Below are 57,671 nucleotides of genomic sequence, written 5' to 3'. Positions count from 1 at the left end.
CGCTTTAAAGTGGCTTTTCCTTTTCGCCATCCCTCAGTATTTGGAAAATACAATGTTACTGATGAAGAGTATATCGAAGAATTTGCAGAAAAATATGAGTCATCTAGAAACAAGAATTTATAAACTATAAATAGGAACGGAGGAAGTAGTGTGGGAGACATTGTTAATAATAACGAATCATTAGATTTAGTAGAAATAACAGAAGGGTTATTATTTGATGCGCGGGCGAGTTTGAGACCTGAAGAGACGACATGTATTCCGATAGCGGAACTTGCTACATTAGGTGTGGGTGTATCATCACTCATCCCGGCTTTGCGTACAATAACGCAGACAACCACTGTGAGTACGGATGGGCTATATAGATTGGCGAACCAACAGGTGGGAGATGTTCTGAAGACGGCTAAAAATGGCAATTTTTGGGGTGCGTTTAAGACGGCAGATAACAAGTCTAAATTTTTACAGTTGAAAGAAGCGGGGACGCAAACAGTAACAACATCCACCGCAATGCCGATAGATCCAGCGACACTGATGATGGCCGCGGCGTTAGCTTCAATTGAACGACAGCTTAATGACATCTCAGAAATGTGTAAGCAGATAATATCTTTCTTGGAGATTGAGAAAGAGTCAGAAATAGAAGCTGATGTTGAGACTCTTTTGAATATCATTTTGAAGTATAAATCAAATTGGAATAATGAGCAGTTTGTAAATAGCAACCATAAAATGGTGTTAGATATTCAGCGTACAGCTAGGAAAAATATAATTGCCTACCAGAAAAAAGTAAACGAAGTATATGGAGCAAGGCGAATGGTAGTAAATCAAGCGAAAGTAAACGCAGTGCTTGATGATTTTGCGAAACAATTTAAATACTACCGGTTATCTCTTTATGCCTTCTCGCTAGCGTCACTTATTGAAATTATGCTTAGTGGTAATTTTAAGGAAGGGTATATTTCGGGAATTAAAAACGAAGTGCATGTATTAGCCGAAACCTATAGAGACACGTTTGGAAAGTGTTCTATTTATTTAGAGAAATTAAGCCATTCTGCTTTGGATGTGAATTTGCTAAAAGGGCTTGGACACACAGGAGAAGCAGCAGGGAAAATGTTGGAAAAAGTTCCGTTTGTTAAGAAAGGGAATCTTGATGAATTATTGCAAAGCACTGGAGAAAAATTGAAAGGTGATGCAGAGGGGCGTATGAATAAATCGGTTGGCGATTTTGCGACATTAGGAAATCCGTGTATAGGCGTATTCGAAGAGAAAATGAATGATATGATTAATATTTATAATCATACCTCGCAGATAGGCTTTGATAAGGATAATATTTATCTTATTGCAAATTAGGGGAGAGGTATATAAACCCGCGTATTTATATTCGGTGTAGCTTTTTTCTGTCGAGGACTAGCGGCTATAAAACCATTTTAGATTCGATTTTCAAATAAAAAATAAGAAACGACTCTACGTTAAACGTTATGAAGGATGTTTACACACATTTTTAGGCTCTATGTCAAGCAGTGGAGAGGGATGTTAACGCATCTCACTCTCACTCTGGCATAGGGTCTTTTTTATATTTCATAGGCACAATCTCAAAATAATATTTGAAGGTTATTAATGAATGCATTATAATCATGACATTAAACAGAAAGGAAACTCTGATGTTATGTTTGCAAAGTTAAGTAGAACAAGGAAAAAAAGTATTCGGATTCAACTTATACTAGGTTTTTTAGTTGTTCTAATTCCACTTGTGCTCCTTTTGGAAGTCGGTCTTTATCTCTATTCATCTAGGATAATCGAAGAAAAGACCATGGGGCAAGCTAAAGAGACCGTTGAGCAGTTTGTTAATTCGCTTGATTACTTTATGGAGCAGAATATAAATAAAATTGAGATGATTGCCTGCAACCCGACAATCCAGATGACACTTAATCCAGCGGAAGATGCTAATTATCAGTCAGAAAATCCCTTCTACACACAGGATCAGCAAATCCAACGTATCATGCTAAAGGAATATAGTAGTGTTACCATGAACGATATCGAATTATACGGGATAAATGGCACGAACTACTACTATTCGATTTGGTCAGAAAAACCAGAAATTCCAGATGAAGAACGTCTACTGCTGACGGCTGATGAAGCAAAGGGAAAATGGGTTCTCATTAGCGAAGACGAGCAATCGGATTCTGTGCATCTTCTAAAACAAGTCAAGGATTTGCAAACGTATAAGGTCCTTGGGTATATCCGCGTAGGACTTAAGCGCAGTTATATCGAGAAAATGGCTTCTGGCATTAACTTCGATAGTGGCGGAACGATGTCTATTCTCTACAAGGGAGAGCTACTAGCTAGTGGCGGCCTAGTAGATGAAAAACTGATTCAGAAGATGCAAGGTGAAAACGGAGCTGATGGCAGGTTTCGGTACCGCTTAGATAGTGGAACGGAGTGCGAAGTCTTTTACGTACATTCTTCGATTGTTGGTTGGAACTGCATGGGTGTTATTCCTCTGACATACATACAGAAAGAACTAGCAGGCCTTCGCTACGCATCGGTGTTACTACTTCTAGTGGCACTGATTGGAGGAATCATCCTGATTTCTAAGATTGCCAAGAGCCTTACTTCGCCAATTAGTGAGACGGCTGACGCACTAGCCCAATTTTCAACCGGTGATTTTGATGTTCGCTTATCGGTGGATAGAGAAGATGAGATTGGCAAGATGAACGAAGTTTTTAACACAGCAATCGAAGATATTCAGGTGCTAATGCAGAAAGTGACGCAAGCGGAAATCTTAAAAAGAGAGATGGAATACAAGACGCTCCAGTCTCAGATGAATCCACATTTTCTGTATAATACTTTAGATGCTATTAACTGGATGGCTTTTAAAAAGGGAGAAAGAGAAATTTGCGATTTGGTATCCGCAATCAGTGATCTGTTACGAGAGAGCATCAATAATAAACAAAGCCTCATTACTCTTGGTCAGGAATTGGATTATGTGAAGAACTATCTTCATATCCAGCAAGTACGTTTTCATGACTATTTTACAATATATTACGATATAGATGAGAGCTTACTGGATCAGCTGATACCAAAGCTAGTGGTTCAGCCTATTGTTGAAAATGCAATTATTCACGGGTTAGATAATGGTCAAAGCGGTACCTCTCTCCTAATTTCTGTAAAGGAATACGAGAAGACGATTCATATTATGGTGAGAGATGATGGGGTTGGTATCTCGCAAGAGCGGATAGAGGAGCTATTTTCTGAGAAGGAGAACGAGGCCGCTAAGCAGAAACGCTTTCATACAAATCTTGGCATTTATGCGGTTAGCAAAAGGATTCAATTCTTATACGGTGAAGAATACGGTGTGGAGATTGAGTCGAAAGAAGGGGCAGGTACTACGGTAACCCTAAAGATTCCCCATTTAGAAGACCAACAACATTTATATACAATCTGCAATTTTTTTAGTGAGGGAGAAGAAGATGAGTGTAAAGATACTGATAATTGATGATGAATACACGATAGTGGATGGTCTATCTTCTTTTCCATGGGAAGAATACGGGTGTGAAGTAGTAGGTACTTCGCAGAATGGTCAGGAGGGACTAGAGCTATTAGAAATCCTGAACCCAGACCTTGTGTTTACTGATATACGAATGCCCAAAATGGATGGCCTAACATTTGCCGCCGAAGCTAAGAAAAGCAATCCCCATTTGCGCATTGTGTTTCTTACTGGGTACGATAGCTTTGAATACGTACAGGAGGCTATTCGGGTGGGTGGCTCAGATTATCTGCTAAAACCCATGAATTTCCGTAAGCTAGATGAGCTAGTACGCCGGTTATGCGAGGAGATAAGAAAGGAAAACGAAGTACAGAGCTACTACCGAGATTTGCAGAAAACCTTCGAAGCAGAGTTACCGTATATACGTACGAAGCTAATAAGCGATTTACTTCAGGGTAGAATTGGTACCTCAGCAGAGCTTAATGAACGCATTCGGGCAGTAGGAGTACAGATTGAAAAATACGTGTGTATAGCAATTACTCGCGAAAATGCTCATTCAGGAGAAGAAAACAACTGGATGGAACAGCTGGCATTCTTAAATATCGGGGAAGAAATTTTCGGCGAATTTAGTTCAGAAGTTCTCGGTGAATACGATGATTTGAATCTTAAATTTGGATTTGTGCTCTTATTCCCTCAGGACATGTCCTCTATGGATTGTATGAGACGGAGCGTCGAGGCGTCAGAAAAACTAAAAACGGTAGCAGAAAAGTTAATTCGTTACAAGCTCTGTATAGGTATTAGTGATGTGGAGACGGCTGCGGAAGACATTTCTAAGGCTTACAGAGAGGCGTGCACAGCGTGTAGCCAGAGTATCTATTTAGGTGAAAATACCATCGTTCAATATCGCGATCTTGATGCGGTGACCAGCAGAAACATCAGTATTTCAGAGGGAAAAAAGCAAAGACTGTTTATGAAAATATATTCGGGGCAGCTAGTGGAAGTATGCGAAGAACTAGCAAAGATATTCCAAGTGGAGGAATCCGACTTAGCGGCCTGTAAGTATATGGCACTGGATCTGCTAGTATCCTGTTTACAGTATCCCTTTTTATGCCGTGTAAAATGTGAAATACAGGAACGAGAGTATGACTATTCCTTCTTACAAAATGGAATTAAAGTGATTAGTAATGCGAAAACAATCGATGAGATTGTTCAATACTTGTCGAAAGGGTTTAGCCTTCTGGCCACCCAGAATAACAAAGATACAGAAGACAGGTACCAGCACATCGTGAATGACATGATTTCTTATGTCGGGACACACTACATGGAAAACCTAACCCTAGACATGCTTGCTGATTATTTTCACATGAGTAGAACCTATGTTAGCCGGTTATTAAAGCGATACACGAATCAGAGCTTTTTGAAAATCTTGGTGGACGTGCGGATGGAGAAGGCTTGTCAGATGATTATGGAAGACCAGTATAAAGTGTACGAAATTGCGCAAAAGGTCGGCTATAATGATTTCAGCTATTTCATCCAGGCGTTCAAAAAGAAGTTTGGCGTGACGCCTAACGAATATCGACAGACGGGATATCATTCGCTGAAAAATGACAATCCAACGTCTCGTTGAGAAGTGTTAAATTTGGGCAAAACTATAAAAAACGTACAAAAATCATAAAAAAGAAAGACGAAAGCAGTGTAAATGTGTGCAAAATTAACATTTTACACTGTTTTTTGGATTGAGAATGAGGAAAACGTCATATTATAATAGCTGCAGATAGAAAAAGGGAGGAATGAAATGAAAAGAAAAATTTTAGCATTTGTTCTCATCTTAACACTGGTAACATCGTTGCTTCTTGTTGGATGCGGACAGAAAAAAGAAGAGGGCTCTGGGTCAGGAAGCACTGGCGAGAGAACAAAAATCACAGCGCTACTAAAGGGTACGGAATCTACAGAACAATATTTAGTGTTTAACTATTTATTGAAAAATTTCTGTGATGAGAAGGGACTGGATTATGAAATCGAGCTAGTTAATGACATGCAAGATTATTTTACAAAATTGCAAATGTACATTAACAGTAACACACTTCCAGATATCTATGGTTGCCCTAACGGAACACTTTCTCAAGCATGCTTAGATATTGATGCGTTAGTAGATGTTGGTGCCGAATTAGAGCGAAATGGCTATGCAGAGAAAATGAACGGAGCAGTTAAGGACTTTCTGACAGATGTCAATGATGGGAACCTATACCTATTCCCACAAGGGCTATATTGTGAGTACTTTATGTATCGTACAGATATCTTCGAAGAAGCCGGTATCAAAGATACTCCGACAACGTGGGAAGAGTTCCAAGAGGCTTGCCAGAAGATAGCTGACATCGGCGAAATTCCAGTCGTTGTAGGTGGCTCTGATGCATGGCAGCTGATGCGCTACTTGTCATTTTCACCATGGCGCGTAACCGGTGCTGAATTTATTCAAGATTATCAGGCAGGAACAGACTCTTTTGCAGAAAACGAATCCGCAAAATACTCTGTAAACCTCCTTGCTGATTTAGGAACCAAAGGTTATTTTGAACCAGGGTTCGCAAGTGTAGACTATACCTCAGCATGTAACCTATTCTACGGCGGAACAGGCGCAATTTTCTACTCAGGTTCAGGTAATATTGATCTTGCCGATGAAATGTACAAAGAAGGTAAATTAGGTTTCTTCCCAGTACCAGATACAGAAGGTATGGAAAACATGGATACGAACGTGCCGATTCATGCAGGATTTGCTGAAGGATTCAACAAAGGAACTTATGATGAAACCATGCAAGAATTCTTTGACTATATGTGTGAAAACTTCTCAGACGCATGCTATACGCAAGCAAAAATCTTTTCTCCATTTAACGAAGAGTTACCTGATGGCTTGCCCCAGTTATATTATGATACACAACCGATGTTCGCAGACGCAAAGACCGCTTGGACATCTTGGGATGATAAGTTAAACTCGGACACGCTTACAAAAATTGTAGATGCGCAGCAAAACTTGGCACAGGGTAATATTACCCCAGAAAAATTCATCGAGAATTGTGATGCCTTGGTGGAAAAATAGATTTATTGAATGGGTTAGGAGCAAAACTCCTAATCCATTTTAAAAGAAAGGAGAAAAAGTGCAAAAGGCATTTGGAAAGAAATCAGTTATTTTTGTATTCTTATTTCCGGCACTCCTGATATACACTGCGTTAGTCATAGTTTCAATCATATGGGCGGGGTATTACAGCTTCTTTGATTGGAGTGGTGTTGGTGACAAGATTTTTGTAGGACTTAGTAATTATATCGAACTATTTACAAATGATGATGTGTTCCGGGCGTCGGTAGGGCATACGGTTATATACACGATAATTAACGTGGCAATCCAAGTATTTGGCGGTCTGCTGTTTGCCATCTTATTAAGCAGAATAACAAAGGGGCGAGTGGTATTACAGACGCTGTATTATATCCCCGTAGTCATTTCGTCAGTAGCTATTTGTCAGATTTTCACGAAGCTATTTTCGGTAACGCCGACGGGTATTGTAAACCAGGTGCTGTCTTTCTTTAGCTCCTCATTTAAGACGATGGAGTGGATTTCGAATCCTTCTATCTCGTTATATGTGGCCGCTTTCGTAGAGGCATATAAATACCTAGGTCTCTATATGGTTATATTTTATGCCGCTCTTATCGGTGTGCCAAACGAATTGAGTGAGGCCGCTAAAATTGACGGAGCAACGGTAGCTCAGGAATATCTTCACGTTAGAATTCCCTACATTAAGCCAGTTATAATTGCAAACTGTCTTTTAGTATTAAATGGGTCACTGCGTTCTTTTGAATTTTCTTATCTCTTGACTCATGGTGGTCCTGGAAACTCATCAGAGCTTATGACTACCTATATGTATAAGCAAGCATTTACCAGTATGAAATACGGATACGGTAGCGCGGTTGCAATCATGATTGTAATAATCTGTTTAGTGGTCGGTGTGCTATTCCGAAAGATGACTGGAGAAGGGAAGGAAGAATGAGAAAGTCTAAAATAAAGATTGGTTCAATAGTTAAGTGGGTTATTGCAATTCTGCTATTGATTATGCAAATATACCCCTTGCTGTATGTTATTATCTCAAGCTTTAAATCATTAGAGGATTTTCGCAAGCTTCCTGCATACGCGCTGCCATCGTCACTGTACCTTGGAAACTATATTACGGTCTTTACGAAAAGCCATATGCCAACTTACTTTAAAAACAGTATTATCGTTTTGCTAGGTGTATTAATTCCCCTATTATTGTTTGCATTAATGGCAGGGTTTATGCTGAGTAAAGTTCAGTTTAAGGGAAAGAAATTCCTATTAAATTACTTTTTACTAGGATTGATGCTTCCGATGCAGGTTGCGTTAATTCCTCTGTTTACGATATTCAACAAGCTAGGACTGATTAATAGCTATGTGGCAATTATACTTCCACAAATTGCGTTTTCACTTTCGTATTCGATTCAGCTGTTCTATTCGTTTAGCAAATTTTTCCCAGAGGAGATGTTAGAAGCAGCGATTATAGACGGGTGTTCACCGATAGGTTGCTTCTTTAAGATGATTATCCCTATGTCAAGAAACTCGATAATCACAGTTGCGACGATGCAGGCGGTGTTCTGCTGGAATGAATATATTAATGCTTATACTTTTACGAGATCTACAGATATGAAGACAGTAACGCTAGGATTAAATGATTATGTGGGTAGTATGGGCTTGACGGATTGGGGAGCAACCTTTGCAGCGATTGCCGTGACGGTTATACCGGTGTTTATCTTCTATTTCTTCAGTAGTAAGAAGATGCTAGAAGGGATGTCAGCAGGAGCCGTGAAAGGATAGTCGCAATTCAAAGAGATAGATTAAAAACTAGAAAAAGAGGAGATCACTATGAACAAATTATATTATCAATTCCCAGGAACCTGGTTTGGTGACTGTATGCCATTTGGAAAAGGAGAGGAATTTTACCTTTTTCACCAGAGAGATAATCGCAATCCTTGTCCGTTTGGGGAGCCGTTTGGCTGGGATTTGGCGACTACATCTGATTTTGTAAACTATAAAGATTACGGCGTGGCAATTCCCAGGGGAACGGATGAAGAGCAGGATCAGTTTATATATGCAGGAAGTGTCTTTGAAGCAGAAGGCGCATATCATGCATTTTACACGGGCTTTAATAGAGAGTATCCAAAACAGGGAAAGGCCTCTCAAGTACTTATGCACGCAATTAGCGAAGACTTGATTCACTGGACAAAAACGCAGGATAAGCTCACGTTTACGCCACAGGAAGGGTATGATCCAGATGACTGGCGCGATCCGTTTGTACTTCGCGATGAAGAAAACGATCAATATATGCTGATTCTTGGAGCTAGGCTGGAGGGTCCAAAGACGGTTCAGTCAGGAAGAACTGTAAAATTCACCTCTAAAGATTTGAAAGAATGGAAATTTGAGGGCGATTTTTGGGCACCAGATTTATTTGTTATGCATGAAATGGTTGATCTCTTTAAGATTGGCGACTGGTGGTATCATGTAGTTACGGAATATAGTGATCGCAGTAAAATGATTTATCGCATGAGTAAGAACATCAATGGCCCATGGATTACACCAAAAGACGATGCTTTTGACGGAAGATCATACTACGCTGGACGTACGTTTGAGTTAAATGGTCATAGAATACTATTTGGCTGGGTAGCAACTAAGGAAGAGTGCGACGACAAGAATAACTACGAATGGGGCGGTACGTTTGTTGCCCATGAAGTATATCAGAGAGAAGATGGCACATTAGGGGTTAAAATCCCGGATACGGTATGGAATGCCTTTGAAAATCGCAAATCTATAGAGGACTGTGAGATTAGCTGTAAAGAAGCAAGAACCGAGAAGGTGGTTTTCGATAACTGTGGAGATATTTTTAGCTTTGAGGCTGATGTTTCCTTTACAGAAGGAACCCATACCTTCGGAGTTCGCGTATATAATGATGTTGAAACACAACAGTCATATCAGTTTATCTTCCAGTGTGAAGAGAATAGATATATTTGCGAGAAGAATCCTAACTGGCCATGGTTTACTTACCTTAGTCAAGGATCTGAGCGTCCGATTGACCTAGTTCCAGGAAAGAAATATAATATTCGCATCATTGTTGATGATACGATAGCAACAATATATGTGGACGGAGTTGCTTTGAATGCAAGAATGTACACAAAGCCGGGAGATTCGATTAGCTTATTCGTATCAGAAGGCTCTATTGAGGTAAGTAATTGTAGCTTCTCGAAAGAGTTGAAGAAGTAAATACACGTTTAAAAGAGGTGAACCTATCATTGGAAGTTCACCTCTTTTACAAATTAATGAAGAGTGAAGGAGTAGCGAATGGAAAGCAATATTACTGGTTTACAACACATTGGAATACCGACGGAAAAGTATGAAAATACAAAAGCGTTCTATACGGCGTTAGGATTTAAGCCCTATGGGGAAACGATTATTGAGTCAAAAAACCAAAGAGTGGTCTTCATGAGACTTGGAAATATAGAGTTTGAGGTCTATGAAGTGAAAAAGAGCAGCAATACTTCGGGTGCGATTGACCATGTGGCGATAGATGTAAAGTCAATTGAGGAAGCTTACACTTTCATCAAAAGACTGGGATTTACCGTTATTGAAGAGGAAATAACGAGTTTGTCACTTAAAGAAAATGGAGTTCTGTTTTTTACGACTCTTGGTCCAAATGGGGAGAAAATAGAGTTTAATCAGGCTAAATAAAATAACACAATAGCCCGTCTTCTCTCATTCTCAGAGGGAAGATGGGCTATTGTGTTAGATACTATTCGTTTCTTTACTTAATATTAGGTTGACCAAGAGCTTTATTAACCAGCACTTTTAATTTGTTATCTGGAGAATGTAACTTACCGGATAAAACATCATCTTCTGTAAAACGGGCCATTAATATTTCACGTTCCGTAATGCGTTGTCGGTCATATGTCACATAAATATAACCATCGTCTGCTTCTTTGGCGTCAGGATAGGAGACTTCATCACGCTCGTCTAGCAAGAGTGAATAAGGCCAAGTTTTACCATCATCTTCGCTAAGTAAAGCAGTCAAATGAGTACGCCCTTTCCAAGCTTTTACATCGCCTTGATTCATTATATCCTCGACGCTATTTTGTTCCTTAAAATTAAAGTGATTAATTAGTAACAGACGCCCTGATTTTAAGCGACTAATATGAAAGCGCGAGCAGGGACCATCAATCTTACTTTTTTGTCCATGACTCCAAGTATAGCCACCATCAGTGGAGAAACTCTCGCCTATTCCGTAGAGTGTCCTTACTAGCATCCAAAGTGTACCATCGTTTTTTTCCACAATCATGTGTTCATCGAAGCCACGGTCAGGAACATCAGCGTGGCCTCTAAGGGTAATGGTCCTACCTTCATCTGTGGAAGCATATACGTTTGAAAATTGCTCGTTCTCCAAACCATGGCGTTCAGTAGGAATGCTACCACTCGTATCGCACCAAATAGCACAGGGAAATAACCATTCACCTTTACTGCTAACAGTTGGCTTGTTCATCATGATACCGTTGGCAATACGTCGGGGAGTTGACCAAGATAGAATATCGGCATCTGGATTATCACAGGTCACTAGCCAGACACCACTTCTTCCATCGTTAAACCCTCGGGCTTGGGTGTAGGTCATCCATAATATTCCATGAGGTGTAATCCATAGATTTGGGTCATAGATGCGTACTTCTGGATCTGGATGCTCTATAACAGTTGCACATGAGCGGAAGCTTTCACCATGGTCATCGCTGATGCATAGGACCATGATGTTGCCACCTACCTCGGCGTCTTGCCCTGCATAAAAGTTTACGAAAATCCTTCCCTTAGCAGATACTTCAATAGAGGGAATCCCTTGCCAGCGTCTATATGTATCTTGAAATCGCTCTTCAGCTGCATTGACATATATTTTAGCGGGGGTTAGTGTTGATTCATTTGGCATTTTTATACCTCCTTAAAATGGGTAAATAATACCACTAATCAGTGATGAGTAGCTATACCTTAACATGAGAATACGAAAACTGTCAAATGAAATTATAAATAAAAAGGGGAATTACATTTTGTGAGATATCAACAAATGAAAGAAGAAAAGTAGAAAGCATATTGACAAAGTGAACGAAGAAGTGATAAGTTCAAAGCAACACCACTCATTAGTGATGAGCAGAGAAAAACAAGGTGGTGAAATAATTGAATAGAAGAATTTTTAAAAATGGTCTGATAGTATTGCCAGATCAAGTGGTCAAAGGCTCCTTAGTTGTTGACGATGGAGTAATAGCGGGAATAGTTTTACCTGGTATTTCTTTAGTGGGATACGAGGAAGTAGAAGTAAGTGGTAAAGTTTTAATGCCGGGACTAATAGATACACATGTGCATATGTGGGCACCGTCACCGCTTGATTATAGGGAGGATTGGAACTACGGCTCGAAATGTGCAGCTTCCGGGGGAATTACTACAATAGTGGATATGCCCCTCAGCGTTCCGCCAGTTTTAGATGAGGAAGGGTTTCGGTTAAAAAGAAGTCTGGCAGAGAAAGAGTCAGTTGTGGACTTTGCATTTTGGGGAGGGTTAACACCCAAAAATATTGACAAGATGTCCCTATTGAATGAACTTGGCTGTGTGGCTTACAAGGGATTTATGAGTTTTGCTAATGAGGATTATCCTCAAGTGACAGATGAATTTCTTGTTAGAGGGATGAAAGAAGTTAAGAAATTTGATGGCTTAATTGGTGTTCATGCTGAAAATGCAGAAGTTGCAGACTTTGGCAGTAGAGAGATGGCAGAATCAAATTGTCATGATTACGCGATGCACGATGATGCAAGACCTTGGTGGGTAGAGTTAGAAGCAATTCAGCGGGCAGTGCTTTTTGCTAAGGCGAATGATGTACGTCTCTATATCTGTCATATGACTATTGAACAAGGTGCAGCTTTTCTAAAGCAAGCAAAGGCAGATAGAACCAATGTTTATGTAGAGACATGCCCTCAGTACTTGCTTTTTGACAAAACCTTTTTAAGAGAAAAAGGCTCATATGCAAAATGCAATCCGCCCTATCGCAGTCGAGAAAACGTGGAACGGTTATGGGATTATGTTTTTGACGGTACAATTGATACAATCGGGTCAGATCATGGACCGTATCGAGATGATGAGAAGGTTAAGGCTGGAAACTTTTGGTTAGAATATAGCGGCTATGGCGGATTTGATGCGATGCTGGCAGGATTATTAACAGAAGGTGTGCATAAGCGGGGCTTGTCGTTATCTAGACTGACCAATTTGACCTCAAAAAATGCTGCTGACATTATGGGCTTAGCGCCAAAAAAAGGGAGTCTTTTACCAGGGAGTGACGCTGATATAATAGTGGTTGACCTTAATAAGGAATGGGTGTTTGATGGTACCAAGTCACTTAGTAAAACTAAAAGTGTTAATAATGTCTATCACGGAATGAATTTTAAGGGCAAAGTAGTTCAGACGTATGTACGCGGTGAATTAGTGTACGACGAAGGTCAGATTAAGACAGTAGATGGTTATGGGGAATATATTCCTCGGCAGAGTTGAAACAAGGAGATGCATCATGATTAAAGAAAGCTTGATTGTATCAATGCAAAATATTAAGAAGTCCTTTGGTGGGGTACATGCCCTTACTGATGGGAAATTGGAGCTAAGAGAGGGTGAGGTTCTCGGTCTGATAGGTGAGAATGGTGCTGGAAAATCTACATTAATGAAAATTCTTTCAGGGGTTTTTGGCGCTGACTCAGGAGTAATAGAGGTTGGCCAAAGCGTAGTAGACTATAAAGACCCTAGTATGGCTCTGGAAGATGGCATCTGTATGATTTATCAAGAGTTAAACTTGGTACAAAAACTGTCTATTGCCGATAATATTTTTATTGGTAGAGAGGCCCAAAAAGGAGTTGTTCTAGATAGAAAAAAAGATATAGAGAATAGTAAGCAGATTTTGGAACAATTGGATTTGGATATCAACCCCAATACAATTGTAGAGAAATTGCCTGTGGCGAAGCAGCAAATGATAGAGATTGCCAAAGGGATATCTTACAATAGTAAAGTTTTGATTATGGACGAACCGACAGCAGCCTTGGCAGTAAGTGAGATTGAAGAGCTTTTTAGAATTATTAGAAAGCTAAAGGAGCAAGGGATATCCATAATTTACATCTCTCATCGATTAGAAGAGTTATTTACGATTACTGATCGTATTACTGTAATGAGAGATGGTGCCTATATAAAGACCTTTGAAACATGTAACTGCCATATGGATGAGTTAATTCACAGCATGGTTGGACGAGAAGTAAGCTGGGAAAAGAAGGAGAAATCTAATGTTGCTGTTGACGCAGAGACGGTTTTAGAGGTTGAAGACATGGAATCACCAGACATTCATGGGGCGTCCTTCAAGCTTCGGCGAGGTGAGATAATAGGATTTGGCGGCCTAATGGGCGCCGGTAGAACCGAACTTGCTAGATTGATTTTTGGAGCAGATTGGCGTCGGAAAGGTAAGGTATATGTCAAAGGAAAGGAAGTCACTATTAGAACACCTAATGATGCTGTGATGAATGGTATTGGATATATTTCTGAGGATCGAAAGGATTTTGGGCTCTCTCTTGATTTGTCTATTGCGGATAATATTGCTCTTCCTAACTGGGAACTGTTTACCAAAGGTGGCGTGGTCAATCATAAGCACCAGTATGAAAAAACAGCAGAAATTGCAGAATTGGTATCTGTAAAGATGCCTTCGGTTAAGCAATTGGTGCGTAATTTATCTGGTGGGAACCAACAAAAGGTGGTTATAGCCAAATGGTTACTTAAGAACTGTGATATTTTAATCTTTGATGAGCCTACAAGAGGAATTGATGTTGGCGCTAAAAGCGAGATTTATGACTTGATGCGCGAGTTGATAAAAATTGGAAAATCCATAATTATGATTTCTTCAGAAATGCCAGAGTTGCTTGGAATGAGTGATCGAATTATTGTCATGCGTGAAGGATATATAACTGGCGAGTTAGGAATTGAAGATACGACACAAGAAAAAATTATGGAACTTGCGGTAAAAAATGTAAAGGCCGGAAGTAATTAGGAGGGTTAGATGAAAAAGAATAATGCATTTAAGAGAATTTTTTTGTCGCAACGGGTCATTGCATTATCCACATTGTTTATATTGTTTGTACTGTTTTCCATTTTCGGGAAAAATTTTTTAACAACCAATTCGATGATTAGTTTATTAGAAAGTACTTACTATATTATTTGTTTAGCATTTGGGATGACATTTATAATTTCTACCGGTGGCATTGATTTATCTATGGGGAGTGTCGCTATGTGCGGCGCCCTTATTGGAGGAGTGGCGTATTCTGTATGGGGGATGCCAATCGGTATGTCGCTGGTCATTACGATAGTGGTGTGCGTTTGCTTTGGGATTCTTAACGGTGTACTTGTTTCTATCTTTAAGATTCCACCATTTGTAGCTACAATGGGTTCTTCCTATATCGCCCAAGGTTTAGGATATATCGTTTCAAAAGTACAAACAATGAGATACCCTGTAATTACAAGTCCGGATGGTTGGTTTAAACGAGTTTTTTATAAAACACTGAATGGTTTCCCGATTGGAGTAGTTTATATGATATTACTATTTGCAATTGCCTACTTTATTTTTAGGTATACAAAAATAGGAAAGTATGCCTGTGCCATTGGGTCAAACAGTGAAGCTACCAGATTATCAGGAGTTAAGACAAGGAAATGGACGATGTTAGTCTATACAATAGCGGGTGTATTTGCGGGAATGGGTGGAATTTTTTATAGTGCTACATATACATCAGTGTTACCAGGTTCGGGAAGTGGTATGGAAATGAATGCTATTGCTGCTGTTGTTATTGGTGGGACCTCGCTAAGTGGAGGTTCAGGAACGATGGTTGGAACCATTATTGGTGTTTTCATTATGGCAGTACTACGGAATGGTTTACAAACAATAGGTATTCAACAACAATGGCAAGTTATGTTTACAGGACTTGCGGTGTTGTTAGCTGTTATGCTTGATACATATCGAGGGATTAAAGAAAAACATAGCTAAATAATAAGAAAACTGAAAGGAGAGTATGATTATGTTAAGGAACATACATCATACAAAGAAAAAGATGAGAAAAAAAATAGCATTAATATTAGCGATAGTTATGATGGTTAGTTCATTTGTAGCTTGTGGTAATAAAGGTTCTAAGAGTGGTGATAAGGCAGATGGCAGTAATGAAGCTTCGAATGATGAATATAACATTGAAATGGTAGGTAATTCCTTTTCAATAGAATATTGTAACATTAACGTAGACGGTGCAAGGGCGGCTGTAGAGGATATGAAAAAGGAAGGGGTTACAGTCAACTTAGAGTACAATGCTTCTGCAGACTCTTCACAAGTAGATGAGCAAATTAACATTATTAGCCAAGCATTGGCGAAACAGCCAGCAGCACTTTTATTAGCCGCAGCTGACTCGGGTTCACTAGACGAGCAGATGATTGCTGCTAAAAATGCAAAAATCCCTGTAATTGCTTATGATATAACTTTTGATAACCCGCCAGAGGGAAGCCTTACAGCGACTTCAGCTAGCGATAGCAAGATGGCAGCAGCACAAGCAGCTGAGAATCTAGTATTAAATGATGATATCGTAAGTAAAATAAAAGAGGCAACGGCAAAAAAACCGGTGGTTATTAGTGTAATTGCACCTGATGCAATTATGACAGTACATCGAGATAGAACGATTGGTTTTTCGGAAAAAATGTATGAGCTATGTCAAGAGTGGCAACCAGGAGCAGTGGAAATATCTGGGAATGATGCTTTTGCAAAAGCGGCAGATAAAGAGCCATCCGTAATTATTCGAACCGATATTGCTGCCTCTAAGGCAGATGAGGATATTAGAAATTTAGCTAGTAGTGTGGTAACGGATGCAGATGTGGCAGCTATTTTCGTAGTAAATGAAGCGGCAGCCACAGGTGTTCTCAGTGCCACAACTGACGGTGCCGATTTAGATAGAGAAAAAGGAAAATATAAGGACATGATTGTAATCGGCTTTGACTCAGGAGCTACCACTAATAACGCGGTTAGAAACAGATATTTTTATGGAGCGGTTGCTCAAGATCCATATACAATGGGTTATGAAGCGATGAAAATGGCGGTCAATGTGCTACAGGGTGGAAAAGCAGAAGATATTGTGATTCCAGCGGTATGGTTTGATGCTGACAATATGGATGATTCAGAAATATCTCGTATTCTTTATGAATAAAATCATGTAAATTCACTTTGAAAGCGAAAGGATAAAAATATGTCAACATTACTAATCGGTGGCAATGGCCTAATAGGTACACGTCTCGTAGAGTACCTCTGTGAACAAGGGGAACACGTTATCTCGTACGGGCGTAATAAGCCAGAAAAGAAAGTGGACGGTTGTGATTATGTACAGGGAGATGCCAATGATTATGGTAATCTCAATATGGTCTTGAAAAATAATAGTGTAGATAGAATCATTCACAATGCAGGAATATCTCATCCCAAGATGTTAAGAGATAATCCATATATGATTTATAAAACAAATGTGGGTGGGGTGCTAACTAGCTTAGAAGCAGCAAGAAATTACGGCATTAGTCGGTACGTCTATATAAGTTCGGGTGCAGTTTATGGTGATGTACAGTATGATGTTATTGACGAGAGTTTGAAACTTCATGCGGAAAACCCATATGCAGCTACTAAAGTAGCTTGTGAAGAGCTTGTGAGAAACTATGGATTAGATAGTGTATCTTTGAGAGTGGGATTTGTCTATGGTCCCAGACGCGTTAACGAGTGTCCGGTTAATATGATTCTGTCAGCATTATTAAAAGATGGAAAAGTTTCTTGGGAACGTGGTGCAGAGCAGCTGTTAGATTATATTTACATTGAAGATTGTATAGAAGGTATTGTGAAAATCGCCTTTGCTAAAGAACTAAAACATAGAGAATATAACGTAGGCGGCGGTGAGGTCATTCCCTATTCAAGGATAATCGCAAAAGCAAAAGAACTTTTCCCAGAAGCTCTAATTGAAATTGGTGAAGGTGATTTAGGCTATGATAATCTGGGGTCTCTTAGTGTAGCAAGGGCTTATGAAGATTATGGATGGAAGCCACGATTTTCAATAGAAGAGGGAATGGAACTGTACCTTGACTGGCTAAGGAAAACTATGCAATAATTTGAATTAATAAGTAAAGTGGGAGAAAATTATGGGCGAAAGTAGTAACTTGATAAGTCACTTAATGCGAACAGGCTTATTTAAGACCAATAGAGATGTGCTTGATTATTTTATTTTAGATGATATCTCAGCGCATGATGGACCAATGGGATCATGGACACTAGTTCAACTGTTGGCAGACAGAGGTGTTGATGTTAGTAGTGCCACTATTGGTCGTTATCTAAAGGATTTAGATTATGCTGGATATACCGTTAGGGAGAGTAATCAGGGACGAATATTAACACCTGAAGGTAAGGCGCATTTGAAGACTTTATCCGAGCAGATCGAGCGAGCGGAAGTTCATGACGGCGAGACCCAAGCACTATGTGTAAATGAATACGATGAACTTTTTGATTTACTAAAAGCGAGAAGAGTATTAGAAGTTGCTGTAATGAAAGAAGCTATAAAAAATGCGACTGCAAAAGACATCGAACGACTACGCCTATCTAACTCCGACTATTATGCCGATTTAGCAGAGAAGGTAGATCATATTGAGCCAGCGCTTGATTTTCATGCTATCCTAGCGGAAATGAGTGGTAATAAATATTTTATCAGCCTACTTAAGCTGCTAATATACGAGGAGAAACAAGTTGAGGCCGGACTAGACGTATTAGAAACGCGTTTTCAAGGGGATGTTTATGCGGCTCAGCACGAAGAAATTACAAACGCTGTGGAGAAGAAAGATGTGGATTTAGCTGTGCGCCTAATGAAAGAGCATATGGATGAGATAATTCGCACCGTAGAACAGCAGATTAACGAGCTTAAGAAGGTGGAAAACTAAGAGTTTGAGTTGAAGAATGGGGGCGTCGGAAAATAGCTATTTTGAGTACCGATTTCTCTAAATAAGAACCCTTACCCTAGAATCAAGGATTAATGCCTTGTAATCATTCTGGGGTAAGGGTTCTTTTGATAACTTTTCTTTTTTGCACTCTCATCTAGTGAGCTCTATTGCCATTTTAAATACTAGTGTTTCTAGACTGGATTTCTGTAGGGATAGTGATAATATTGGGTTTATCCTTAAAAATTAGAGATGGATTAGCAATTTCTTTTAAAACTTCTTCAGCAGCGATATTTCCCATTATACTCTTGGGATGAGAAGCAGAGATAAAAGGTAAATCAATATTGCCGTGAGCGAAGTTGTCATCGTCAAAGCTAGCTAGAGCCAAATGAGGAGAGATAATACATTTTTTTTGTTTGGCTCTTTGCATAATAATGTCTAAGAGCAGATCATTATAAATAATTAACCCATCGGCATCGGCTAAGCGAGTGCATATGTTATTGATTGTCATGATGCTTGAATAGGACTCAAATACATTTTCGTGCTTTGTGTCAAGATCGCCAAACCAAAATATATTGTTGTTTTCAATGGGGAGTCCGGCATCAAGTAGTGCCTTAACAAATCCTAAATAGCGATTTTGCCCTTGAATATCGTCGTACTTAAAGCAACCAAGGATATTTTTTTTACCTATTTTAATTATGCGTTTTGTCATCTCATAAGATAGCTTTTCGTCTGCCATTTCTAAAGAGGTGGCGGCCAGAGTATTATAATGATTATTTATAAAAATCACGGGAATCCCTTGGTTAATAAGTTTTTGATATAAATCAATATTGGGATTAGGAAGACCTGATTTGACGCCCTCAACAATTATCCCAGACACATTTAAATCTAACATTCTTTGAAGGTATGCTCGTTCTGTGGTTAAAGAATAGTGACTAAAAGCTAAGTCAATTCCGTAGTTATGTGCTCCAAGAACTTGTTCGATACCTCGTACAATAGCTGGGTACACGTAGGATGACATATAGGCGACCATGATACCAATAGTTTTTTTCTTTTCACTATGAGACCAGGTTACATATGAACCACTCCCTTTTATTCGACAGATATAACCATGCTCGGACAACTCAATAAGCGCTCGCCGGACGGTTTGCCTACTAATTTGAAAGTTATTGCATAATTCCATCTCAGTAGGTAATTTATCCTTGGTTTTATAGGTGCCGTCTTTAATGCTGTTGACTATATGATTGTATAGTTCTTTATATTTTGCCATTGCTATCCATGCCCTATCCTTTTGTAATGAAGTATAGCATGTTTTTTATTTGAAATCAGCTAGAAAATCTTTGTTAGCGCGACAAAGCTCGTCTGATAAATCATTTAGTTGTTCCAAAGTACAAACGGCACTAGCTAACGGATCCATTTTAATAGCGTCAGCTATTGCAGAGAAACTTTTTGACCAGGCAGCTTTAGCCATTAGCTTATGCGTAGAAATATTGGTATTGTTAAGTGCAGCTAGTTGTTCGGGAAGGCGTCCTACATAGCAAGGATGAATGCCCTCCGCATCGGCATAGCAAGGAACTTCAACACAGCTATCTGCGGGAAGATTTTCTATAAGGCCTGTATTCATAACATTTAAATTTGCTCGATAAGGCTTACCTGTCAAATTAGCATGAATTATTTCAGGTGCATATTCAAAAGATTTTTTCATAGGAATATCTTCGTTATTTGCTAAATATGTTTTTAAAGTTTCATAATATTCATCAGATCCTAATTCAAAATCCAGCCACCAGCGTCTTTCGACTTTATATTTCTCAATTAATTCTTTGTTCTTTCGAAAATATGGCACATATTCAGACATGTGAAAAGGTGATTCTGAAGGGAATTTACCAAAGTTTTTCATGATTTCGAAACGAACCATATCGTAAACAGCTACATTATAGTTAGGACCATAGTCAGGTTCTACCTTTTGTAAGGCGACCATCTTGTCCCAATCTTTAGCGAGTTCAAAGAGTTGGGGATAAATATCCTTTCCCTTAACCTTGAATTGCAAAAACCAATCCATGTGATTAATGCCGGCAGCCCAAACAGAGACATCCTTTAAGTCTGCACCAACATATGCAGCTAGTTGCTCGGTTGTGCTTTGAACATTATGACAAAAGCCAAATGTTTTTATGGTGGTTTCCTTTTGTAAAGCTAAGCAAAGGGGAGCCATGGGGTTAGTGTAGTTAAAGAAATAAGCGTCGGGACAGAGTGTTTCCATATCTTTGCATATTGCTAATATATCGGGATAGGCTCTTAAAAAACGCATAACTCCACTAGGATTTATTATATCACCTACGGAAGGGTGCACGCCGTATTTATCACATATTTCTAGGTCGTCTTTATATCGGTATGGACCGCCGACATTAATAGTGTTGATGACATAGGAGGCATCCTTTAAAACATCTCTTCTATCAGAAGAGGCTTCGATAGTTGTTGACTTTCCAGTTTGTGAAACAAGTTTTCTTGCTACTTTTTCCATTATTTCTAGTTTTTCGGTATTGATGTCAACTAAGGAAATGTTATCAATTTCGATGTCGTTGAAATAGAGAAGATCTCCGATAAACTTTTTGGAAAACATGGCACTACCAGCACCGATAATTACTACTTTATTCATTTTTTCTCCTTTCGGCGTATTTGTACTTATTTAATTGAATACAAATACAAATCAAATTAATTGGTTGGCTTTATTATTTACATAAATTGTTCTTAAATGTCAATGCTTGAATATGTATTTCGTGAATTTGGATAAATAATGGAAATCGATTTTGAACAAGATATATAAATGCTTAGGAAAGCTTAGAAAAGATTATGAATTTGTACCATATATAAAGCTGATTTGTACTTTATAAAAATTGTTTAAATGATAAAAATGCCTATTTGTGAGGGGTTGAGCTATTGTAAAAAGCGCACAAAAGAGGACGAGAGACGTAAAAAAACAAGATTATTCCTAACAAAGCAAAAGAATTTTGGTGTTTTCAAAATAAAAACTTTATGTTTAGATTTTACTAACGTTAATTATTTTGTTGCAACGAAAAGGAGGAAAGGAGTAGAGAGAATGGAAAAGCCCCTATTGGAAATAAAAAACTTGAGTAAGTCTTTTGGCGTAACAAGGGCTTTGCAGGATGTATCTTTTAGTATATCAAAAGGGACAATTTGTGGTTTGGTTGGGGAGAATGGATCGGGAAAATCGACATTGTCTTCTATTATAGCAGGAATGCAAGGAAGTGATAGTGGAGAGCTGATTCTTGAAGAAAGAGTATTTACACCTCACAATATTAGTGATGCTAGTAGCCAAGGAGTCAGTATGGTTGTTCAGGAAAAGGGCACGATAAACAAATTGACAGTGGCGGAAAACATTTTTATTGGTAAAGAGGAGCAGTTTCTGGTAGGCAATTTAATTTCTAAGAAAAAGATGAATGAAGCAGCTGATAGTGTGTTGAAGCTAATTGGTGCAGAGGAAATCAAGTCAGAAGCAATGATTGATGAGCTGAACTTTGAAGAATGTAAGATTGTAGAAATCGCAAGAGCAATGGAAAACAATCCTCGTCTTCTAATTATTGATGAAACGACGACAGCTATTGCCCACAAAGGCCGCGAGTTATTATATAAGCTCATTAAAGAAGTAAAGAAAAATGGTCAGTCGGTTCTATTTATTACACACGATTTGGACGAATTACAGATGGTATCAGATGAAATAGTAGTTCTTCGCGATGGTTGTTTTATTGGAAAGAGAGTAAACCAGAATTTAGATGTTCAAGAACTTAAAGCGATGATGGTTGGACGTGAAGTCTCCGATAATTTTTATAGGAATGATTATAGTGAACTGGAGAAGCTGGAACCAGCGTTGTGTGTGGAGAATCTCACGTTGGATGAGAAAATCCAAGAAATAACTTTTACAGCTCATAAAGGGGAAATACTTGGCTTGGGAGGTCTTAGTGAATGCGGTATGCATGAAATAGGCAAAGCACTTTTCGGATTGATAAAGCCAATAACGGGGAAGGTTACTGTGGCTGATAAAAATATATCAGTAAGAAACGCGAGTCAGGCGAAAAAGCTAGCTATTGCTTACTTATCAAAAAACCGAGATAAAGATTCAGTACTACTAAATACCAGCGTTGTTGATAATATCGTATTGCCTTCAATAAGTAGTTTGTCAAGGGCAGGACTCTTGTCAAAGAGAAAAGAAAAAAATTTCGCAAAGAAGTGGGCGAATGAACTAGAGGTTAAATGTAAAGATGTTAATCAGTATGTGTCTGAGTTGAGTGGAGGGAATAAGCAAAAGGTAGCCATTGCCAAGTGGTTGGGAAAGGGATCGGATATTTTTATTTTTGATTGCCCGACAAGGGGAATAGACATTGGTGTTAAAGAATCTATATATCACTTGATGGAAGCATTAAGAGCTCAAGGAAAGAGCATTGTTATGATTTCAGAGGAGATGCCGGAGTTAATAGGAATGAGTGATCGTATAATTATTATTAAGGATGGCAGGATATCTGGTGAATTAAAAAGAAGTGTCGATTTAGTGGAACGAGATGTTATTCAGTATATGATATAAGGTGGGTGAAGATAAATGAAGACTAATGCAGCAGATGTAAATTTCAAAAAGATAAATTTATCGAGAGTAATCCCCTTTGCTGGTTTGATTCTTGTGACTATTTTTTTTACGCTTGTATCACATGGAAACTTACTTTCAATTCAGAACGTTAAGCTGTTGATCAATCAGATGTTTACTCTTTGCGTAGGTGCTATAGGTTGTGCATTTGTAGTTGCTCAAGGAAACTTAGATTTTTCGGTAGGTGGAATTCTGGGCGTATCTGCGACTTTTGCTGCATATGCATCACAAAAGTCAATTGGTGCGATGGTGATTACGGCACTTGGAGTATCACTTGCTATAGGGCTAATAAACGGGTTTATCCATGCAAAATTAAAGGTGGAATCGTTTGTTTTAACGTTAGCCATGCAATTTGTTCTTCAAGGAGTAATTGTTATAGCAACAAAATCGGGGACGGTACCAATACCTTTTAGTATGTACAGTTTAGACAATTTGACACTTAAGATAATTACAGTTATTGTGGTGGGAATTATTGGGTATATTGTCTTTGAGTATTCAGCGGTGGGCAAGTATTCAAAAGCTATCGGAAGTGGTATAGAAGCGACAAGGCAAAGTGGAATAAGTGTTAATAAGTATAAAATAGTAGCATTTATGATATCAGCTTTTACGGCAGGAATATGCAGTATATTTGTATTGGTTAGAACGGGTGCAGCGTCAACAGCAACAGGAAAGTTTTTTGAAACAGATGTGTTAACGGCGTTAGTGCTTGGAGGGATTTCCCTTGAAGGTGGGTCGAGCAGTAAAATTAGCAGTGCGATAATAGGCTCTTTAACGCTAGCGATATTGTCGAACGGCATGGTTTTATGGGGAATCAACGAGCATTATCAGCAATTGGCAAAGGGATTGATCTTTATTGTAGCAGTGTGGTTAGCAGCGGGAAATTCAAGAAAAAAAAGAAAAGGTTAAGAAGAAAGGAAGGACTATAATTATGAGTATTAAAAAGAGAGTATTAGCGGTATTGTTGTGTGTAATGATGGTGATTTCATTAACAGCTTGTGGTGGCGACAAGTCCAGTGAAGAAAATGAAGGAGAGACAACTAAAACTGCAGAACCTAAAGTAGGTATTTCAATCTGGTCTTCTACAGATTCTTTAGGAAAAGCATGTACGGACCTAGTAAAATCTGCAGCAGCGGATATGGGCGGAAGTGCTATGGTAGATGTAAGTGGTTTGACACCAGAAAAGCAGGTGACTTCGGTAGAGAACTTGATATCAGCAGGATGTGATGCGATTACTATTTGTCCGTTTAGTGACGCTATTTTACCAAAAGTGGCTAAAATGTGTGAGGATGCAGAGGTTCCATTTATGATATATTTCCGCCAAATTCTTGACCCTGAGGTTAAGGAGGCAGTAGAGGGAAGTAAATTTTACTTGGGAAATTGCTACGAAGATGAAGAAGTAACAGGATATAATATGGGAAAATCACTTGCCGATAAAGGATGTAAAGAATTGATGATTATTTCTTTGCCTAATGGTGATACGACAGCTGAGCAGAGGGAAAAAGGATTAGCAAGAGCTTGCGACGAGTTTGGCATGAAAGTGGTGGCAGAAGTACGAGATGTTGAACAGGCAAATGATGCTACAAAAGCGGTGGAAAGCGCAATAGCGGGTTTCCCAAATCTTGATGGAGTTATGTTTGTGTCAAGAGGTCCTGCTGCATTTAGCGGTGCGATACAAGCAATAAAGCAAGCAGATAAAGTTGGAGAAATTTTCGTTTCAAGTATAGATTTTCCGGATCAGATTGAAAGTATGGAGACGGCATTTGAAGAGGGTATCTTAGCTGGTGTTTGTGGCGGACATTTTCCAGACCCAATGTTTACCACAGTTGTACTTTTCAATTATTTAAATGGAACACCGTTGGCAGATGATAATATTTCTTTGACACTTAATTTTATATACTTATATAGTCTGGAAGATGTGAATAACTACTATGAATTCTTTGAAGGTGATACGCCGGTATATAATGAATCTGAATTAGCAGAGATGCTTAAGAAGAATAATACAGACTTTAGTGTTGATGCGTTGCAAGAAATCATGGATACATATAGCTTGGAAGATGTGATGGGAAGGCGTCAATAGTTATTTGCTTAAGGAGAACAAACAGATGAAAATAAAGAAGCTTATATTCGATATCGCTAAAAGTTTGGTACTTCCGGGTTTTGTATATCTTATATTTTTAATAATATTACCTCAGGCATTTGGTTCTGTTAAAAGTCTATATGTTATATTTTTGCAGACGATTATTCCATCGGTGATGGGGTGGGGATTGTGTTTTATATTGACATCGAACATGTGGGATTTTAGTATAGGTGCAGAAATGGTACTTGTGGCGATAATTTCTGCATACCTAGGTATTGAATATGGTGTAGTCGTGCTATTTATTGCAGCAATAGTTTTAGGCTTGGCATTCCATCTGATAACGGGACTTGTGTACTATTTTTTGCAGATACCAACGATTGTTACAACGATTGCGATGGCATTAGTATATGAAGCTACAGGAGCACTCTTTAAGGGGGGAGGTGGATTTACGCTTCCTAGTGATAAAACGTTTTTGGGTAATCCACCTTATAATATTATTCTTGGTGTTATCTGTGTAGTTATTGCTTATTTCTTATACAATAAAACGCGTTTTGGATTTCATGTACGAGCTATTGGAAATGGCGAGAATCTTGTAAAGCATATAGGTATTAACGTTAAGAAAGTACGATTTTTTTGTTTTTTGACTTGTGGTTTTTTTGTGGGAATTGCTGCTGTTTTGCAATTATGTTACGGAGGTTCCATGGTGCCGATGCAGAATCTTGCAAGTATGTCGATTGTGTTTAAGCCGATGATGGGTGTTTTTATTGGTATGACATTGTCAAAATTTTGTAATCCTATTTTTGGAGTATTTATTGGTGAACTAACGATGAGTATCGTAACATTGGGAATGGTGGCATCAGGGTTGCCTGCAACTGTTCAAAACATTATTATTGGTGTATTTTTAATTATATTTTTGATTGTCAATAATAATAAAGATGATTTTGTAGAGTTAAAAAAGAGAGCAAATATAAAGGGGAAGTTGGCTGAAAAAGCAAATTAATCAGAGGAAATCCTAGCGCCTATCGCTATTTAGTTAGTGATAGGCGCGTTTTGTGGTACACTGTAAGTAACGAGGTGAAAGTATGCTGAAATTAGTTATTGTAGATGATGAACCATTGGCTACGGAATATTTGACCGAATTAATCATATGGGAAGATTTTGGATTCCAACTAGTTGGCAAGGCGAATAGTGCAAGACAAGCAATTTCGATTATTAAAAAAAACAAAGTTGATTTAGTAATAACGGATATCCAAATGCCAGGGAATGATGGAATTAAACTAATCGAAATGGCGCGAGAACTTGAGTTAGAAACAAAATTTATACTTTTATCAGCTTATTCGGAATTTGAGTATGCAAAAAGTGCATTGTCTTTAGGAGTTCTCGATTATCTTCTTAAACAGGAGTTGAGCAAAGACTATTTGGAAAGTAAGATGTCTAGCGTGTATATGGAACTATCAAAAGAGGTCTTTAAAAAGCAACAAAGTGAAACACACTTAATAAAGGATTGTTTTCTTGGTTCTGTCTATACTGAAACAGATAGAAGGGGGATAGAGTTACCGAAGCGAGACATGTTTTTTTACATGATTATTCCTAGAATTTGTTTTTTCTCGAGCTTACATAAGCAGGAAATAAATAATCGTTTTATTGAGATGAAAAAAGCAAATGATAATTTTATACAAAGTATAGAGAAGGAAAAATATCAAGACTTTTTGGTGGATTACTCGTTTGAATTACCAAATAGTTCGGTAGTACTATTAATAAATGAAAATAGACCTGTTTCAGCCTTTCAGAAAAAAGCATGGGCTGAAGAAGTGAGAAGGGAAATTGAAGAGCAGTATAAGACATTTGGGGGTTATTATGTGATTTACGGAGAACAAAAAGATATTGCGCAAAAGTGGGGATTGGTGTATCAAGAGTTTGCAAGAGATATGAACAGTCTGATATTTTATAAAGGGGATAGATTTATTTCATTAGATAAGTGGAATGCATATATAAAAAAGGTACATGGTGAACGAGTAAGGTATGAAAATATCCAAAACAAGCTAGAGGATATTAAGTGGATTCAAGAACTTGGGAATTACACGAAAGAAAGTGTTGTAGATAAAATTAAAGGGGAGTGGGAAAGTATTGAGCGTTGTAAGAACAACCAAAGCCCTCTGAATGCTCTTATAAAGTTATTGGAGATAGCAAAAAGTAAAAATCGAACTGCGTTTGAAGAGTTGCGCCTTGATGAGAAGTGGTTTGAAGAGTATTCAAATGACTCTTATATAATGATGGAGTTATACACTGAAATTGCGTTGAAGACAGTAGCGGCAAAGAGGAAAGGCAAAGAGAATACGTATTCTAAGGATGTATCGATGGCTATTCGTTATATTAATCTTCATTTCTGCGATAAATATCTTGCGGTTGAGAAGATCGCTAAGAAAGTAGAATTAAGTATATCGAGGCTTAGCGTGGTCTTTAAGAAGGAAACAGGTATGACTATTGGCGGTTTTATTACTAATAAGAGAATAGAAGCAGCCAAAAGATATTTACAGGAAAGAGAGTTGAGAGTCCATGAAATTGCTGAGTTGGTTGGGTATAGCAGTAGTCAGTATTTTAGCCAAGTTTTTCTTAACGAGGTAGGAATGAGTCCGAAAGAGTACGCTAATATGGAGGGGAATTGATGGTACGAGGTCGAATTGCTACGAAACTGACCAAGCAAATATTGGGGATAACGGGAATTATATATGCCTCAATATTAGTTGTGATTTTCTTTTTTGCATATCAAAGTAATAGAGATATTGTTATTAGAGAAAATGAAATTTATGCAGAAAATCTTGTGACACAAATAGATGGAATATCCAGGGTTATTATTAGCAGTAGTAATATGATTTTTACCGATGATATTTTAAGAACTTCCTTTGAAATATATGAGAATGCTACAAAGGAGGAACAGGATTCGCTCTATGAAAAAGTTTCGTTTCGTTTAGGGAATTTATCACATGTCGACAACCGAATCAAGAAAGTGGTGCTTGTAGCGAAAAAAGATAACGAACTTTTTTATGGAAGCCAAGGAATAAATCTAGAAGGTGTAATCGACTGGGAGGATTTTGAAAGATTTAGAGGAACAGGAACGACAAAGGGATTTGGGAAACCATACGTCCATAGAGCGACGGATGGTTTGGATTACATATATTGTAACTATTATGGAAACAATCACTTTTCGGACGGGCGTTCCTTTGATATAGTCATGGTATTTAATATTTCAGGCGTTTTAAAGGAAGAGATGACTTTGCCTATTTTTACCGAGTACTGCATGATTCTTAATGGCCAAGGGGATGTATTGCATGAGGTGACAGCAGCCAATGACAGTGCAAATATCGGCGAAAATGAAGTGGAGAAGGGAGTGTTTGTTAATAAGAACTCAGAGGTGACAGCATGGAGAGTGCTTTGCGGGATTTCACAAGAGAAGTTAGTGAGAATTGTATTAGAGAATATTTTAAACGTATTAGTCGCAAGCGGTTTACTAATCATTTTAGTACTAGTGATTACCCCACGATTGATTAATCGAATGCTCAAGCCCTTGAGCGACCTATCTGAGAGCATGAAAACAATGGAAACAGGAAATTTGCATGAGTTGCCATCACCAGAATCAAACGATGAGTTGGAGACACTGGTAAATCAGTTTAATTTTTTGATAAAAAGAATCAAACAACATATTTTATCGGAAAAGCAGATGTTTGAAGAAAATAAGCAGCTAGAGTATGACCTTATTCTTGCTCAGATTGATCCGCATTTCATCTACAATACGTTGCTTTCAGTAAATTATTTGGCACTGAAAAATCGTTCTAAAGATGTTGTCGAGGTTAACAATGCTTTGATAATGATTTTGCAAGACCGATTAAAATTGAAAGAGTATGCAGGCTTTGTTACCGTTGAGCAGGAACTTCTGATGATTGAGCAATATTTTATAATTCAAAACAAACGATATGGTAATGGTGTGGTGCTAGAGTATGATGTAGAGATTGGGACAGAAAAAGAAAAGATTCCTAAATTTATTCTCCAACCGATTGTAGAAAATGCGTTTAATCATGGATTTGTCTCAGAAGGATATAGTAATGGGCAAATAAGTATAAAGGTTAGTAGGAGGAATAGGGGGCTACTCATGGTGGTTGCAGATACTGGAAAGAGAATTTCAGAAGATAAGCTTTATGAACTAAATCAAGGTAAATTTTCCTTTGAAAAAGGACGTAACTTTGGGTTATATTCTGTAAATGAACGGTTACAGCATTATTATAAAAAGGACTTTTCTATTAGCTTTAGTAGCAATGATAAGTTGACAGAGGTGTCTATTCACATTGGTTAAGCGGATAAATATGATACCAAATTAATGTCAAAGAAGAATGGGTCTTTGAAGCGAGAGGTAGGTACCTTAAAGTCAGCAGCCGGGCAAGCGGCTTGTTTCATAATTGCCTTTTCGAAGAGGTTATGGGGAAAGAGATCGTTCCCGAAGTCGCCGCTTCATCAAAGACAGGAAGTATGCTTCGTTGATAAATAAAACAGAGCCCTGTGCAGCGTCGGAGTTCTCTTTGATAAGGTTGGCTGCCGGCTTACATATTTACTAATTAAATCTGTCTGACTTACCTTATGTAAGTTACCTATAGAAAGAATTCCATTGTCTCTCATAATTGTATTTATCTATCAAATATTTTAAGAGCCATATTAAACACGTACGGACGCTTCCTCAAAATAGCGACGAGAATAAATAGATTATTTATATCATTGAAATACTAGATCAAGCTACGGTGGAAAACAAAAATATGGAAGAAGGGTTAAGCGCATCAAAGTATATGGCTGAATATCTATATATGTTTGGCGGTGAAAAAGCCGCAACAAGGTACGAAGTTCAAAAAAATGATGAGGGCGAAGGTGAATTATGATGGATAAGAACATGGAGTATAACCCGAAAAGAGAAGGATTTATTGGGCGTGATAGGAAGGAAGAAGTAGAGGTGCTTTTTATTCTCAAGGAACCTAATAGCTCTGGGGAAGAAGGGGTTTGGTTTCGTGATTGTGTCTATGAAAAGAAAATTGAGAATAAGTACTACAGAACGTTAGGTATACTTGCAGACTTACTGATGGGTGATAAAGCAGGTGGGAATACCCATAGCAATTTGGGTAAATGTGGATATATGAATGTATATCCATGTTCTGGCGGTCCTACGGCAAGCCTCAACTATGAGAAAACAATAAATGATGCTGTTATTCTGAAGGGACGTTTGGACAGCTGTTTCAAGAAATTAAACCCTAAGATGGTGGTTACTTGCTTAGGGAACTATGATGCTATCTTCAAGTTGGAAAAGTATAAGTCGGAGAACTATGAGGATCACTTTTTGTATAAAAGAGATACTAAAGAGGATAGGAAATTTAATAGCTGTACGATATGTGTAAATGGCAAACGAATTCCTATGTATGAGTTCTATCACCCCGCAGCAAGGGTTCGCAAAGATAGAGAAAGATTTGATTTACAAGGAGGTCACCTATGACAAGAATAATAACAGTTAAAGGTGTTGGAAATGTATCTACGAAGCCAGATTACGTGGTGGTTTCCATGAATCTAGAAGCAAAGGATAAAGAGTATGACGCGGCTATGGATTTGGCAGCAGAGCAGCTGGAACAGCTTAATGATAGTCTTATGTCTCTTGGCTTTGAAAAGAATGATCTAAAAACCACGAATTTTAGCGTGGATACAGATTACAAAAGCCTTAAAGATCAGCAAGGTAACTACCAACGAGTGTTTAACGGCTTTGTCTGCAGGCATCAGCTAAAGTTATCCTTTGACTTTGATATGAAGAGGTTATCACAAGTGTTGTCTACGGTGGCTGAGTGTCTGGCACATCCAGAAATCGGAATATCCTTTACTGTAAAAGATGCCACAGCGATCAATGAGGCCCTACTGCGTGAGGCGACTGCCAATGCAAAAAGAAAAGCAGAGCTGCTCTGTGAAGCCTCTGAGGTGAAACTAGGCAAGCTGATTACGATAGACTATAACTGGGGCGAACTGAATATATATTCTGACACCAGATATGATATAGCGGAGGACAGCAAAATAGGAGCCGTGCCAATGATGGCAAGAGCTATCGACATCGAGCCAGATGATATTGATGTGAGGGATACCGCTACTTTTGTGTGGGAGATTGAATGAGTTAGCGGTATGAAGGTAGAAGGTGATGATATGCCATATATTCCGAAAGGTCATGAAAAGTATAATTTATTGCCGATCTGTAGAATAGAAGCTAGCGAGGTTTTTGATTATCCAAGTGAGTTGATGCACACGCTATCTGAGCGTGGTATAGAGGGACTTGAACCGTATGGATATCAGAGTTATGAAGAATATTATGCATATCTCGATAAAAAGAGAGAAAGCTTGAGAGAGGCTAGTGATAGAAAGCTTTTGGATAACTTTAAGAGGCGTGTAATAGAATTAAATAACAAAGATGTTTGGTCTGTTCTTAAATATGTCGGTGACGATATAGATGCACCTTGTGGCTTAACAAGGGGACGTTACTATTATTGGCCGTGTCTGTCTAATGAGGGCGTATATAGAGGTGTTATTGATGATGAAGAATTTACAGCGTATGAATATACTGTGGATTCCGCTTGTTGGGAAATTGTAGAAGACCCTACAGGTATGGCATCTCGAACGTTGCGGTAAGTGAATGAGTGTAATGTGAGCAGGGGAATAGGGGCGTATGCGAATCTTGTCTTGCAGGATGAAGAGTGGCATATTGATGTAATGGCATTGCATATTATAAACGATATTTTCTTGAAATATCAGGAAAAGGGAGAATTTCCGGAATACATCAGCTATAATGTGTGAGATTTTTTCAACGAAATAATTATCGGCAAAAAACAGAAAAACGACGCATAAAGCTGGAAATATTGCCGATAATGGTAAATGAACATTAATGCTTACGATAATGTATCGCAAAGAACGGCTGATATTGCGGCACAACAACAGATTGCGGCAGGCGTGAGAGAAAATGGTCTAGGTGATGGCGGAGGGATGTTGTTTGGCATGAACATGGCTCAAGGTATGAGCCCACAAACCGCAGCTCAAGTACCGCAAAGGCCAGAGATGTCATTTGATGAGCAAATCGAGGCAGTGAAGAAGTTGAAGGATCTTGTAGATGCCGGAATTTTATCTCAAGAGGAATTTGATTTTAAGAAGAAGGAAATAATGGGATTGTAAACGATATTCCTGCTTGAAAATAAAACGAAAACTCGTTATAATTAAATAAAACGAGTTTTCGTTTTATTTAATTAGGAGGCTGCTATGTTAATTGATTTTCAAGTCACCAACTTCAGATCGTTCAAGAATGAAAACAGCTTCTCAATGGAGAAGGGGAAGAACGTACGTAAGCATAAAAATAATGTTATGGAGGTAGGTAAAGAAAAGTTACTCAAAACAGCAGTGCTTTTCGGTGGTAATGCGAATGGCAAAACAAATTTAATAAATGCACTCTCTGTACTAAAATATTTGATTTTGCAGCCCACTCTCAGTATATCTCAAAAATTACCAACGGATACATTTGGCTATAATAATGAAAATACTACGTTCAAGATATCATTTTTAAAAAATGAAAAACGTTTTGACTACATTATAGAATACAATGAATTGGAAATTGCTAAAGAGATTCTTGGCGTTAATGAAGAAATTGTTTTTGACCGTCAAGCTCAGGAGTTTGCAATTCTTCCAGCGCAGCTGCAACCACTAAAGAAAAATATTAGAAAGAATCAAAATGTGCTTTTTTTTGCTCAATCCAATAACGTAGAGGAAGCGAAAATTGCTTATTCATGGTTTCTAGAAGATTTGATTGTGGTCAATACGGATCAAATTCCCAATGTACTATTCAAGTCGCTTTCGGAGCCAATTTTTAAAAAGGAATTTCTGAAGTTTCTTCGGGCAGCAGATTTCAATATTACAGACGTGGAAGTTAGAGAGCGTAAAGAAGCGCAACCGAATATTCAGTTTGATCTTGGCGAAGGTGGGCCAGTAATTCAAACAAATCCTGAGTTGAATTATACTACAGTTTACGATGTATATAGTACCCATCAATCAGAAACACGGGAATTTCAGATTCACTTTAATAATGAAAGCACAGGTACAAAAGTGTTCATGTTCCTTGCCTTATATATTTTGCATAATGAAAACGCAAGTAAAGTTTTACTTATCGATGAGTTTGATCGTTCTTTTCATATCGAATTGGCGGAGGCTTTACTCGACGTATTTACTGATGAAAAGCAAACGAATCAATTTATTCTAACTACCCATGAACTGTCACTCATGGATTATCACCTACGTCAAGACCAGATTTGGTTTGCGGAAAAGAACCAATATGGTGAAACAGAATTATTCTCTATCTATGACTTTGAGGATGACGCTCTTCGTCGTAGCGATTTTGGCTATAAGAAACGTTATCTTGAAGGACGATTTGGGGCTTCGCAGATTATCAACAAGACTGTATTATTAGAGGTCGCGGAGGGCTTGAATGGCACGAAATAGAAAAGGGAAGAAGGAAAAAAGGAAAATCTTCATTCTTGTTGAAGGAGAGACAGAGCAGAAGTACTTTGATTTTTTGCGTCAGAGGCTCCGTCTATCTAATGTAAAAATCAAAACAGTAGTTTTGGAAAATAGTGGCCAGACTTGGATTGAAAAAGCAAAACGCTTGGTACAAAACGATTTTAATTTTAGACGCGACAGGACGACAGAAATATTTGTGGTCTTTGATAAGGATGAGTTCTCTAATCAAGATTTGCAGAAAATGTTTCAACGAGCCAAAGATGAGGCGTTTGAAGTTGGTTTCTCAAATTTGACATTTGAAGTGTGGCTCCTGGCTCATTTTGAAGAAATAACCCCTCGTCTGTACTCAAAATCTGTGTTGAAAAATAAACTGAGTAGGCATTTGCAGACGGATTATGTTAAGGCTGATACTGAACAATTGGAGAAGATGATTAAAAACGTGGATCAGGCAGTAAAGAATGCAGGTGGAATTTCGAAAATCGACTTTGATTATCAATCAACCAATATCGGTGCATTGATTATGAAAATTAAGTCGTGAATAACGTAGCCATCTTGATGATAATTATCATAACAGGAATAAATTATAAGCTTCATCCAAAGCTTCACATTGAAGCTTTGGATGAAGCATTAGAAAGGAATGAGGTATGAAAGAACAAAAAAAGAAGGTAATTAGTAAAAAGCTCAAAAAAATCGTAATTTTGGTTGCTATCGTCTTAGCTGTTGCGGTGTTCTTTGCGCTAGGCTTTCAGGTGTCCCGACTTACGGAGAGTAAGACCACGAAGCTAGGGTTTGAAGATATTGGCGAGTTAGCAACCCAGTCGGCCTATTGCACAGAGGTGAATGTGACGGATAACTCAAGAGAGCTATTCAACATCAAAATCCCGTTTACCCAGAGCAAGTACGTATATAGCTACGATATCGTTATCAAAGCCGGTTATGATTTTGGTGAGATTGAGTGGAGCGAAAAGGACAATAAAGAGATAGAGGTCAAACTTCCAGAAGCGAAGATCCTAAGTAGCGATCTCGATACCGAGTCCTTTAAGGTGTATCACGAGGATGAAAGTATTTACACCCAGATTGGCCTTGAAGATAATAACGAGGCGCTTAAGGGCATGAAGAAGAATGCTGAAGAGGATGCAATCAGCAATGGTTTGTTAGAAAATGCCCGGAGCAATGCCGAGACAGTGTTAAGAGGTTTTATTGGTAACGTGTATGATTTGAATGAATACACCATAACTTTTGTAGACAAATAAACGGAGGAACCGGGATGAAGAAGAAAATACTTTATGCTCTAGGGGCGATTATACTAGTGATAGTGCTGTTTTACTTGTACTTATTTATGACAGCGTAAAAAACAACAAATATTCATAACAAAAATGAAAATATTTTCACTGTTCTTCGAAAAAAGATTAAAAGTGAAAATATTTTCATTTTTTATTTTTGCGCCAGAAAGTATGATGTATCTAGAATATTTGGGAAAGAGAAAAACGAAGGAGGAAGAGAAGATGGATGTAATGAAGATTGCAAATGGCGCGCCCATGTGGATAGCATGTGGAATTCCCGTAGTATTTGTCGTAATACAGGCAATACTATTTGCAAAAGGAGCGTATGGGGCTGGTAAAAAGCTGGGTCTCACAGACACACAGATGAAGAAAGCGATAAAGAGTAGTGCGGTGACTTCAATAGGACCAGCAATCGTTGTCTTAAGTAGTATGCTTTCGCTACTAATTACCGTAGGAGCCCCAGTCGGATGGATGAGACTTTCGATGATTGGTTCCGTAATGTTCGAGTCAATTGCCGCAGGACTAGGAACTTCGGCCGTGGGCGTAACTCTTGGCACAGATCCAATGACAAAAGAGGCCTTGGCGATGGCTGTCTGGACAATGATTCTCTGTTCAGTGGGGTGGGTACTTTTTGCCACATTCTCGGCAAACAAAATGGACAAAATCGAGCATAAGCTCTCGAAGGGAAATTCAGGAACATTAACGACGATTGCCTCAGCCGCAATTATTGGTGTGTTCTCAGCGATGGTAGCAAGTCATCTATCCAAACCAATTTATTTCCTTATTCAGAAAGCCGATGCGGTCGCCATGGCAGGAGCCAACAAAAATGCCATTGCCTGTATCTTGGGGGCGGTTATTATGTTTGTATTAACAACGCTCGCAGATAAAAAGGAAATTGGTTGGTTAAAAGAATGGTCACTAACAATCACGATTATCGGCGCCATGATCATTACGGCAATCATTTAGAGGGAGGATAAGAAGCATGAGTGAAAATTTTTATAAAGATAAATATATGCCAAGTGTCAATAGAATCGGTAAAATCACGGGATACCTTGGTGTCGTCTTAGCGTTTACCCCAGCAGTTATGTTGGCGATAGTATATGGACTCGTACCAAAACCGGCAGCGTTATTAACCGCATTTATCAGTGGTGCAAGTGCGTTTGGTGTACTTTGGTTTGTAGAACCGATTTCGTATTTTCCGGTAGTAGGACCGGCGGGAACGTATATGGCCTTTTTATCAGGGAATATTTCTAATATGCGTATCCCCTGTGCCAGTATGGCCCAGGTGGCGGCGGATGTGGAGCCGGGGACAGAGAAAGGTTCTGTGGTTGCCACCATTGGTATGGCAGTATCCATCATTATTAATATCGCTGTCTTGACGATTGGGGCCATCCTTGGAAGTTCTGTCTTATCCATGCTGCCAGACTCGATAAAAGCCGCGCTTAATTATTTACTTCCAGCACTGTTTGGAGCACTTTTGGTTCAGTTTGGACTGAAAATGGAGAAGCACAGTTTGGTTATGGTTTTAATTGCAGTGACTTTATATACGGCTATTGGTCTAGGCGTGTTTAACTGGTTGCCGGGAGCATCTAACTGGCTCGGAACACTTGGCTGCGTATTTGCAAGTATTTTAATTGGGCTGGCAACTTTAAAGAATAAAGCAAAAAGCTAGGGAGGGGTTTCAGTGAATAAGAAAGAAGTACAGGGAATTGTAAAAAGCCTTGATGATTTGTGTCAAAAAAGCTGTCGCACGATTTGGAATCAGCCAGAAATCGGCGGCACCGAGAAAGAGGGGGCGAATTATTTTCGCCAGATGTTAAAAGAAGAAGGCTTTGTAATTGTTAATGAAGAGAAGATGGAACACGCATTCTATGCTGAGTATGGTTCAGGGAGTCCGGTGATTGCGATTTTAGGAGAGTTTGATGCGCTTCCTGGATTGTCACAAAAGGTGACAGACGTAAAAGAACCTATCGAAGAAGGTGCTCCTGGACATGGCTGTGGACATAATCTCTTAGGCACTGCGGCCGCCCTTGGAGCCATTGCCATAAAACGCTTTTTGGAAGAGGATAAATTGCCAGGAACGGTACGTTTCTACGGCTGTCCGGAAGAGGAACTCTTATGTGGCAAGGTGAAGATGGCACATTATCAGATGTTTGATGGTTGTGATTTTGCCATTAGCTGGCATCCAATGAACTCTAATATGGTATATGATAGCGGTTATCTGGCCAGTGCCTCCGTTCATTTTGAATTCAAGGGAATCAGCTCCCATGCCGCCTTTGCCCCGGAAGTAGGACGAAGTGCCTTGGATGCAGTAGAGCTTATGAATGTAGGCGTGAATTATTTGCGGGAGCATGTAATTTCTCAGGCGAGAATCCACTATACAACCGACAGTGGCGGATTTGCTCCGAATATTGTTCCGCCAAGGGCAGGGTCTTGGTATTATGTGAGAGCGCCATATATCTCTGACGTAAAAGACATCATCAAGAGGGTCAAAAAAGCAGCAGATGGAGCGGCGCTGATGACGGAGACCACCGTAGAAATGAAGGTAGATTATGGCTGTTGTGAGATGCAGGAGAATCATGCGTATGCGGATTTGACTTACGAAAATCTAAAAGAGGCGGAACTTTCTGTTTATACGGCAGAAGAAGTAGCGTTTGCTAAGAAACTAAATGATCAGGTCATAGAAACCAATCTGCAAAGAATGGATAAATTACTGGGAACGAACGGAGCGCCATTGCCTGTAGGAGTAGAACCGAGAAATCTGTATGAGAAGATTCCGTTGACAGGTTCCTCTGATAGTGGAGATGTGAGCCAGATTATGCCGATGTGTATGTTCACTACTACATGCTGGCCAACGGGGGTCGCCCCCCATACTTGGCAGGCGACAGCCTCAGCAGGAAGTACCATTGGTGAAAAAGGGGCCTTGGATGCAGGCAAGGTAATTGCTGGGATTGCCTATGATTTATATACCAAGCCAGAGGTTCGTGAAGCAATCCAAAAAGAGTTCGACGAAAAGAAAAAGAGCTATGAGCCGATGTATCAGGAATAACCAGGGTTCGTATAAATAGGAAGACCAACAAAGGTGTATCACCGGTTTCTTGACAATGTTTAGAAATGAGTGATACACTTTTTTTATACCGAGGAGGACGAAAATGGGAATTGCAATACAACATTTACTTTCGCAAGAATTTTTTAAAGATTTTCATGTAATCGCGGGCAGAAAAGGTCTTCATAGAGAGTTACAAGGAATTGCGATTATGGATGCGCCAGACTCCTTGCGATGGTCAAAGGGAAAAGAATTGGTTATTACCAGTGGATATGCGATTGCTAAGGAACCTGACTGTATTCGAAAGGCATTTGAAGAAGGAAGCATGCAACTAGCGGCGGGGATGATGATCAAAAGGGAGAGGCATCTAAAAAAAATACCGGAAGAGATGATTGCCCTTTTTGATCAATATGAGATTCCGCTGATTAGTATGCCGTTTGAGAGTGCCTATATGGATGTTATGCAACAGGTGAACACCATTGTAATGAACAGAGCAATTAAGCGGTTTCAAATACAACAAAATGATTCCTTTCAATTATCAAGCACCACTTATAGAGTGCGTAAAATAAAAAAGATTTTGCAGGCAGTAGAGGTGGAGATGAATTTTCCGGCCTTTCTTTATGATGTGGGAGAAAAGGAAGGGTATTATAGCTCGGCTAATTTTAAGAAAATATCAGATTCATATGGACTAGATGAAAGTGATTATTGGGAGCCAAAGCAGGAATATACCCAGTACACCTTATGCGACTATATTCATATGTCCCGGATTCGCATGGTAGACGATAAGAATCCGGAGAGTCCTCGTGTGAGCTGGATTCTGATACCAATTTATGCTGGGGGAGTGTTGCAGGCATACTTTGTGGTGATGGAATCCCGAGAATTCCTGGATTATTATGATGAGTATTCGGTTCGAATTGCATATTTATTGCTGCAGGCAGTTTATGAGCAGATTGTCATCGCGAATAGTGTTGGGAATATTGGGTTTGAAAACTTTGTCCTTTATGTCATGAATTCCGTCGGAGAAGATCCGGAGCGCCTTCTCTATCAAGCGGCACAGCAAGGGCTATCCATGAATACCTATTATATCTGCATTCTGTTCCATCAGAAAAAGGGCGATACAAGCGCCCGTGGTGAAAGAAATAAATATTTTCGTATTTTCCAGAACTGTAAAATCTCTAAGGATGCTAAAGTTGCCTTTCTCGATGAGAACGAAGGAATCATTTTAATGCAAACCCAAGAAAAGAATGGTTTTGAAAAAGAGTTTTTGGAAAAGATGATTACGGAATTTCGAACGAAGGTGGAAGAAAGCCTTGAAGGTGTCGAGTTAGAGTTTGCCTTTTTGCGAGAAGGAAAGTTACTTCCCGGGTTGAAGCAGAGCATCAAGAAATGTCAAAAAGTGCTGGAGATGGGAAGACAATTTTATCCTAGGAAGCGTATCCTAGATGACGAAATGCTGGGACCGTTTACCTGGATTGACATTCCGAAGGAAGAGTTGGAAACCTTGCTTACTGAGTACCGAGAGCTTATGCAGGATGAAAAGCATGCAGAGCTTTTGCATACGCTAAAAATTTACTTGGAAAATAATATGAATTACAGCATCACCGCTGAGAAAATGTACGCTCATATTAATACTATTCGCAAAAGAATTGACAAGGTGAATAGTCTTCTGGAAATCGATTGGACAAATCATATGTCCAAGCTAAAGATGGAGGTTTTGTTACAATTTTTGTTTGCTAGTGATTTTTAAGATTATCTAGATACCTATGGGCACCACAAGCTTTCGTCCATCTAGTTCATGGACGTTTACGCGAAGACCATAGGTAGCTTCGATGGCTTCGCTAGTAATAATTGACTGGTCGCCGGCAGCGTAAATCTGATGATCCTTCATCAAAAGGAACCGGTCACAGTATTCTAAGCTCAAATTCAGGTCGTGGAGAATGACGATGGTAATCATGCTTTTGGCTTGGGTGACTTTTCTGGTGAGAGACAATACCTCACACTTATTTCGCAGGTCTAAGCTACTGGTAGGCTCGTCCATTAGTAGCACTTTTGGCTGTTGAGCGAGAGCCCGGGCAAACATAATCTTTTGGCGTTCCCCGCCGCTTAATTCATTTACGGGGCGAAAGGCAAGGTCTTCTAGGTTTAAGTCGTTAAGAAGCGACTGAACTAGGTCCTTGTCTTTTTTTGATGCCACGAAATTCAGATAAGGGCGTCGTCCTAGAAGAATCGTATCAAAAACGCTTAGCTGACTTTCGGGACTTTGCTGGTCCACAAAGGCCATGTGCTTAGCTAGCTCTTTATTAGAAAGGTTTAGTAACGACGTCTCCTCAAGGCAGACGGTGCCAGTTTGTGGGCGCAGAATCTTATTGAGACACTTTAGCAAGGTGCTTTTACCGGCGCCGTTATTGCCTAGTATCGCTAGACACTCACCAGCGTTAGCTCTAAAGGCGAGCTCATCGAGAATGAGAGTTCCCCGTTTGTATTGAAAAGATAGGTTATCTACTTGTAGCACGCTGTTTGCCTCCTTTTAGAATCAGATAGACGAAGAGAGGACCGCCAAGGAAGGCGGTAATCGCACCAATTGGTAGAACCACAGGGGAGATAATCGTTCGTGAAATTAAGTCGCCAAGTAGTAAGAGCAGAGCGCCTGCCAGAGCAGAGCCTGGTAAGGTAAAGCTATGGTTGCTTCCTGTCAGTCCTCTAGCAATATGGGGAGCGGCTAGCCCGATAAAGCTGATTGTGCCTAGGTTAGCAATAATAACGGCGGTTACTAGAGAACAGATTAGCATACTGACGACCTGCAGAGAGGCTACGCTGACACCCACGCTTATGGCGTTATTTTCCCCTGTCTCTAAGGCGTTATAATTCCAGCGGTTTAGCCAGAAAAAGAGGAGCGATAAGGCAACGATGATAAACATAACCGAGATGTCTTTATAGTCCGTTAGGCTAAGGTCGCCAAAGGTCCAAAAGACAAAGGTAGAAAGCTCGGTCTCGCTAGCAAAGAATTGAAGCAAAGTGGTGCCTCCTTGAAACATTAAGCTAAAGGCAATACCCGTTAGAATCATGCTTTGAGGACCGATGCTGCGAAATCTAGACAGTAAAAGAACGGCGATTGCCACCGCTAAGCTAAATAAAAAGGCGCATCCCGTTACTAAGGCGCGACCGCTTAAAAACGTATTAAGAACGGCCGTCTTACTGGTGCTAGCCCCTAAGATAATAATGGCAAAGCAGGCGCCAAAAGAAGCCCCTTGAGAGATGCCGATGGTAGAAGCAGAAGCTAAGGGATTGCGTAGCACTGCTTGCAGGACACAGCCACTAACGCCAAGCCCCATGCCACCGACGATAGCCGTTAGGACTCTCGGCAGGCGCATATTGCGGATGACGAGGGTGGCGCTATCGCTAGAGGCCTTGCCAAAGAAAGCCGAAAGAAGCTCGCTTATGGTGATGTCATAGGAGCCTGCTCGCAGAGCGATCAGCGCCATCAGGCCCAGACAGACAATCATCAAAAGCAAAGCCAGTGAATTTCTAACTTTCTGTTTCTCATAGGTCATATTATTTCTCCCAAGTGATAGGGCCAAAGGCTACGTCGTTGGCGACAAATTCGTCATAAAGCGGGGTGCCTAAAAAGGTTTCAAAGATCTCATCGGCTTTTACTGCAGGATCGATATCAGTAAAGAGCTGGGGGAACATCACCGTGCCAGCGTAATAGGCGTCAGCTAGGGCGAGCTCGATGTTAACCGCACTAAAGCGGAAAGAAATCTGAGAGTATACTTGGCCATTCTTAAAGGCGGATAAGGACTGGTAATAATCAGGATTCTTTTCATAATCCTCTGTCATTAGCGCCAAGCCGTTGTGATCGACAAAGATAATCTCCGGATCTCTTTTTAGAATTTCTTCCAGGTCCATATTAAAGGGACCGCTTTGCCCCGTATCATCGGCGATGTTACGGGCGCCGATAGCTGTTAGCGGCGAATATCCAGCTTCCGTACCTTCAAAACCGTGAAGGCCTTTAAAGGACACACCGCCTACATAAGCCGTGGGCTTATCTTCATCCATTAAGGTGGCAGTGCGTAGTGTTAAGTCAGCCTTTAGGTCCTGAATATAGGTGGTGAGCTCATGAGCGCGCTCTTTTTTTTGAAAAACATCACCTAGCAGGCTGATAGTTTCCAGACAGGTGCTATCAAACATATTATCCACTAAAGGAATCGTCACTACGGGAATCGCCAGCTTTTCCTGAAGGGTGTCGGCAAAGTCACCCGTGTTCGAGGTGATAATCACATCGGGAGCTGCCGTTATAATCTCTTCCTCGTAGGCTTCGCTGTTGTCGCCGATGACGGGAAGGGTGTTAAGGTACTCGTTATTTATATAGTTGTATGGTTTGGAAAGGGTCTTTTCCAGTTCGTTTTGTTCTGTGCCCACCACAAGCTCTAGACTATCCATATAGGTAGTAAAGCGCAGGACGCCCACTCCTAAGCAGACGATTGTCTGGACGTTTTCGGGGATTTCTACCTTCCGTTTGCTGCTATCGGTAATGGTTCGTGTCTCCTTTTCTTTGGCTTTGCCACTACTTACAGGAGCACAGCCGGTGATAAGGAGGGTTAGGGCCAGGATAAGTGCTAGTATTTTCTTCATTCATCTTCTTCTCTTTCGTAGTTAGTAAAGCAGTCTAGACAGACCTTCTTGCCATTTTCTAGACGTAGCCAATATTCGCCGGTGGTTTCCTTACAGCATTCACAGGTGTCAGAAGGAAAGCGTCTAGCCTTCGGTATCTCCCTAAAGGGCACTCTTTGACAGAGGAAAAGCTCTTCTAGAGGTGCCGTTAGTAGATAGTCTAAGAATTCTTCTCGGGAGCGCCTTCCTGAGTCCTGCTTTAGGTAAAAGCGCATGGCTTCCTTGCGGCTCCGATTTAGAAAAGTAAACGCTTGCTTGCCCCGGTTCTTAAGAATGAGATTGCCTTTTCCTAGGGTGCAACCGGTCAAAGCCTGGACGGCGTCAATGCTACAAGCATCGGTCTCAGAGATACAAAGCAGCTCTTCATCAGCGGCTCTATCGAGATTCATCTGGCTCATAGCCGCTTCACAGGCGCGAACGCCGATGGCTAGTCCTGGGCATTCATGGCCATGGAAAGCGACCGCGGTTTTCCAGTTAGTTCGTTCCATAGTATCCTCGCTTATATATTGAATGATTTTTGTGTAAACTATTTAGTTTTCATAGATTTCATTGGCGCCAGAAATAGCCGCCGTTAAGGACTTCTCGATAGCCTCCCGAGCGGTCTTCCTATCCCTTGCTTTTAAAGCCTCAAGAATCGTACCGGCATTGCGACAGAGAGTTTCGTTTCCATATTTTTCGGCAAAGCGAATCCAGAGATGGGTAATCGGAATTCGAAAGGAGCGGTAGATGAGAGGCAGCAAGGTGTTGTCGCTAATCATACAAAGCTCGTGATAAAAATCGAAGGTGGCATCAGCTGTGGCTTCGTCGTTCTTATCGTGCTTGCCCATTTCGGCTAAGCGCTCTTCTAGGGCTTCGATGTCTTCATCGGTACACTTATCCACCGCTAGTTCAGCAGCTAGGGTGTCCACAATCATTTTAATCTCTAAGATGGAGCGAATCTCATCGTTTCGCAAATGGCCACCGTTATAATTCATAATGGATAATAAGGTCTCAGCGGTGCCGTAGCGGCGGTAATCCACCACGTAGACCCCGGAGCGGGGCTTTACTTGCAGAAAGCCTTTTCTCGCTAGCTCAGCAATCCCGCCGTTAACCACCGCACGGCTGACCTGCATCCGCTCGGCCAGGGTGCGCTCAGGTGGCAATTTCTCCCCAATCTTTAGCTTGCCAGAGAGAATCATGGCTTCTAATTCCTTTACAAAAAGTTCCTTTAAAGTAGGTGCACTTAGTTTCGCAAAATTCATTTCTTTTTCCTTTGTCTTTGGTTTGTCAAAATCGTTGTCTTAAAGTGGTATGACCAGATACCAGATTCACCTTATTTATATCATAGTTACTATAAAAAGGCAAAGGAATTAGGTGAAAATGGTGAAAATGTGTAATAAAGCTGACAAAAGCTTGACAATCATAAGGAGATTACCTAAACTCAAAGTATAATTGCACTACTGGTATGACCAAAATAAATAAAGGGCTTTTTAAGAAGAAAGGAGTCGAGTATGTTTACGTTTAACTATGAGGAGGGAGCGAGTGTAGGCAGTGTACTTTTGGTGTGGCTCGCAGTATTTTTATCACTATTTCTTTTAAATGAGATTAGTCGTCGTTTTAAGTGGTTGGGCTTTTTGTGTTTTGTGGTCCTACCAATTGTCTTATCGGTTCTTTGGTTTACGGTTTTAAGCGAATCTACCTATACCGACTGGTTTCATCTGGCTAAGGTCTATTCGTCGACGGCGGGCTGTATCGGTTTTTGGTGCATTCGCCACCTACGAGGAACCAATAAGAAGACCGGTGCCGATTGGGCCTTAGCAAATAATAAGATTGCTCTTTGTTTTCCCCCTTTGATTCTGGCGATTAATATCGCCGAGGCGGTTATCCGGGATTTTGAAGTGGGTCAGAAATACGCCGTGATGGCACAGGATTTGACGGCAGATGCCCCGGTTATGTTAATGGGCGGCTCCTGGAACTATATGAACGCCATTGCCGGGATTATCAATATCGTTATCATAACGGGTTGGTTTGGCATTAAGATTCGCAAGTCGACGGCAAAGGATAATAGCCGGGATATGCTGTGGCCGGATATGCTCTGGTTTTACATTATCGCTTATGACTTATGGAACTTTGCTTATACGTATAACTGCTTGCCTCACCATTCTTGGTACTGTGGAATCGCGCTCCTGCTAGCGCCCACGGTGTGTAGCTTTACCTTAGGAAAAGGAGCTTGGCTCCAGCACCGGGCCCAGACATTAGCGCTGTGGTGTATGTTTGCCCAGACCTTCCCTAGGTTCCAGGATTACGGCACTTGGCGAGTAGACTCCACCTACAATCCGACCATTTATTTTATCGTCAGTTTCCTAGCCCTAGCAGTCAATATCGCGGTGCTAGTATACATGATTTACAAATGGAGAAAGACGGGACGCAATCCATATAAGGGTGAATTATATACGGATCTGAAGGCTTACCAAGAAGTAAAAGCGTTAGCAGAATAGAAAGTGGTGAGAAGATGAAAGAATTTAAGGTGTTAGAAATTAAAGAGAGCGTGTTTGCCGATAACGACGAAGACGCTAGACGCTTACGGGCAAAGCTTAAAGAAGAGAACCGATTTTTGCTGAATCTAATGAGCTCTCCTGGGGCAGGGAAGACCACCACCTTGGTGCAGACGATTGAGGCCCTAAAGGATCAAATGAGCATTGCCGTAATGGAGGCGGACATCGATTCCGATGTGGATGCCAAAACCATTGCCGATACCGGGGTCAAAGTGATTCAGCTCCATACTGGTGGGATGTGTCACCTAGATGCCGATATGACCAGACAAGGTCTTACCGGGTTAGCGGCCGCTGAGGCTGAGTTAGTAATCTTAGAAAACGTGGGAAATCTGGTCTGTCCGGCAGAGTTTGATACTGGGGCCACGAAGAATGCCATGATCCTAAGTGTACCAGAAGGGGATGATAAGCCTTTAAAGTACCCGTTGATGTTTCAGATATCAGATGCTCTTTTAATTAATAAAATCGATACGCTAGAGGTCTTTGATTTTGACCTAGAGCTGTGTATAAAACGAGTGAAAGCACTTAATCCAGAGATTGCCATCTTCCCAGTCTCCGCAAAGACGGGAGAGGGGATGGAAGCCTGGGAGAATTGGTTACTAGAACAGGTGAAAGGAGGGAATAGCTAGTGGAACGTGAAATTACGAAAATGTATTTTCCAGAAGGGTACGTACCGAAGCATAATGAAAAGGTAATGGCCCTTGCGAACTTAATCGGTCGCCGTGACTCGAAGAAAAACAGCTATCTGTGGGATGACCCAGAATACGTTATCCTAGAAGCAGGGGTGGATGACGATATGGCGGAAGTGGGGCTGGCGATGGGATTTTTTACCAAGCGTACAGCAAAAGAAATGGCAGAGATCATGGGGAAATCCGAAGAATACTGTCATGAGCAGATGATGAAGCTGGCGGTCTACGGGACGACTTTTGTCAATGTGATTGATGGGGTGGATACCTTCTGGCATGCTGAAAGCTGGATACCGGGAGTCATGGAGATGATCGTCAATAACCTAGACAACGTGGAGAAGTACCCGGTGGTCGCTTATGCGATGGAGGCTTATGGACGGGTTCGGGGCCCTATGAGTGCCGGGATGTTTCCGCCGGGAATCGGCCTAATGCGGGTTATCCCCATTGAAGAGTCCATCGAAGGCGGCAGTCGCAACGTAAGCTACGAGCAGGTGTCCAAGTACTTAAATGACAATACCATCTTCTCTTGCTCACCTTGTTCGTGCCGAACGGACCGGGAAGCAATGGGCGAGGGCTGTGGTCATCTGAAAGAGGATATGTGTATCCAGATGGGACACGCCGCTGAATATTACATTCGCACAGGAAGAGCTCGGGAAATCACGAGAGAAGAGGCGTTTGAAATTATCAAGCGGGCTGAGGATAACGGCTTAATGCACCAAATTCCCAATATTGACGGCTCGGGAAAAACTCACGCTATCTGCAACTGTTGCGGGTGTTCTTGCCTTTCTCTGCGCTCAGGCACTATGTATAAAAATGTGGATATGGTGCGCTCGAATTACGTATCCACCATTGATAAAGAAAAGTGTGTGGCCTGCGGTCAGTGTGTGGAGAACTGTCCGATGAACGCTCTCCAACTAGGCCAGAAGCTATGCTCGAATAAGCCGGTCACCGAGAATATTACGACTACGTATACACCTAGAGATCACGAGTGGACGAAGGAAGACTGGAATCCTGACTACCGCACAAATCGCCAAGAAGTAGTAGATACAGGAACAGCTCCTTGTAAGACGAACTGTCCGGCCCATATCGCTGTTCAGGGGTATATTAAATTAGCAGCTCAGGGTAAATACACAGAAGCCCTAGAGCTAATCAAGATGGAGAATCCGTTCCCAGCGATTTGCGGCTACGTCTGTAATCGGCGCTGTGAGGATGCTTGTACAAGAGGAGACCTAGACGAGCCCATCGCCATTGATGATATTAAGCGCTTTATCGCCAGTCAGGATCTAAATAAAGAGACCCGTTTTATCCCGCGCAAACGCCACGATTATAGCGATAAGAAAATCGCCGTGGTGGGTTCGGGACCAGCAGGCTTATCCTGTGCATATTTCCTGGCAGTAGACGGCTATGACGTGACGGTCTTTGAAAAGGAAAAGGTAGTTGGCGGAATGTTAACCCTTGGTATTCCTTCTTTTGTCCTGGAAAAAACGATTGTGGAAGCCGAAATCGATGTCCTTAGAGAATTAGGCGTCACCTTTAAGACCGGTGTAGAGATTGGTAAAGACCTGACCTTAGACCAGCTAAGAGACCAGGGCTATCAGGCATTTTACGTGGCTATTGGTGCGGGAAAAGGTCGCAAGGTAGGAATTGCCGGTGAAGACGCCGAAGGTGTGCTTTCAGGAATCGATTTTCTTTCTAAAGTCAATCAAAGGGAAGAAGCGATTCTCTCTGGGAAGGTGGTAGTGGTCGGTGGCGGTAACGTGGCCATTGATGTGGCTAGAGGGGCCACCCGTGCAGGTGCCCAGGTTGTTAGCATGTATAGCCTTGAGAGCCGGGAGCAAATGCCAGCGAAGGCAGAAGAAATTGAAATCGCCGAGAGCGAGGATATTGTTATCAATAATTCTTGGGGTCCTAACCGGATTTTAACCGAGAATGGAAAAGTAACCGGCGTTGAATTTAAGCGGTGCACCCGCGTGTTTGACGAAGGGGGCCGCTTTAGTCCTCAGTACGACGAAGAGGATCTTTTGACGGTGGAAGCAGACTACGTGCTGTTATCCATTGGTCAAAGCGTAGACTGGGGTAACCTTTTAGAGGGAAGTCAGGCAGTCCTTAATCCCAATCAGACCATTCAGGTGGAAGAGCTAACGTATCAGAGTCAGCAACCGGATATTTTTGCTGGTGGGGATGCAGTTACCGGACCGAAGTTTGCCATTGATGCCATTGCTGCTGGTAAGCAAGGGGCGATTTCTATTCATCGCTTCGTGCAAAAGGGACAAGACTTGCGGATTGGCCGGAGCAGGCGAGAGTTTACCGAGCTTGATAAAGAAGCAGCGGTTATCGATAGCTACGATACGACACCAAGACAGCGAGTTGAGAAGGTGGATGGTCAGAAGGCGAAAACCACGTTTAGAGACTTAAGCAGCACCTTAAATGAAGAACAGATTATGAAAGAGACCCAGCGGTGTCTTGGCTGCGGGGCAACCGTGGTAGATGAGTACATGTGTGTCGGCTGTGGTATGTGTGCGACAAAATGTAAGTTTGATGCCATTAAGCTAGAGCGGGTGTACGATGGAGCCGGCGTGGAATTCTTGAAGATGAAGAAGGCGGTTGTGCCTACGGTCCTCAAACGTAAGCTAAAGATTACGGCGAAGAAAGTTATTGGCAAGAAGTAGCGGAAGGATGAAGAGCGATGCATGAGCTTGGAATTATGTACCACATAGTGAAGCAAGTGTTAAGGGTGGTAGAAGATAACCAGCTTGAAGAAGTGGAAGCCATCGTATTGCAGGTGGGGGAATTATCGTCGGTAATTCCCCGCTATTTAAAAGCCTGCTATCCGGCAGCGGTAGACGGTACTATCTTAGAGTCCACAAAGCTTGAGATTGAAGAGCTACCGGCTAATGGAATCTGTCAGGCGTGTGGCAAGGTGTACGCTCTCACAGAGCACGGGGGCAAGTGCCCTGTGTGCCAAGCGACAGAACACGAGGTTCTTAGCGGCAGGGAGTTTTTCCTAAAAGAAATAAGGGCCTGTTAAAGAAAAGTGAAGTTACGTTGCAACGTGCAACGAAAAATGCAACGCAAAAATTTGCGTTGCATTTTTTTCTACCCGACAATCAGCTTGTTCGTCTTCTTAAGGTATTTTGCCGGGATAGGTTGATCAAGCTTCCACGTAATGTTCATGGGCTTGCTACCTTCGTGTTTAACATAACTAGCAGTTCCTAAAAAGGTATAGGCAGAAGCGCTACCAGTAAGATGATCTTGTTTAAATTCGCGAACGAATAGTAAGATTCGACTCCCGTTTTCGCGGTGGTGGATGTAACGCTGTCCAGTCTGAGAGTCTTCGCTGGTTGTGCTTTGACTTTGCCAGTGGAAGAGTCTGTCATTAATAGAATAGTCATTATACATGGTGGTAGGAGAGTAATCTTTGTCGGATTTATTTAGGGTTACGAAGAAGACGTCCAGTTGCTTATCAGGCAACCATTTCACCCCCTCGCGAACAGTATTAGGCTTCATAAAGTCTAACGCTACTAAAAGTTGATCTCTAGTATATGTACAGTGTAGATCTAAGGGGCATTCAAAGCCTAAATCTACCGGTTTATCAATAAAATCGATGTGCTCATATTGGTATTTTAGAAGCTCAATAAGTTCATCTAGCATTACGGGGCAATCAGATAATCCGTAAAGATTATCTAGTACCTCATCACTTTCCCAATCCTCTACTACAGAGCCCCAGACGGTAACATAGAACATCTGAAGCATTCGCTTCTTTATATCTGGTAACTTGGCAAAGTCAATATTGTCGAGCTTAGGTAGAACCTCAAGTAGAAATTTAATCCAGCGTCTTGAATCCACTGCAGAAAAGCGGGCGAAGGCTTTTGTTAGAGCTACTTCAACAGATTCGCTGAAATCGTCGATTACATCTCCGCGAGCACATAGTCGTGAGAATGATGTATATTTATATAGCATTCGTGGATCCAGATGATAATACTCCAAAAAGTTACTAAGAGAGAGTTCTAAGCCGCTATCCTCTGTAAAAGTAGCCACGCGGGAGACTAGACCAGCGGTGTTACCATAGGAGGCTTGAATGTTACTGAGGATATACCGGGCGGCCTTCTTTTCCAGCTGGATATAGCAACCTTTGGGGGCGGAGATAAAGCCGTCCTTGATTTCTTTTGTCACACTGCGGGTAGTATTGCTAAGCAGTGCCCGGAATTTGTCTTCAAAATTGTAGCGCTTATTTGCTTGTCCAATAAAATCTAGAACAGTTAGGCATTCTTTATTTTCCGCGATTCGGAGACCGCGACCGAGCTGTTGTAAGAAAACGGTTAAAGATTCCGTTGGGCGCAAAAAGAGCGTAGTGTTTACTTCAGGGATATCAACACCTTCATTGTAGAGGTCTACCACGAAGATAAAGCGTATATCGCCGGAAACCAAACAATCTTTAGCGGTGTTCCGTTCTTTGCTTGTGGAGTCACTGGTAAGGTACATGGAAGGAATATGGCAGTTGTTAAAATGCTCTGCCATAAATTCTGCATGATCTTTAGAAACGCAAAACCCGAGTCCTTTTACATCATCCATAGCGGTCACGTATTTCAGTAAGGAAGCTACCACTAGGTCAGCACGTCGCTTGGCTACCGCACCGCTGAACGAGTAAATATTGGATAGCGCTTCCTTGTCATATCCGCCTCTAGTCCAGCGCATACTATCTAGATCAACGGTATCAGTGATGCCAAAATACTGAAAGGGACATAGAAGTTTGCGGTCAATGGCTTCGGGCAGACGAATTTCGGCAGCGATCCGGTTATTGAAATAGGAGAGAATACTTTTTCCATCCATTCGCTCAGGCGTCGCTGTTAAGCCCAAGAGAAGCTTAGGCTGATAGTAGCCTAGAAGCGACTGATAAGTCGGGGCAACAGCATGATGGAATTCATCGACTACGATGTAGTCGTAAAACTCCTTCGTGGTTTTTGTGGTAAAGTCTTGTGAATGAAAGGTTTGAACCGATATAAACAAATGATTAATGCCATCAGGTCTCGCACTACCAACGTATAAATCGCCAAAATTGGCGTCTTTTAAGACCGCTCTAAAGGTATGGAGACTTTGTCTGAGAAGTTCTTCACGGTGCGCGACGAACAGTAACCGTGCAGGACTTCCAGGATTTTGCTTACGAAAGCGCTTATAATCCAGAGCAGAAATAACGGTTTTGCCAGTGCCAGTAGCAGCGACAACTAAATTGCGCATATAGCCACGGACCGTACGCTCAGCTTCCAAACGGTCGAGAATTTCTTGCTGATAGGAGTAGGGGAGAATATCCATGAGGTAGATATTCTCATCATCCGTTCCTGAATACTTTTCAGCCTTTAGCGCGCGGGATAATCTTTCTTGCTGAGTTTCTGAGTAGTATTCAAACTCATTAGAATTCCAGTAGCTCTCAAAGGTAGCGGCGATTTTATCAATAGTTTCTGGTAGGTCTTTTTTTGTTACTTTCACATTCCATTCTAATCCGCTAGAAATAGCGGCGTTAGATAAATTTGACGAGCCAACATAGGCAGTGGTAAAGCTTGTGTCGCGGTAAAATACATATGTCTTTGCGTGAAGCCGGGTACGTTTTGTGTCATAGTTGATTTTAATCTGTGTATTTGGAAGGTGGCGTAATTCTTCGATTGCTTTTATATCGGTAGCGCCCATGTAGGAAGTAGTTATAATTCGCAGTTCTCCACCATTTTGCGTAAATTGCCGCAATTCATCCATGAGAAGTCGTAAACCACTCCATTTGATAAAGGAAACAAGCATATCGATTCGGTTTGCAGAGATTATTTCCTTTTTTAGCTCGGTATACATTTGCGGTTCATGAATAGCTCCGGTGAAGAGGGAGCTCTGTGCGATAGAAGTTTCAGGTCTTTCCAAATCCTTAGCACTTTTTCCAATTGCCAGGCGAGGGTCTTTTTCCTGCAACAGGGCGAGTAAAAGCTCGGCTTGTTGATTGACGCTTAAGCTTCCAAAATCAGCGTCTTTAGTGGCTTCTTGGATGAGAGCAACAATCTGATTAACAAGTTCGACTTGGTCATCGATACCGCCATTCTTGTCTAAGATGTTATCAAGTCCCTTTTGAATAATATTGGTAAGATACTGGGAGAGAATTTTAGAAGCTTCGGCTTTATCTATGGCGGAAGTCGCTTTGCGAGCGTCAGGTATGGTAGCTAACTCGTCGCCGATTGCTTCGTTAATTATCTGTTCGTATAATCCGGGTTTTAGCATGTTGAAGTCCTCACTGATCTAGTTATTAGTGTTCATTTATATATTGTACCTTTTTTGCGGCAACAAGGAAATGAGAAAATGAGCAGTTGTTATTTTTACTACTTTAGATTATAATAATCGTAAGTAGTAAAACTGGAGGTGAGATTGTGTTTTTAGGAAGAGAAAAAGAACTGGACTCGCTGGAACGTATGTATAACAAGAAAAACTTTCAGATGGCGGTAGTCTATGGTCGTCGCCGTATTGGAAAAACATCCTTGCTCAATGAGTTTGTAAAGGATAAGAATTCCTTATATCTACCGGCAGAAGAGGTTAATGATTCGCTTAACCTTCACAAATTTTCCCGGCTTCTGGGCGAAAAAATCGGTATCCATAACTTTCCAGCAGTTACTGATTGGAACAATTTTTTTAGTCTTATAAAGGAGCAACTAGGCAATGAGCACTTAGTTCTCGTTATCGATGAATATCCGTATGCCGCCTCGGCGAATAAGTCTCTTAATTCGATTTTGCAACACGTAATCGACTACGAGTTTAAGGAAACGAATATATTCTTGATTCTTTGCGGTTCTTCCATGAGCTTTATGGAGAATCAGGTGCTAGGTGAAAAAAGCCCTCTCTTTGGTAGGCGGACAGGGCAGTTGAAGATTAATCCCCTTGATTACTATGACTCCGCAAAGTTTTATCCGAATGTTAGTAACGAGGATAAAATCCGGTATTATGCTTGCATTGGCGGTACTCCTTATTATCTGTCGCTAATTAATTCGGATTTGAGTTTTGAAGAGAATCTCCAGGAGCTATATTTTGAAATTAGTGGCTACCTTAATAACGAGGGTGTGCTGTTAATGAAGCAAGAATTCAGAGAACCTGCGAATTACAATGCTGTTCTTCAGGCTATCGCTAGTGGTTCTAATACACTAGGAGAGATTGTTGGCTTTACAAAACTTGAGAGCAGTTTGATCTCGAGATATCTCATTACTTTACAGGAACTTAATTATATTGAACGAGTGATTCCCTTTGGTTCAAATCCATTAAAAGGGAAGACTAGTCAGTATCAGATAACGGAGAATTTCATTGCCTTTTGGTATCGTTTTGTCTTTTCGGTAAGAAGTGAAATTGAACGTGGCAATGGAGATATCTATTTTTCCTTGGCTCTTAATGATTTGACTGATTACATTGGCCCGATTTTTGAAGAAGTATCGCGACAATATCTTCGTAGGAAGAATGCGAAAGGCGAATTGCCATTTGTAGCAAAATCGTTTGGTAAGTGGTGGGGAAAAGATCGTAAAGGGAATGTTCAGGAGTTAGATGTGGTTGCCTCATCTGTATCGGGTAAAGAATTACTTGTGGGCGAATGTAAGTGGCGCAGTAATCTTAAGGTGAATAAAATTAGAAGAGTGCTTGAAGAGCGGGCAGCTCTTTTTGATCAATACACTACCTATAAATATTTGTTTACGAAGAATCCGATCAATGGAGATGGGGAAGCGGATATTATTTATGTTTCGGTTGATGACTTTTATGGAAGGGATAAATAGGAGGTAAAGAGAATGTTAGTTGTTTGTTATCCAAAGTGTTCAACATGCAAAAAGGCCTTGAAATGGCTCGATGATCACCAAATTCAATATACGAAGCGGGATATCGCGAAAGACAATCCTACCTATGAGGAGTTAAAAGAATGGTACGGGAAAAGTGGTCTTCCTCTTAAGCGTTTCTTCAATACTAGCGGTCTGGTGTATCGTGACTTGCAGTTGAAAGATAAGCTTCCTTCAATGAGCGAAGAGGAGCAACTACGGCTTCTGGCTACAGACGGAATGCTGGTGAAGCGCCCGGTGCTTATTGAGGGTGAGAAGGTCTTGGTTGGGTTTAAAGAAGAGCAGTGGAAGTCATATGCAAAAAGATAATGCAAGGAGATTGATTCCCGCACTTCCGCAGAGATATACCTTAGAGATATCTGTGTAAAAATAAAATAGTAGGTTAATGAAAAGTCCTCAATGAGTTGGAATTAGTATCTGACTTATTGAGGATTTTTGTTGCCTTTATGTACGTGTGGCGAATCGGAGTCCTTATTTTGGGACATGAAATGTTGCAGAATAGAGTTATCCAATCACTTAGCAACATAGACTAGCTGGAAACGAAGGAGGAAACACAGATGGAAAGAAAGTATTTTACAATTACCGGATTAAATCACTATTACGGTGAAAAATTCCTAGAGCGAGATATGAAGGTTAAGCTTACGAAAGAACCTGATAACGACCATGATAAGGAAGCGATCAAGGTGGAAATGGAGGGGCTTGGCGTAGTGGGTTACGTTGCCAATAGCCCCTATACCGTTCAAGGTGAAAGCATGAGTGCGGGTCGCCTTTATGAAAAAATGGACGATACCGCTATAGGAACCGTTCTGTATATTTTACCTCGTGGTGTTATCTGCTATCTTGATGAGGAGTAGGTGAATACTGGATGCCGTACTTGAGGAGACATGATTACAGCAGTTATCTTTGATAGGGATGGAGTTTTGATTGATAGCGAAGAAATCTCTTCGAACTGGGGATATGGGACGGAAGTGTTGATTAAGGTTCCGATTATGAGACAACCGTTGGTATAGAAAGGATTTTTCTTCCATGGGGCACCGGCGGTAATTTTCGTTATAGCCGATGACCCGGTGGATGCAGCACTGGCTTCGACTAATATGGGGACCATGGCAGAGGCTCAGGGACTTGGGGTATTATATGTGGGCTTCTTTGCCATGGCCGCCCGAGTAAGTAAAAAGATACGTAAAAAGTTGTCGCTTACGGGAAAAGAAAAGGTGGTAACGGCTATTGCTATTGGCTATCCTGATGTTCATTACAAAAGAACGGTTCCGAGAAAGAAGGCAAAGGTGAAATTGTTAAGGTCGTAGCCATATATCCTCTATTCAAAAGCAAGGTCGATTTTAGCTTCAGTAACATCTTTATAGTCCTCGCCTTTGACTGAGAAGGTCATTTGAGCAGTAGAGATGTCTTCTGGGTCGGAAATATCGTTATCGCTGAGGAAGGATTCGTATATCTCAAGGTCTAGTAATCCGCTTTTTCCTGGCTCGAGAGTGAGTGAAGATAAAGAGTAGTCTGCCATTATCCCATTAACGGAAAGGGCGTCATAAGGGTCGCGGACGGTAATCGACTTATCGGTGTCATTATGGATGATGACTAGCAGGTAGATGTCGTTAGAATATTCGTTGATGCTGCCTAAAAGTCCTTTCGAGACAAAGCGAACTCCCTTTTCGTTATAGACTTCATCACCACTATTATCATAGGCGGCAGCCTTTTTGTTAAGGATAATTTCAAGGGCCTTAGAGGGCGCTATTTCCTCAGAATCAGTGTTTTCGGCAGCAAAAGAGAGCTGTAGATTACCGATATCCTCGAGGGCGCACTTTTCAGCAAAGGCTGGCTCTAATAGGGAATCAAGAGAAAGGGTTAAGATTTTGCGCGTCCCAGGATTCAGAGAATCTGAGGACCATAGGCCATCATAGACCACAAGATTATTGATTGAGATGCCAGAGGTAGTCACGCTGACACTCTCAGCAGTGTTGTTTTCCACTTCTAATAAAAGGGCTTTTCCTCCATCCTTGTCGGTGACCAGAGCTTCTGAAACCATGCGGATACCGTTCGCCGTATAAAGCTCCTCTTTTCAAAGTAATCGATAGAATAGTCAAATAGTGCCCCCATTATGCCACTATTTATCGCTTCTTGGTAAGTGTCAGGGGCATAATCGTAATCGGCTGCAGCAGAAGTAAGTAGCTTGCTGACGCCGGTATAGACTTCGTTATAATCGGCATCCTTTACCTGAAAGCCGATCTGGATATCCGCAATTTCTTGAAGGCCGTAAAGCATAAGCTCATCGAACTTAAGGGAAATGGTTTCGTTAGCTAAGTTGCCGGCGGTAACATCTACATTTAAGTAACTACTATCTAGCATATAGTTGTTCACCGAATTCCAGTTGTAGCCCATAGAGCCACTAATGAAAGATAGATCCTGGTCGCTATTATTCTCGATTATTAAATTGATATCTGCAACATGCGAGCGATAAGTCAACTCTGTAGCGGTGATTTTTATATTATTGGCATCTACAAGTACGGTTTCCTCAATGGTAGCTTCTGGGGAAAAATCGGGTAATTCTCCAGTCTTCTTTTCTTCTTTTTCGGTTGTGGGAGTCGTTTCACTTTCGGTTTTTGTATCAGTGGTAGGCGCTTTTTGTACGCAGCCGGTGAAGGCAGTAAGGGCAGCGCATAACAAAAGCCCTGTCATAGTTTTTCTCATACTCATAATTTGTTTTCTCCTATTTTTTAATTTGTTGATCGTGCTACGCTAGATTTTATCCAGATGATCTTTTGCTTTTTCAATTAGTTGCTCGAGCTGTTTTTTCTGTAGCTTAAGTACCTCTAGTTGCTGAGTAAGAGCATGCTTTTTCTCGATACTAGCAGCGTCTATTAAGTGGGTGATCTCCTTTATAGTAAAGCCTATTTGTTGATAAAAGCGGATGGTTTGGACTCTTTCTTGAGCTTCTTCATCATATAATAGATAACCGCGGTTATTTCTGCTAGTAGCCTGAACCAATTTTGCTTTTTCATAACCTTGCACAGCACGCCTAGAAACATGTAGGGTGATGCATAGTTCTCGCAATGTCATCTCAGTCATATTTTTCCTCTAGTGTTTCATTCATAACACGTCCTTTCCTCATAGGCTAAAATTGCACGTTACGTGCAGTCAATTTTTTTGAAAGACACGATCCACGTAATAGTTCATGTGTTTTTCGCGGAGAAGAGTCTAAGGATTGACGCGTTTTCGCAAGTCCTGAATATCGGACAGCTAAGCTCATATATTAGGGATATACAAAAACCCACACAAATCATTAAAGGTAGGTGCGGGACCAGAGGAAGGAGACTTGGCGATGGATGGCTATTTGGTAGTAGACTTGGAAATGTGCATGGTAAGAGGTGGTGCGAAGAAGAGAAGTAGAGGTATGCTATGTGAAACTATTCAGATTGGAGCAGTTATTCTCAATCAGGAAAATCACATAGTAGATGATTTTTCAGTATATGTGAAACCGGAGTATGGCAAACTAAATAGGTTTATTAAGGATTTGACGGGGATTACCGAGGAAAATTTGGACAAAGCCCCTCCGCTTAGAACGGCTCTCATGAAGTTGGCTAATTGGCTTGGGGAGCGGAAGGTAATAGCCACATCCTGGAGTAATGCGGATTATATTCAGTTGGCGCAGGAAACGAGGGTTAAAAAGATTAAAGATCATAGAATTAATAAGTTACTAGACAGCTCTGAAAGGTAAAAATAATTCGCACTAATGCAGCCTATATACAGGCTGCAT

General features: G+C 40.7%; 54 protein-coding genes and 1 pseudogene (1 of these 55 running past the window's edge). 43 read left to right on the top strand and 12 right to left on the bottom strand.

The window, feature by feature from the left end; genetic code table 11:
• The 9 genes from NHH16_RS09800 to NHH16_RS09760 all read left to right on the top strand — a co-directional run.
• Positions 1-123 carry the 3' portion of a hypothetical protein gene (locus NHH16_RS09800; RefSeq protein ID WP_262069420.1) on the top strand. Its footprint begins 75 nt before the window's first position, so the window shows 123 of its 198 coding nt (coding positions 76-198); the start codon falls outside the window, past its left edge; the stop codon is at positions 121-123.
• A 27-nt stretch (positions 124-150) separates the two neighbouring features.
• The gene (locus NHH16_RS09795) at positions 151-1,338 is read left to right on the top strand and encodes a hypothetical protein (protein WP_262069419.1); all 1,188 of its coding nucleotides are present in this window, start codon (positions 151-153) and stop codon (positions 1,336-1,338) included.
• Positions 1,339-1,654: 316 nt separating this feature from the next.
• The gene (locus NHH16_RS09790) at positions 1,655-3,484 is read left to right on the top strand and encodes a cache domain-containing sensor histidine kinase (protein WP_262069418.1); all 1,830 of its coding nucleotides are present in this window, start codon (positions 1,655-1,657) and stop codon (positions 3,482-3,484) included.
• Complete coding sequence (locus NHH16_RS09785; RefSeq protein WP_262069417.1) at positions 3,459-5,102, top strand: response regulator; 1,644 nt, start codon at positions 3,459-3,461, stop codon at positions 5,100-5,102. Before NHH16_RS09790 ends, NHH16_RS09785 begins: the two co-directional genes overlap by 26 nt.
• A gap of 168 nt (positions 5,103-5,270) precedes the next feature.
• Positions 5,271-6,566, top strand: a complete 1,296-nt coding sequence (locus tag NHH16_RS09780; RefSeq protein ID WP_262069416.1) for an ABC transporter substrate-binding protein — start codon at positions 5,271-5,273, stop codon at positions 6,564-6,566.
• Positions 6,567-6,624: 58 nt separating this feature from the next.
• Entirely contained in the window at positions 6,625-7,509 is an 885-nt protein-coding gene (locus NHH16_RS09775; protein ID WP_262069415.1) for a carbohydrate ABC transporter permease, read from the top strand.
• Entirely contained in the window at positions 7,506-8,345 is an 840-nt protein-coding gene (locus NHH16_RS09770; RefSeq protein ID WP_262069414.1) for a carbohydrate ABC transporter permease, read from the top strand. The genes NHH16_RS09775 and NHH16_RS09770 overlap by 4 nt, the downstream gene beginning before the upstream one ends.
• A 48-nt stretch (positions 8,346-8,393) precedes the next feature.
• On the top strand, positions 8,394-9,785 hold the full coding sequence (locus tag NHH16_RS09765) for a glycoside hydrolase family 32 protein (RefSeq protein WP_262069413.1): 1,392 nt from the start codon (positions 8,394-8,396) through the stop codon (positions 9,783-9,785).
• A gap of 78 nt (positions 9,786-9,863) precedes the next feature.
• Entirely contained in the window at positions 9,864-10,250 is a 387-nt protein-coding gene (locus NHH16_RS09760; RefSeq protein ID WP_262069412.1) for a VOC family protein, read from the top strand.
• Positions 10,251-10,323: 73 nt separating this feature from the next.
• Here the strand turns inward: NHH16_RS09760 and NHH16_RS09755 are convergent, their stop codons facing one another.
• Positions 10,324-11,484 (bottom strand): sialidase family protein, encoded by a 1,161-nt coding sequence (locus NHH16_RS09755; RefSeq protein WP_262069411.1) that lies wholly within the window; start codon positions 11,482-11,484, stop codon positions 10,324-10,326.
• Between the two features lie 245 nt (positions 11,485-11,729).
• Between NHH16_RS09755 and allB the strand changes: the two genes are divergently transcribed.
• The 6 genes from allB to NHH16_RS09725 are packed head-to-tail and all read left to right on the top strand — an operon-like array spanning position 11,730 to position 18,560.
• Entirely contained in the window at positions 11,730-13,091 is a 1,362-nt protein-coding gene (gene allB / locus NHH16_RS09750; protein ID WP_262069410.1) for an allantoinase AllB, read from the top strand.
• Between the two features lie 16 nt (positions 13,092-13,107).
• Entirely contained in the window at positions 13,108-14,619 is a 1,512-nt protein-coding gene (locus NHH16_RS09745) for a sugar ABC transporter ATP-binding protein (RefSeq protein ID WP_262069409.1), read from the top strand.
• A 9-nt stretch (positions 14,620-14,628) separates the two neighbouring features.
• Positions 14,629-15,606, top strand: coding sequence for an ABC transporter permease (locus NHH16_RS09740; RefSeq protein WP_262069408.1), 978 nt, complete (start codon positions 14,629-14,631; stop codon positions 15,604-15,606).
• A 31-nt stretch (positions 15,607-15,637) separates the two neighbouring features.
• Complete coding sequence (locus NHH16_RS09735; protein WP_262069407.1) at positions 15,638-16,804, top strand: substrate-binding domain-containing protein; 1,167 nt, start codon at positions 15,638-15,640, stop codon at positions 16,802-16,804.
• Between the two features lie 39 nt (positions 16,805-16,843).
• Entirely contained in the window at positions 16,844-17,740 is an 897-nt protein-coding gene (locus NHH16_RS09730) for an NAD-dependent epimerase/dehydratase family protein (protein ID WP_262069406.1), read from the top strand.
• 31 nt (positions 17,741-17,771) lie between these two features.
• Positions 17,772-18,560, top strand: coding sequence for an FCD domain-containing protein (locus NHH16_RS09725; protein ID WP_262069405.1), 789 nt, complete (start codon positions 17,772-17,774; stop codon positions 18,558-18,560).
• A gap of 175 nt (positions 18,561-18,735) precedes the next feature.
• Here the strand turns inward: NHH16_RS09725 and NHH16_RS09720 are convergent, their stop codons facing one another.
• Both NHH16_RS09720 and melA read right to left on the bottom strand, forming a co-directional pair.
• Positions 18,736-19,827: a GntR family transcriptional regulator gene (locus NHH16_RS09720; protein ID WP_262069404.1), complete on the bottom strand. Its 1,092-nt coding sequence runs from the start codon at positions 19,825-19,827 to the stop codon at positions 18,736-18,738.
• 45 nt (positions 19,828-19,872) lie between these two features.
• Positions 19,873-21,210, bottom strand: coding sequence for an alpha-galactosidase (gene melA / locus NHH16_RS09715; RefSeq protein ID WP_262069403.1), 1,338 nt, complete (start codon positions 21,208-21,210; stop codon positions 19,873-19,875).
• A 441-nt stretch (positions 21,211-21,651) separates the two neighbouring features.
• Between melA and NHH16_RS09710 the strand changes: the two genes are divergently transcribed.
• The 18 genes from NHH16_RS09710 to NHH16_RS09625 all read left to right on the top strand — a co-directional run bounded on the left by NHH16_RS09710 (position 21,652) and on the right by NHH16_RS09625 (position 39,926).
• Positions 21,652-23,151, top strand: a complete 1,500-nt coding sequence (locus tag NHH16_RS09710; RefSeq protein ID WP_262069402.1) for a sugar ABC transporter ATP-binding protein — start codon at positions 21,652-21,654, stop codon at positions 23,149-23,151.
• 15 nt (positions 23,152-23,166) lie between these two features.
• Positions 23,167-24,114, top strand: coding sequence for an ABC transporter permease (locus tag NHH16_RS09705; protein ID WP_262069401.1), 948 nt, complete (start codon positions 23,167-23,169; stop codon positions 24,112-24,114).
• Positions 24,115-24,136: 22 nt separating this feature from the next.
• Complete coding sequence (locus NHH16_RS09700; RefSeq protein WP_262069400.1) at positions 24,137-25,285, top strand: sugar ABC transporter substrate-binding protein; 1,149 nt, start codon at positions 24,137-24,139, stop codon at positions 25,283-25,285.
• 25 nt (positions 25,286-25,310) lie between these two features.
• On the top strand, positions 25,311-26,285 hold the full coding sequence (locus tag NHH16_RS09695) for an ABC transporter permease (protein ID WP_262069399.1): 975 nt from the start codon (positions 25,311-25,313) through the stop codon (positions 26,283-26,285).
• An 82-nt stretch (positions 26,286-26,367) separates the two neighbouring features.
• Entirely contained in the window at positions 26,368-27,951 is a 1,584-nt protein-coding gene (locus NHH16_RS09690; RefSeq protein WP_262069398.1) for a response regulator transcription factor, read from the top strand.
• The gene (locus NHH16_RS09685; protein WP_262069397.1) at positions 27,951-29,633 is read left to right on the top strand and encodes a sensor histidine kinase; all 1,683 of its coding nucleotides are present in this window, start codon (positions 27,951-27,953) and stop codon (positions 29,631-29,633) included. The genes NHH16_RS09690 and NHH16_RS09685 overlap by 1 nt, the downstream gene beginning before the upstream one ends.
• A gap of 570 nt (positions 29,634-30,203) precedes the next feature.
• Complete coding sequence (locus NHH16_RS09680) at positions 30,204-30,812, top strand: hypothetical protein (RefSeq protein ID WP_262069396.1); 609 nt, start codon at positions 30,204-30,206, stop codon at positions 30,810-30,812.
• Positions 30,809-31,471: an SIMPL domain-containing protein gene (locus tag NHH16_RS09675; RefSeq protein ID WP_262069395.1), complete on the top strand. Its 663-nt coding sequence runs from the start codon at positions 30,809-30,811 to the stop codon at positions 31,469-31,471. The genes NHH16_RS09680 and NHH16_RS09675 overlap by 4 nt, the downstream gene beginning before the upstream one ends.
• A gap of 9 nt (positions 31,472-31,480) precedes the next feature.
• Positions 31,481-31,981 (top strand): hypothetical protein, encoded by a 501-nt coding sequence (locus NHH16_RS09670; protein ID WP_262069394.1) that lies wholly within the window; start codon positions 31,481-31,483, stop codon positions 31,979-31,981.
• 15 nt (positions 31,982-31,996) lie between these two features.
• Positions 31,997-32,146 (top strand): hypothetical protein, encoded by a 150-nt coding sequence (locus NHH16_RS09665; protein WP_262069393.1) that lies wholly within the window; start codon positions 31,997-31,999, stop codon positions 32,144-32,146.
• Positions 32,147-32,224: 78 nt separating this feature from the next.
• The gene (locus NHH16_RS09660; RefSeq protein ID WP_262069392.1) at positions 32,225-32,518 is read left to right on the top strand and encodes an SHOCT domain-containing protein; all 294 of its coding nucleotides are present in this window, start codon (positions 32,225-32,227) and stop codon (positions 32,516-32,518) included.
• Positions 32,519-32,602: 84 nt separating this feature from the next.
• Positions 32,603-33,832 carry an AAA family ATPase gene (locus NHH16_RS09655; RefSeq protein ID WP_262069391.1) on the top strand — a complete coding sequence of 410 codons (1,230 nt, stop codon included), beginning with the start codon at positions 32,603-32,605 and terminating at the stop codon, positions 33,830-33,832.
• Positions 33,819-34,388, top strand: a complete 570-nt coding sequence (locus NHH16_RS09650) for an RloB family protein (RefSeq protein ID WP_262069390.1) — start codon at positions 33,819-33,821, stop codon at positions 34,386-34,388. The genes NHH16_RS09655 and NHH16_RS09650 overlap by 14 nt, the downstream gene beginning before the upstream one ends.
• Positions 34,389-34,494: 106 nt before the next feature.
• On the top strand, positions 34,495-35,103 hold the full coding sequence (locus tag NHH16_RS09645) for a DUF4230 domain-containing protein (protein ID WP_262069389.1): 609 nt from the start codon (positions 34,495-34,497) through the stop codon (positions 35,101-35,103).
• A 252-nt stretch (positions 35,104-35,355) separates the two neighbouring features.
• Positions 35,356-36,099 carry a DUF5058 family protein gene (locus tag NHH16_RS09640; RefSeq protein WP_262069388.1) on the top strand — a complete coding sequence of 248 codons (744 nt, stop codon included), beginning with the start codon at positions 35,356-35,358 and terminating at the stop codon, positions 36,097-36,099.
• A gap of 16 nt (positions 36,100-36,115) precedes the next feature.
• Complete coding sequence (locus NHH16_RS09635; RefSeq protein WP_262069387.1) at positions 36,116-36,805, top strand: hypothetical protein; 690 nt, start codon at positions 36,116-36,118, stop codon at positions 36,803-36,805.
• A 12-nt stretch (positions 36,806-36,817) separates the two neighbouring features.
• Complete coding sequence (locus NHH16_RS09630; RefSeq protein ID WP_262069386.1) at positions 36,818-38,182, top strand: amidohydrolase; 1,365 nt, start codon at positions 36,818-36,820, stop codon at positions 38,180-38,182.
• 103 nt (positions 38,183-38,285) lie between these two features.
• A complete protein-coding gene (locus NHH16_RS09625; RefSeq protein ID WP_262069385.1) occupies positions 38,286-39,926 on the top strand; it encodes a PucR family transcriptional regulator in 1,641 nt (546 codons plus the stop codon).
• Between the two features lie 6 nt (positions 39,927-39,932).
• On the opposite strand, the gene NHH16_RS09620 is transcribed toward NHH16_RS09625, so the two are convergent.
• From NHH16_RS09620 to NHH16_RS09600, 5 genes are read right to left on the bottom strand one after another with little or no spacing between them, the layout of a single operon-like run.
• A complete protein-coding gene (locus tag NHH16_RS09620; protein ID WP_262069384.1) occupies positions 39,933-40,691 on the bottom strand; it encodes an ABC transporter ATP-binding protein in 759 nt (252 codons plus the stop codon).
• A complete protein-coding gene (locus NHH16_RS09615; RefSeq protein ID WP_262069383.1) occupies positions 40,675-41,730 on the bottom strand; it encodes a FecCD family ABC transporter permease in 1,056 nt (351 codons plus the stop codon). Before NHH16_RS09615 ends, NHH16_RS09620 begins: the two co-directional genes overlap by 17 nt.
• Before the next feature lies 1 nt (position 41,731).
• Positions 41,732-42,811, bottom strand: coding sequence for an ABC transporter substrate-binding protein (locus tag NHH16_RS09610; protein WP_262069382.1), 1,080 nt, complete (start codon positions 42,809-42,811; stop codon positions 41,732-41,734).
• Positions 42,808-43,338, bottom strand: coding sequence for an FmdE family protein (locus NHH16_RS09605; protein WP_262069381.1), 531 nt, complete (start codon positions 43,336-43,338; stop codon positions 42,808-42,810). The genes NHH16_RS09610 and NHH16_RS09605 overlap by 4 nt, the downstream gene beginning before the upstream one ends.
• 42 nt (positions 43,339-43,380) lie before the next feature.
• Positions 43,381-44,091, bottom strand: a complete 711-nt coding sequence (locus NHH16_RS09600; RefSeq protein ID WP_262069380.1) for a FadR/GntR family transcriptional regulator — start codon at positions 44,089-44,091, stop codon at positions 43,381-43,383.
• 249 nt (positions 44,092-44,340) lie between these two features.
• On the opposite strand from NHH16_RS09600, the gene NHH16_RS09595 reads away from it, so the two are divergent.
• The 4 genes from NHH16_RS09595 to NHH16_RS09580 are packed head-to-tail and all read left to right on the top strand — an operon-like array spanning position 44,341 to position 49,095.
• Positions 44,341-45,327, top strand: coding sequence for a DUF5692 family protein (locus NHH16_RS09595; RefSeq protein ID WP_262069379.1), 987 nt, complete (start codon positions 44,341-44,343; stop codon positions 45,325-45,327).
• Between the two features lie 14 nt (positions 45,328-45,341).
• The gene (gene hypB / locus NHH16_RS09590) at positions 45,342-46,010 is read left to right on the top strand and encodes a hydrogenase nickel incorporation protein HypB (RefSeq protein WP_262069378.1); all 669 of its coding nucleotides are present in this window, start codon (positions 45,342-45,344) and stop codon (positions 46,008-46,010) included.
• A complete protein-coding gene (locus NHH16_RS09585; RefSeq protein ID WP_330643512.1) occupies positions 46,010-48,736 on the top strand; it encodes an FAD-dependent oxidoreductase in 2,727 nt (908 codons plus the stop codon). The genes hypB and NHH16_RS09585 overlap by 1 nt, the downstream gene beginning before the upstream one ends.
• 17 nt (positions 48,737-48,753) lie before the next feature.
• Positions 48,754-49,095, top strand: coding sequence for a hydrogenase maturation nickel metallochaperone HypA/HybF (locus NHH16_RS09580; RefSeq protein ID WP_262069377.1), 342 nt, complete (start codon positions 48,754-48,756; stop codon positions 49,093-49,095).
• A gap of 68 nt (positions 49,096-49,163) precedes the next feature.
• Here NHH16_RS09580 and NHH16_RS09575 read toward each other — a convergent pair whose 3' ends face one another.
• Positions 49,164-52,319, bottom strand: a complete 3,156-nt coding sequence (locus NHH16_RS09575; RefSeq protein ID WP_262069376.1) for a DEAD/DEAH box helicase — start codon at positions 52,317-52,319, stop codon at positions 49,164-49,166.
• 146 nt (positions 52,320-52,465) lie between these two features.
• Between NHH16_RS09575 and NHH16_RS15650 the strand changes: the two genes are divergently transcribed.
• The 5 genes and pseudogenes from NHH16_RS15650 to NHH16_RS09550 form a co-directional block, all read left to right on the top strand.
• On the top strand, positions 52,466-53,848 hold the full coding sequence (locus tag NHH16_RS15650) for an ATP-binding protein (protein ID WP_262069375.1): 1,383 nt from the start codon (positions 52,466-52,468) through the stop codon (positions 53,846-53,848).
• Between the two features lie 12 nt (positions 53,849-53,860).
• Entirely contained in the window at positions 53,861-54,214 is a 354-nt protein-coding gene (locus NHH16_RS09565) for an arsenate reductase family protein (RefSeq protein ID WP_262069374.1), read from the top strand.
• Between the two features lie 248 nt (positions 54,215-54,462).
• The gene (locus tag NHH16_RS09560; RefSeq protein ID WP_262069373.1) at positions 54,463-54,759 is read left to right on the top strand and encodes an HIRAN domain-containing protein; all 297 of its coding nucleotides are present in this window, start codon (positions 54,463-54,465) and stop codon (positions 54,757-54,759) included.
• 30 nt (positions 54,760-54,789) lie between these two features.
• Complete coding sequence (locus tag NHH16_RS09555) at positions 54,790-54,915, top strand: hypothetical protein (protein WP_262069372.1); 126 nt, start codon at positions 54,790-54,792, stop codon at positions 54,913-54,915.
• 18 nt (positions 54,916-54,933) lie between these two features.
• Positions 54,934-55,209 (top strand): annotated as a pseudogene (locus NHH16_RS09550) (nitroreductase family protein); the annotation flags it as partial.
• Positions 55,210-55,220: 11 nt separating this feature from the next.
• Here NHH16_RS09550 and NHH16_RS09545 read toward each other — a convergent pair.
• The 3 genes from NHH16_RS09545 to NHH16_RS09535 are packed head-to-tail and all read right to left on the bottom strand — an operon-like array spanning position 55,221 to position 56,983.
• A complete protein-coding gene (locus NHH16_RS09545) occupies positions 55,221-55,943 on the bottom strand; it encodes a hypothetical protein (protein ID WP_262069371.1) in 723 nt (240 codons plus the stop codon).
• Positions 55,889-56,611 carry a hypothetical protein gene (locus NHH16_RS09540; RefSeq protein ID WP_262069370.1) on the bottom strand — a complete coding sequence of 241 codons (723 nt, stop codon included), beginning with the start codon at positions 56,609-56,611 and terminating at the stop codon, positions 55,889-55,891. Before NHH16_RS09540 ends, NHH16_RS09545 begins: the two co-directional genes overlap by 55 nt.
• A 42-nt stretch (positions 56,612-56,653) precedes the next feature.
• On the bottom strand, positions 56,654-56,983 hold the full coding sequence (locus NHH16_RS09535) for a MerR family transcriptional regulator (RefSeq protein WP_262069369.1): 330 nt from the start codon (positions 56,981-56,983) through the stop codon (positions 56,654-56,656).
• Positions 56,984-57,236: 253 nt separating this feature from the next.
• Here NHH16_RS09535 and NHH16_RS09530 point away from each other — a divergent pair, with 253 nt between their 5' ends.
• Entirely contained in the window at positions 57,237-57,632 is a 396-nt protein-coding gene (locus NHH16_RS09530; RefSeq protein WP_262069368.1) for a 3'-5' exonuclease, read from the top strand.
• Positions 57,633-57,671: the final 39 nt, after the last annotated feature.

The sequence above is a fragment of the Ohessyouella blattaphilus genome, from assembly GCF_024721265.1.
Taxonomy (GTDB): domain Bacteria; phylum Bacillota; class Clostridia; order Lachnospirales; family Lachnospiraceae; genus Aequitasia; species Aequitasia blattaphilus_A.
This window is presented reverse-complemented; position numbering and strand designations above follow the sequence as displayed.

Bases quoted from the DNA above. Each gene is read 5' to 3' on its own strand.
- NHH16_RS09645 (WP_262069389.1), top strand. From the start codon at position 34,495: ATGAAAGAACAAAAAAAGAAGGTAATTAGTAAAAAGCTCAAAAAAATC.
- NHH16_RS09670 (WP_262069394.1), top strand. From the start codon at position 31,481: ATGAAGGTAGAAGGTGATGATATGCCATATATTCCGAAAGGTCATGAA.
- NHH16_RS09740 (WP_262069408.1), top strand. From the start codon at position 14,629: ATGAAAAAGAATAATGCATTTAAGAGAATTTTTTTGTCGCAACGGGTC.
- NHH16_RS09610 (WP_262069382.1), bottom strand. From the start codon at position 42,811: ATGAAGAAAATACTAGCACTTATCCTGGCCCTAACCCTCCTTATCACC.
- melA (WP_262069403.1), bottom strand. From the start codon at position 21,210: ATGAATAAAGTAGTAATTATCGGTGCTGGTAGTGCCATGTTTTCCAAA.
- NHH16_RS09730 (WP_262069406.1), top strand. From the start codon at position 16,844: ATGTCAACATTACTAATCGGTGGCAATGGCCTAATAGGTACACGTCTC.
- NHH16_RS09560 (WP_262069373.1), top strand. From the start codon at position 54,463: ATGGAAAGAAAGTATTTTACAATTACCGGATTAAATCACTATTACGGT.
- NHH16_RS09790 (WP_262069418.1), top strand. From the start codon at position 1,655: ATGTTTGCAAAGTTAAGTAGAACAAGGAAAAAAAGTATTCGGATTCAA.
- NHH16_RS09655 (WP_262069391.1), top strand. From the start codon at position 32,603: ATGTTAATTGATTTTCAAGTCACCAACTTCAGATCGTTCAAGAATGAA.
- NHH16_RS09640 (WP_262069388.1), top strand. From the start codon at position 35,356: ATGGATGTAATGAAGATTGCAAATGGCGCGCCCATGTGGATAGCATGT.
- NHH16_RS09710 (WP_262069402.1), top strand. From the start codon at position 21,652: ATGGAAAAGCCCCTATTGGAAATAAAAAACTTGAGTAAGTCTTTTGGC.
- NHH16_RS09545 (WP_262069371.1), bottom strand. From the start codon at position 55,943: ATGGTTTCAGAAGCTCTGGTCACCGACAAGGATGGAGGAAAAGCCCTT.
- NHH16_RS09605 (WP_262069381.1), bottom strand. From the start codon at position 43,338: ATGGAACGAACTAACTGGAAAACCGCGGTCGCTTTCCATGGCCATGAA.
- NHH16_RS09745 (WP_262069409.1), top strand. From the start codon at position 13,108: ATGATTAAAGAAAGCTTGATTGTATCAATGCAAAATATTAAGAAGTCC.
- NHH16_RS09555 (WP_262069372.1), top strand. From the start codon at position 54,790: ATGATTACAGCAGTTATCTTTGATAGGGATGGAGTTTTGATTGATAGC.
- NHH16_RS09705 (WP_262069401.1), top strand. From the start codon at position 23,167: ATGAAGACTAATGCAGCAGATGTAAATTTCAAAAAGATAAATTTATCG.
- NHH16_RS09535 (WP_262069369.1), bottom strand. From the start codon at position 56,983: ATGACTGAGATGACATTGCGAGAACTATGCATCACCCTACATGTTTCT.
- NHH16_RS09685 (WP_262069397.1), top strand. From the start codon at position 27,951: ATGGTACGAGGTCGAATTGCTACGAAACTGACCAAGCAAATATTGGGG.
- NHH16_RS09770 (WP_262069414.1), top strand. From the start codon at position 7,506: ATGAGAAAGTCTAAAATAAAGATTGGTTCAATAGTTAAGTGGGTTATT.
- NHH16_RS09675 (WP_262069395.1), top strand. From the start codon at position 30,809: ATGACAAGAATAATAACAGTTAAAGGTGTTGGAAATGTATCTACGAAG.
- NHH16_RS09680 (WP_262069396.1), top strand. From the start codon at position 30,204: ATGATGGATAAGAACATGGAGTATAACCCGAAAAGAGAAGGATTTATT.
- hypB (WP_262069378.1), top strand. From the start codon at position 45,342: ATGAAAGAATTTAAGGTGTTAGAAATTAAAGAGAGCGTGTTTGCCGAT.
- NHH16_RS09595 (WP_262069379.1), top strand. From the start codon at position 44,341: ATGTTTACGTTTAACTATGAGGAGGGAGCGAGTGTAGGCAGTGTACTT.
- NHH16_RS09575 (WP_262069376.1), bottom strand. From the start codon at position 52,319: ATGCTAAAACCCGGATTATACGAACAGATAATTAACGAAGCAATCGGC.
- NHH16_RS09765 (WP_262069413.1), top strand. From the start codon at position 8,394: ATGAACAAATTATATTATCAATTCCCAGGAACCTGGTTTGGTGACTGT.
- NHH16_RS09625 (WP_262069385.1), top strand. From the start codon at position 38,286: ATGGGAATTGCAATACAACATTTACTTTCGCAAGAATTTTTTAAAGAT.
- NHH16_RS09785 (WP_262069417.1), top strand. From the start codon at position 3,459: ATGAGTGTAAAGATACTGATAATTGATGATGAATACACGATAGTGGAT.
- NHH16_RS09540 (WP_262069370.1), bottom strand. From the start codon at position 56,611: ATGAGTATGAGAAAAACTATGACAGGGCTTTTGTTATGCGCTGCCCTT.
- NHH16_RS09660 (WP_262069392.1), top strand. From the start codon at position 32,225: ATGAACATTAATGCTTACGATAATGTATCGCAAAGAACGGCTGATATT.
- NHH16_RS09725 (WP_262069405.1), top strand. From the start codon at position 17,772: ATGGGCGAAAGTAGTAACTTGATAAGTCACTTAATGCGAACAGGCTTA.
- NHH16_RS09565 (WP_262069374.1), top strand. From the start codon at position 53,861: ATGTTAGTTGTTTGTTATCCAAAGTGTTCAACATGCAAAAAGGCCTTG.
- NHH16_RS09580 (WP_262069377.1), top strand. From the start codon at position 48,754: ATGCATGAGCTTGGAATTATGTACCACATAGTGAAGCAAGTGTTAAGG.
- NHH16_RS09530 (WP_262069368.1), top strand. From the start codon at position 57,237: ATGGATGGCTATTTGGTAGTAGACTTGGAAATGTGCATGGTAAGAGGT.
- NHH16_RS09600 (WP_262069380.1), bottom strand. From the start codon at position 44,091: ATGAATTTTGCGAAACTAAGTGCACCTACTTTAAAGGAACTTTTTGTA.
- NHH16_RS09735 (WP_262069407.1), top strand. From the start codon at position 15,638: ATGTTAAGGAACATACATCATACAAAGAAAAAGATGAGAAAAAAAATA.
- NHH16_RS09720 (WP_262069404.1), bottom strand. From the start codon at position 19,827: ATGGCAAAATATAAAGAACTATACAATCATATAGTCAACAGCATTAAA.
- NHH16_RS09760 (WP_262069412.1), top strand. From the start codon at position 9,864: ATGGAAAGCAATATTACTGGTTTACAACACATTGGAATACCGACGGAA.
- NHH16_RS09615 (WP_262069383.1), bottom strand. From the start codon at position 41,730: ATGACCTATGAGAAACAGAAAGTTAGAAATTCACTGGCTTTGCTTTTG.
- NHH16_RS09780 (WP_262069416.1), top strand. From the start codon at position 5,271: ATGAAAAGAAAAATTTTAGCATTTGTTCTCATCTTAACACTGGTAACA.
- NHH16_RS09650 (WP_262069390.1), top strand. From the start codon at position 33,819: ATGGCACGAAATAGAAAAGGGAAGAAGGAAAAAAGGAAAATCTTCATT.
- NHH16_RS09755 (WP_262069411.1), bottom strand. From the start codon at position 11,484: ATGCCAAATGAATCAACACTAACCCCCGCTAAAATATATGTCAATGCA.
- NHH16_RS09635 (WP_262069387.1), top strand. From the start codon at position 36,116: ATGAGTGAAAATTTTTATAAAGATAAATATATGCCAAGTGTCAATAGA.
- NHH16_RS09695 (WP_262069399.1), top strand. From the start codon at position 25,311: ATGAAAATAAAGAAGCTTATATTCGATATCGCTAAAAGTTTGGTACTT.
- NHH16_RS09690 (WP_262069398.1), top strand. From the start codon at position 26,368: ATGCTGAAATTAGTTATTGTAGATGATGAACCATTGGCTACGGAATAT.
- NHH16_RS09700 (WP_262069400.1), top strand. From the start codon at position 24,137: ATGAGTATTAAAAAGAGAGTATTAGCGGTATTGTTGTGTGTAATGATG.